General features: G+C 46.4%; 50 protein-coding genes (1 of these 50 running past the window's edge). 27 read left to right on the forward strand and 23 right to left on the reverse strand.

Translation table 11 applies throughout. The features are described 5' to 3' along the window. Positions 1-249: 249 nt before the first annotated feature. From IEW69_RS06650 to IEW69_RS06665, 4 genes are all read right to left on the reverse strand, one after another. Positions 250-789 carry an ORF6N domain-containing protein gene (locus IEW69_RS06650; RefSeq protein WP_188626064.1) on the reverse strand — a complete coding sequence of 180 codons (540 nt, stop codon included), beginning with the start codon at positions 787-789 and terminating at the stop codon, positions 250-252. Between the two features lie 56 nt (positions 790-845). Continuing rightward, the gene (locus IEW69_RS06655; protein ID WP_229663558.1) at positions 846-980 is read right to left on the reverse strand and encodes a hypothetical protein; all 135 of its coding nucleotides are present in this window, start codon (positions 978-980) and stop codon (positions 846-848) included. Between the two features lie 75 nt (positions 981-1,055). After that, positions 1,056-2,864, reverse strand: coding sequence for a serine hydrolase domain-containing protein (locus tag IEW69_RS06660; RefSeq protein ID WP_188626066.1), 1,809 nt, complete (start codon positions 2,862-2,864; stop codon positions 1,056-1,058). Then, complete coding sequence (locus IEW69_RS06665; protein ID WP_188626067.1) at positions 2,851-4,485, reverse strand: amidohydrolase; 1,635 nt, start codon at positions 4,483-4,485, stop codon at positions 2,851-2,853. The genes IEW69_RS06660 and IEW69_RS06665 overlap by 14 nt, the downstream gene beginning before the upstream one ends. Positions 4,486-4,599: 114 nt before the next feature. Between IEW69_RS06665 and mutL the strand changes: the two genes are divergently transcribed. The 7 genes from mutL (at position 4,600) to IEW69_RS06700 (ending at position 12,853) form a co-directional block, all read left to right on the forward strand. Next, on the forward strand, positions 4,600-6,450 hold the full coding sequence (gene mutL / locus IEW69_RS06670) for a DNA mismatch repair endonuclease MutL (protein WP_188626068.1): 1,851 nt from the start codon (positions 4,600-4,602) through the stop codon (positions 6,448-6,450). 2 nt (positions 6,451-6,452) lie between these two features. Further along, the gene (locus IEW69_RS06675; RefSeq protein WP_188626069.1) at positions 6,453-7,196 is read left to right on the forward strand and encodes a rhomboid family intramembrane serine protease; all 744 of its coding nucleotides are present in this window, start codon (positions 6,453-6,455) and stop codon (positions 7,194-7,196) included. After that, entirely contained in the window at positions 7,189-8,052 is an 864-nt protein-coding gene (locus tag IEW69_RS06680; RefSeq protein WP_188626070.1) for a rhomboid family intramembrane serine protease, read from the forward strand. Before IEW69_RS06675 ends, IEW69_RS06680 begins: the two co-directional genes overlap by 8 nt. Then, positions 8,052-9,164, forward strand: a complete 1,113-nt coding sequence (locus IEW69_RS06685; RefSeq protein WP_188626071.1) for an endonuclease/exonuclease/phosphatase family protein — start codon at positions 8,052-8,054, stop codon at positions 9,162-9,164. The genes IEW69_RS06680 and IEW69_RS06685 overlap by 1 nt, the downstream gene beginning before the upstream one ends. Positions 9,165-9,182: 18 nt before the next feature. Beyond that, the gene (cysS, locus tag IEW69_RS06690; RefSeq protein ID WP_188626072.1) at positions 9,183-10,649 is read left to right on the forward strand and encodes a cysteine--tRNA ligase; all 1,467 of its coding nucleotides are present in this window, start codon (positions 9,183-9,185) and stop codon (positions 10,647-10,649) included. A gap of 34 nt (positions 10,650-10,683) precedes the next feature. Further along, complete coding sequence (locus tag IEW69_RS06695; RefSeq protein ID WP_188626073.1) at positions 10,684-11,544, forward strand: nuclear transport factor 2 family protein; 861 nt, start codon at positions 10,684-10,686, stop codon at positions 11,542-11,544. A 418-nt stretch (positions 11,545-11,962) separates the two neighbouring features. Continuing rightward, positions 11,963-12,853, forward strand: coding sequence for a glycerophosphodiester phosphodiesterase family protein (locus IEW69_RS06700; RefSeq protein ID WP_188626074.1), 891 nt, complete (start codon positions 11,963-11,965; stop codon positions 12,851-12,853). Between the two features lie 172 nt (positions 12,854-13,025). On the opposite strand, the gene IEW69_RS06705 is transcribed toward IEW69_RS06700, so the two are convergent. Then, positions 13,026-14,384, reverse strand: coding sequence for a peptidylprolyl isomerase (locus tag IEW69_RS06705; protein ID WP_188626075.1), 1,359 nt, complete (start codon positions 14,382-14,384; stop codon positions 13,026-13,028). A gap of 181 nt (positions 14,385-14,565) precedes the next feature. On the opposite strand from IEW69_RS06705, the gene IEW69_RS06710 reads away from it, so the two are divergent. Both IEW69_RS06710 and rdgB read left to right on the forward strand, forming a co-directional pair. After that, on the forward strand, positions 14,566-15,261 hold the full coding sequence (locus IEW69_RS06710) for a hypothetical protein (protein ID WP_188626076.1): 696 nt from the start codon (positions 14,566-14,568) through the stop codon (positions 15,259-15,261). Continuing rightward, positions 15,261-15,830, forward strand: a complete 570-nt coding sequence (gene rdgB, locus IEW69_RS06715; protein WP_188626077.1) for an RdgB/HAM1 family non-canonical purine NTP pyrophosphatase — start codon at positions 15,261-15,263, stop codon at positions 15,828-15,830. Before IEW69_RS06710 ends, rdgB begins: the two co-directional genes overlap by 1 nt. Here the strand turns inward: rdgB and IEW69_RS16900 are convergent. Continuing rightward, complete coding sequence (locus tag IEW69_RS16900; RefSeq protein WP_229663541.1) at positions 15,807-18,602, reverse strand: OstA-like protein; 2,796 nt, start codon at positions 18,600-18,602, stop codon at positions 15,807-15,809. The genes rdgB and IEW69_RS16900 overlap by 24 nt on opposite strands. A 52-nt stretch (positions 18,603-18,654) precedes the next feature. Between IEW69_RS16900 and tilS the strand changes: the two genes are divergently transcribed. From tilS to bshA, 3 genes are all read left to right on the forward strand, one after another. Then, entirely contained in the window at positions 18,655-19,989 is a 1,335-nt protein-coding gene (gene tilS / locus IEW69_RS06725; RefSeq protein WP_188626078.1) for a tRNA lysidine(34) synthetase TilS, read from the forward strand. Next, the gene (locus IEW69_RS06730; protein ID WP_188626079.1) at positions 19,986-20,471 is read left to right on the forward strand and encodes a hypothetical protein; all 486 of its coding nucleotides are present in this window, start codon (positions 19,986-19,988) and stop codon (positions 20,469-20,471) included. Before tilS ends, IEW69_RS06730 begins: the two co-directional genes overlap by 4 nt. Positions 20,472-20,634: 163 nt before the next feature. Next, entirely contained in the window at positions 20,635-21,768 is a 1,134-nt protein-coding gene (gene bshA, locus IEW69_RS06735) for an N-acetyl-alpha-D-glucosaminyl L-malate synthase BshA (RefSeq protein WP_188626080.1), read from the forward strand. 7 nt (positions 21,769-21,775) lie between these two features. Here bshA and IEW69_RS06740 read toward each other — a convergent pair whose 3' ends face one another. Together IEW69_RS06740 and IEW69_RS06745 are read right to left on the reverse strand one after the other, a co-directional pair. Beyond that, positions 21,776-22,891 carry a lactonase family protein gene (locus tag IEW69_RS06740; RefSeq protein ID WP_229663542.1) on the reverse strand — a complete coding sequence of 372 codons (1,116 nt, stop codon included), beginning with the start codon at positions 22,889-22,891 and terminating at the stop codon, positions 21,776-21,778. 5 nt (positions 22,892-22,896) lie between these two features. Further along, the gene (locus tag IEW69_RS06745) at positions 22,897-24,321 is read right to left on the reverse strand and encodes a pseudouridine synthase (RefSeq protein ID WP_188626081.1); all 1,425 of its coding nucleotides are present in this window, start codon (positions 24,319-24,321) and stop codon (positions 22,897-22,899) included. A 268-nt stretch (positions 24,322-24,589) separates the two neighbouring features. Between IEW69_RS06745 and IEW69_RS06750 the strand changes: the two genes are divergently transcribed. The 3 genes from IEW69_RS06750 (at position 24,590) to IEW69_RS06760 (ending at position 29,257) form a co-directional block, all read left to right on the forward strand. Beyond that, positions 24,590-25,327 carry a lytic transglycosylase domain-containing protein gene (locus IEW69_RS06750; RefSeq protein WP_229663543.1) on the forward strand — a complete coding sequence of 246 codons (738 nt, stop codon included), beginning with the start codon at positions 24,590-24,592 and terminating at the stop codon, positions 25,325-25,327. A gap of 170 nt (positions 25,328-25,497) precedes the next feature. After that, positions 25,498-28,341, forward strand: coding sequence for an excinuclease ABC subunit UvrA (gene uvrA / locus IEW69_RS06755; RefSeq protein ID WP_188626083.1), 2,844 nt, complete (start codon positions 25,498-25,500; stop codon positions 28,339-28,341). A gap of 1 nt (position 28,342) precedes the next feature. Then, positions 28,343-29,257, forward strand: a complete 915-nt coding sequence (locus tag IEW69_RS06760; RefSeq protein WP_188626084.1) for an NAD(P)H-hydrate dehydratase — start codon at positions 28,343-28,345, stop codon at positions 29,255-29,257. On the opposite strand, the gene IEW69_RS06765 is transcribed toward IEW69_RS06760, so the two are convergent. From IEW69_RS06765 to lipA, 3 genes are read right to left on the reverse strand one after another with little or no spacing between them, the layout of a single operon-like run. Next, a complete protein-coding gene (locus IEW69_RS06765; RefSeq protein ID WP_188626085.1) occupies positions 29,250-30,080 on the reverse strand; it encodes an anti-sigma factor in 831 nt (276 codons plus the stop codon). The genes IEW69_RS06760 and IEW69_RS06765 overlap by 8 nt on opposite strands. After that, positions 30,080-30,631, reverse strand: a complete 552-nt coding sequence (locus IEW69_RS06770; protein ID WP_188626086.1) for an RNA polymerase sigma factor — start codon at positions 30,629-30,631, stop codon at positions 30,080-30,082. Before IEW69_RS06770 ends, IEW69_RS06765 begins: the two co-directional genes overlap by 1 nt. A 46-nt stretch (positions 30,632-30,677) precedes the next feature. Next, a complete protein-coding gene (gene lipA, locus IEW69_RS06775) occupies positions 30,678-31,556 on the reverse strand; it encodes a lipoyl synthase (RefSeq protein WP_188626087.1) in 879 nt (292 codons plus the stop codon). A 377-nt stretch (positions 31,557-31,933) separates the two neighbouring features. Between lipA and IEW69_RS06780 the strand changes: the two genes are divergently transcribed. The 5 genes from IEW69_RS06780 to IEW69_RS06795 all read left to right on the forward strand — a co-directional run bounded on the left by IEW69_RS06780 (position 31,934) and on the right by IEW69_RS06795 (position 35,391). After that, on the forward strand, positions 31,934-32,305 hold the full coding sequence (locus IEW69_RS06780; protein ID WP_188626088.1) for a BlaI/MecI/CopY family transcriptional regulator: 372 nt from the start codon (positions 31,934-31,936) through the stop codon (positions 32,303-32,305). Further along, positions 32,302-33,639: a M56 family metallopeptidase gene (locus IEW69_RS06785; protein ID WP_188626089.1), complete on the forward strand. Its 1,338-nt coding sequence runs from the start codon at positions 32,302-32,304 to the stop codon at positions 33,637-33,639. Before IEW69_RS06780 ends, IEW69_RS06785 begins: the two co-directional genes overlap by 4 nt. A 436-nt stretch (positions 33,640-34,075) precedes the next feature. Then, positions 34,076-34,207 carry a hypothetical protein gene (locus tag IEW69_RS16965; RefSeq protein ID WP_262890745.1) on the forward strand — a complete coding sequence of 44 codons (132 nt, stop codon included), beginning with the start codon at positions 34,076-34,078 and terminating at the stop codon, positions 34,205-34,207. 70 nt (positions 34,208-34,277) lie between these two features. Beyond that, a complete protein-coding gene (locus tag IEW69_RS06790; protein WP_188626090.1) occupies positions 34,278-34,619 on the forward strand; it encodes a low molecular weight protein tyrosine phosphatase family protein in 342 nt (113 codons plus the stop codon). 52 nt (positions 34,620-34,671) lie between these two features. Next, on the forward strand, positions 34,672-35,391 hold the full coding sequence (locus tag IEW69_RS06795) for a DUF4488 domain-containing protein (RefSeq protein ID WP_188626091.1): 720 nt from the start codon (positions 34,672-34,674) through the stop codon (positions 35,389-35,391). A gap of 106 nt (positions 35,392-35,497) precedes the next feature. Here IEW69_RS06795 and IEW69_RS06800 read toward each other — a convergent pair whose 3' ends face one another. After that, positions 35,498-36,007: a YfiT family bacillithiol transferase gene (locus tag IEW69_RS06800; RefSeq protein WP_229663544.1), complete on the reverse strand. Its 510-nt coding sequence runs from the start codon at positions 36,005-36,007 to the stop codon at positions 35,498-35,500. 410 nt (positions 36,008-36,417) lie between these two features. Here IEW69_RS06800 and IEW69_RS06805 point away from each other — a divergent pair, with 410 nt between their 5' ends. The 5 genes from IEW69_RS06805 (at position 36,418) to IEW69_RS06825 (ending at position 40,247) form a co-directional block, all read left to right on the forward strand. After that, positions 36,418-36,888: a hypothetical protein gene (locus IEW69_RS06805; protein ID WP_188626093.1), complete on the forward strand. Its 471-nt coding sequence runs from the start codon at positions 36,418-36,420 to the stop codon at positions 36,886-36,888. A gap of 110 nt (positions 36,889-36,998) precedes the next feature. Then, on the forward strand, positions 36,999-37,583 hold the full coding sequence (locus IEW69_RS06810) for a hypothetical protein (protein WP_188626094.1): 585 nt from the start codon (positions 36,999-37,001) through the stop codon (positions 37,581-37,583). Positions 37,584-37,619: 36 nt separating this feature from the next. Further along, entirely contained in the window at positions 37,620-38,900 is a 1,281-nt protein-coding gene (locus tag IEW69_RS06815) for an erythromycin esterase family protein (RefSeq protein ID WP_188626095.1), read from the forward strand. A 223-nt stretch (positions 38,901-39,123) separates the two neighbouring features. Further along, on the forward strand, positions 39,124-39,810 hold the full coding sequence (locus tag IEW69_RS06820; RefSeq protein WP_188626096.1) for a DUF6624 domain-containing protein: 687 nt from the start codon (positions 39,124-39,126) through the stop codon (positions 39,808-39,810). 53 nt (positions 39,811-39,863) lie between these two features. Further along, complete coding sequence (locus tag IEW69_RS06825; protein ID WP_188626097.1) at positions 39,864-40,247, forward strand: hypothetical protein; 384 nt, start codon at positions 39,864-39,866, stop codon at positions 40,245-40,247. A 57-nt stretch (positions 40,248-40,304) separates the two neighbouring features. On the opposite strand, the gene IEW69_RS06830 is transcribed toward IEW69_RS06825, so the two are convergent. The 4 genes from IEW69_RS06830 to IEW69_RS06845 all read right to left on the reverse strand — a co-directional run bounded on the left by IEW69_RS06830 (position 40,305) and on the right by IEW69_RS06845 (position 43,276). Further along, entirely contained in the window at positions 40,305-41,204 is a 900-nt protein-coding gene (locus tag IEW69_RS06830) for a basic secretory protein-like protein (protein ID WP_188626098.1), read from the reverse strand. Between the two features lie 186 nt (positions 41,205-41,390). Further along, the gene (locus IEW69_RS06835; protein ID WP_188626099.1) at positions 41,391-41,996 is read right to left on the reverse strand and encodes a MutS-related protein; all 606 of its coding nucleotides are present in this window, start codon (positions 41,994-41,996) and stop codon (positions 41,391-41,393) included. Continuing rightward, complete coding sequence (locus IEW69_RS06840; RefSeq protein ID WP_188626100.1) at positions 41,996-42,769, reverse strand: hypothetical protein; 774 nt, start codon at positions 42,767-42,769, stop codon at positions 41,996-41,998. The genes IEW69_RS06835 and IEW69_RS06840 overlap by 1 nt, the downstream gene beginning before the upstream one ends. Positions 42,770-42,895: 126 nt before the next feature. Then, positions 42,896-43,276: a nuclear transport factor 2 family protein gene (locus IEW69_RS06845; protein ID WP_188626101.1), complete on the reverse strand. Its 381-nt coding sequence runs from the start codon at positions 43,274-43,276 to the stop codon at positions 42,896-42,898. 227 nt (positions 43,277-43,503) lie between these two features. On the opposite strand from IEW69_RS06845, the gene IEW69_RS06850 reads away from it, so the two are divergent. Beyond that, complete coding sequence (locus IEW69_RS06850; protein ID WP_188626102.1) at positions 43,504-46,023, forward strand: phosphocholine-specific phospholipase C; 2,520 nt, start codon at positions 43,504-43,506, stop codon at positions 46,021-46,023. Positions 46,024-46,226: 203 nt separating this feature from the next. Here the strand turns inward: IEW69_RS06850 and IEW69_RS06855 are convergent, their stop codons facing one another. From IEW69_RS06855 to IEW69_RS06880, 6 genes are all read right to left on the reverse strand, one after another. Continuing rightward, positions 46,227-48,131, reverse strand: coding sequence for a SusD/RagB family nutrient-binding outer membrane lipoprotein (locus IEW69_RS06855; RefSeq protein WP_188626103.1), 1,905 nt, complete (start codon positions 48,129-48,131; stop codon positions 46,227-46,229). Between the two features lie 18 nt (positions 48,132-48,149). Then, complete coding sequence (locus IEW69_RS06860) at positions 48,150-51,275, reverse strand: SusC/RagA family TonB-linked outer membrane protein (RefSeq protein ID WP_188626104.1); 3,126 nt, start codon at positions 51,273-51,275, stop codon at positions 48,150-48,152. Between the two features lie 122 nt (positions 51,276-51,397). After that, positions 51,398-52,588: an ROK family protein gene (locus IEW69_RS06865; protein WP_188626105.1), complete on the reverse strand. Its 1,191-nt coding sequence runs from the start codon at positions 52,586-52,588 to the stop codon at positions 51,398-51,400. 254 nt (positions 52,589-52,842) lie between these two features. Further along, positions 52,843-53,169: a DMT family transporter gene (locus IEW69_RS06870; protein WP_188626106.1), complete on the reverse strand. Its 327-nt coding sequence runs from the start codon at positions 53,167-53,169 to the stop codon at positions 52,843-52,845. 255 nt (positions 53,170-53,424) lie between these two features. Next, positions 53,425-54,000 carry a uracil-DNA glycosylase family protein gene (locus IEW69_RS06875; protein WP_188626107.1) on the reverse strand — a complete coding sequence of 192 codons (576 nt, stop codon included), beginning with the start codon at positions 53,998-54,000 and terminating at the stop codon, positions 53,425-53,427. 53 nt (positions 54,001-54,053) lie between these two features. Continuing rightward, complete coding sequence (locus tag IEW69_RS06880) at positions 54,054-54,455, reverse strand: GreA/GreB family elongation factor (RefSeq protein WP_188626108.1); 402 nt, start codon at positions 54,453-54,455, stop codon at positions 54,054-54,056. Between the two features lie 647 nt (positions 54,456-55,102). On the opposite strand from IEW69_RS06880, the gene IEW69_RS06885 reads away from it, so the two are divergent. Further along, complete coding sequence (locus IEW69_RS06885; RefSeq protein WP_188626109.1) at positions 55,103-56,470, forward strand: Gfo/Idh/MocA family oxidoreductase; 1,368 nt, start codon at positions 55,103-55,105, stop codon at positions 56,468-56,470. A 16-nt stretch (positions 56,471-56,486) separates the two neighbouring features. On the opposite strand, the gene IEW69_RS06890 is transcribed toward IEW69_RS06885, so the two are convergent. Continuing rightward, positions 56,487-57,671, reverse strand: partial view of a substrate-binding domain-containing protein gene (locus IEW69_RS06890; protein WP_188626110.1) — the 3' end only. Its footprint extends 1,611 nt past the window's final position; only the last 1,185 of its 2,796 coding nucleotides appear in the window; its start codon lies off the right edge, out of view; it ends in the stop codon at positions 56,487-56,489.

The following is a 57,671-nucleotide window of genomic DNA, read 5'->3' on the forward strand; positions in this document are numbered from 1 at the left end:
TCTTCAGGAGAATAGAGGCTTCTGAGAGGCGTTAATTTAAATGACACAGTTCCCGTTACACTCCCTTGGCTGCGTTCCTGAAAGATGAATAAAGTAATACTTACGGAAGTGTTTAGACGTAAGGCAAGCCACTTTTAAAGAAATACCGATTACTTCGCGAAAGCCTGCTTATTTTAGACGCGAAAAGTAAGGTTTTGCCTAACTTCCGCTTGCTCCATTGACTTCAATGGACAGCACTTGTTATTTAGTTTACCGGGGATTGATTTTATAACCGATGCTTTTGCGTTCCGGCTTAGGCTGGTCTTTTTTCTCCAGCAGTTCATCCAAGTATTGGAATACCACTTCCATGTTCTTGTCCTGGTTATCCAGTTTCTTTTTGATTTTTTCTACTTCCAGGCGAATTTCGGTATGCTCGCTTAACATCTGCCTGATGCGGGTAAAGGTTCTGATGATCTGTATATTTACCTCTATAGCTGTTTCGCTGTTGAGCACGCTTGACAGCATCGCCACGCCCTGTTCAGTAAAGACATTTGGTGGCTTCCTTAAGCCCATCTTCTCTTTATTGGATATCACATTCTGTGATTTCCAATTCGATAGTTCCTCACTGGTCATCTGGAACATAAAGTCAGCAGGAAAGCGTTTTTCATTCCGTTTTATCGCTTGGTTCAACACACGGGTTTCCACGCCGTACATTGCTGCAAGGTCTCTGTCAAGCATTACTTTATGACCCCTAATCAGGTATATTTTATTGATGATGGTTTCTTCGGATACGACTATGGTCTTGCTCATGCATAAATATATTTATTATTACCTATTCAATTGGTGATGCTTGTTCAGGGTTTCTTTCAGATCCTCAAGGTTACTGGTCTGGTAACTACCGTCTGGCCACATTCCTCCGGGATCCGTAGTCTCATTGGGTTATTAAATGCATATGTATACGGTGAACATCTTCTGCCTTTCTCCGCCAGCGGATCAATCACACTCCACCTCCCAATTACCGGATCATAGAACCTTGCCCGCAAATCTTGCTGTTTTTTTTAATTTATGTTTTAGTGTTATTTATCGATTGCTTTATTGATGACATCCTGGATCCTGCCGCGAACGGAGAGTTTTGAGAGCTGGTCGGAAACTAGTGGATGTACCCGGTTAGAAAGGAATACATAAACTAAGCCTCTGGCCGGGTCAACCCAAACACAGGTTCCGGTGTAGCCGGTATGGCCGTAAGTCATGTTAGAAGCCGTTTCTGAAGGGTACTTTTTGGTCAAGTCCGGATCCCATCTGTCAAAGCCCAGACCCCGGCGACTAACCGATGATTGCTTTGCTGTAAACATGTTTACCGTTTCGGGTTTGAAATACGTCGTTCCACCATAAGTGCCTTTGTTCAATAACATCTGGTACAGAATGGCTACATCATTGGCGCTTGCAAACAATCCGGCATGGCCGGAAACACCACCAACCATTGCTGCACCCTGGTCATGTACGTATCCATTAAGCAAGGTTTTGCGGAAGTAGGTGTCGTTCTCTGTAGGTACAATCTGATCTCTGGAGAAGCGGTTTCTTGGTAGGAAACCAGCAGTTTGCATGCCTAGCGGCTCATAAAACTCCTTAGCAACGTATTCGTTCAGTGGTTTGCCACTCAGGCGTTCCACCATGTCTTTCATTACGTACATGCTGATGTCGCTGTACACATACTTGCCACGTGTTTTGATAGGTGAATTTAACATCTGTGGCCACATGATGTCCTCAAAGTAGTTTTTGCGCATGTAATAACCATCCGCTACTTTGGTGGGGAAGGCTTCAGATGAATCTGCACTGTGGTCAGACGCCTTTACCGCATTGTAAAATGGGATGAAGGGAATGAAACCGGCTTGGTGCAGCATTACTTCACGCACGTTGATGTTGTTCATCGGACTGATCCGTGCACGCGGGATGTATGCGCCTACAGTGGTATCCAGGTTCATTTTCTGCTGTTCAACCAGGCGCATCACGGCAGGGGTAGTCGCCGAAGTTTTGGTTATGGAAGCCAGGTCGAAGATGTCGGTTACCTTTTCCGCAGGCCCATCCGTATAGGTGTGCTTGCCGTATGCTTTGTTAAAGATCACTTTGCCATCTTTTGCCACCAGTACCACCATACCTGGCGCTGCTTTTCCGCGGATTGCTTCTGCTGCGATCTTGTCGATTTCCTTGAGGTCATCAGCATTCACACCGGCATCTTCTGGTAACGTATATTTAAGTCGGGTTGCGGTGGTGTTAAAACCTGAACCAAGGGTGTACTTAGCGGAGTATGCTACTTTTAACTTCCCTGTTGCCGGAATGCCTCCGAAGATAATCTGCGGTACCAAAGCTGCTGCTTCTGGATCCAGTGCTGGTGTCCATACGATTGGCGCGTCCAGCATATCGAAGGAAGCTAAAGCATTGCCATTGCCGAAGAGTGCAACGATGACCTGCTTGCTTTTTGCCAGCGTATTGATGAAGTTGATGTATCTGGCGTTGTTGCTCTCCGTTGCAGCAAGCGATACCACGACGGTATTGTAGTATTTCAGGTCATCTTCCAGAAAGTTTAAGTCGCGCTGGTCCTTGTAAGCAGCAGCATCGAATGCTGTCACTTTGCTGTATTTGTTCAGCATGCTGTCGATAACCTGCTGCTGCGGCAGTCCCAGATTTACAGAGGCAATCTGCTTTTTGTCCAGCGACTTCAGCGGTATGACCTGATCGTGGTTGTTCAGCAGTACAGTACTGTTGATGATGTTATTGATGGCTGTTAAACGTTGCTGATTGGTTTTGTGATCCTGTGCGCAGGCGTTAAATGTGGTTAGTGCTAGAATGGATAATAAGAAGATGTTCAGGATCTTATTTTTTCTCATATACTTTTTCTCCGTTGATATAGGTTTTTAATACTTGTGTGTTCAGGATTTTAGCGTCATCATTGCTCATGATGTCGTGATCCAGGATGATGAAGTCGGCGAACTTGCCTTCTTCCAGACTGCCTTTTTCTTTTTCTTCAAAGTTTGCTTTCGCTGCCCAGATGGTCATGCCGCGAAGCGCTTCCTCTTTGGTCAATGCATTCTCCATCTGGAAGCCGCCAGCAGGGTAGTTGGCTGCATCTTTTCTGGCCGTTGCCGCATAGAAGGTGAATAGCGGATTGATCTGCTCTACCGGGAAGTCGGTGCCCAGTGGCAACCAGCCGTTCTGTTTAAGCAGCTGCTTGTAAGCGTATGCGCCTTTTACACGTTCATTGCCCAGGCGTTCTGCAGCCCAGTACATGTCTGACGTGGCATGTGTCGGTTGTACGGAGGGTACGATCTTCGCTTTGCCGAACAATGCGAAATCCTCTGGCGCAACCACTTGTGCGTGTTCGATGCGCCATCTGGCATCGTTGGTGCCACCAAGCACCTTATTGTAGATTTTCAGGATGGCACGGTTGGCCGAATCGCCGATGGCATGTGTACACATCTGGAACTTGTTGCGCGCAATCTTTTTAGCCACCTCTTCGAAGTGTTCAGGCTTGCTTAGCAGGAAACCCTGTTTGCCAGGCATATCGCTGTATGGATGCAGCAGGCAGGCACCTCTGGAGCCTAAAGCACCATCAGCATATACTTTGAAAGAACGTACATTCAGCCTGTCGGTCTTTACGGCACCGCGTTTAAACAGGTAGTCGTAGTTCTCCTTTTTATCAGACAGCATGAGGTATAAACGCATTTTCAGCTTGTTTGATGCCTGCAGGCCTTCAATAAATTCGACCAAGGGTGCATCTACACCGCAGTCGTCTATGGTCGTTAAGCCTGCGGCAAAGCAGTTCTTTTGTGCATCAAGCAGGATCTTTTCCTGTTGTTCCGCCGTTGCTGGGGGTATTTTTGAGCTGACCAGATCTACGGCATTATCGATCAGTAAGCCAGTAAGTTTTCCGTTTTTAGCCACAATATCGCCACCGGTAAGTTCGTAGCTGGCTTTGATGCCTGCAGCGTCCAGTGCTTTTTGGTTGGCAATGGCGGCGTGGCCATCGATGCGGGTAAGCAGTACCGGCTGGTTAGGGAAAAGCCTGTCGAGCGCAGCTTTGTCGGGGAACGTCTTATCGGACCAGTCGTTCTGGTCCCAGCCGCGGCCGATGAGCCAGCCTTCGGGATGATCTTTTGCGAAGGCTTCGAGCTTGGCGCAGACTTCTGCCCAGCTTTTGGTGCCGGTAAGATTTGCGCTTTGCAGGCTTTCGCCGTAGCCGTAGAAGTGTGCGTGGGCATCAATAAAGCCCGGGTAAACGGCCTTGCCACCGGCATCTATGCGCTCTGGGGCATCGTAGACCTTTTCAATGTCGGCATTGCTGCCCAGTTCGATGATTTTGCCATCCTTAACGGCGAAGGCTTCCACGGTATCGAACTTATCGTTGACGGTATAAACCTTTGCATTGTAGACAATCAGGTCGGCTTTTTTGCCCATGCAGCTGAAAAGAAGCATGCTACAAAGCAGCAGTGTAGCGTTAAGTTTGTTCATGTTGTTAAAGGTATAAAAAGCTTGTACGGCCTGGGTCATATAACACCTATTATAGAAAAGAAGTTACAGTTAAGGCTAATAATCGCTAAATTAGCGACTTTACCGGAGATTTAAATGTCAGATATAATACAACTCCTACCCGATAGTGTAGCCAACCAGATCGCTGCCGGGGAAGTGGTTCAAAGACCCGCATCGGCAGTGAAGGAATTGCTGGAGAATGCCATAGATGCAGGGGCGAATAAAGTACAATTAATCCTTAAAGACGCAGGAAAAGCATTAATCCAGGTGATTGATAATGGCTGCGGCATGAGTGTTACCGATGCACGTATGTGTTTTGAGCGCCATGCAACTTCTAAGGTGCGCAAAGCGGCGGATCTTTTCGCGATCCGGACCATGGGTTTCCGCGGTGAAGCCATGGCTTCTATTGCCGCCATTTCTCAGGTGGAAATGAAAACCCGCCGTCATGAGGATGAAATTGGCACCATGATCGAGATTGAAGGCGCAACCTTCATTAAGCAGGAGCCCTGTGCAACACCCGCAGGAACCAGCATTTGCATCAAGAATCTTTTCTACAATACCCCGGCACGAAGAAACTTCCTCAGGAGCAATCCTGCAGAGATGCGTCACATCATCGACGAGTTTCAAAGGATCTCTATGGCCAATCCACATATCGCTTTCAGCTTACACAATGACGGACTGGAAGTGTACCGCCTGCCTGCTTCCGGCTTAAAGCAGCGCATTGTGCATTTGCTGGGTAATAATTATAACGAGCGACTGATTCCCGTGGAGGAAGAAACCTCCATCATCAACCTGAAAGGTTTTATTGGTAAGCCGCAGTTTGCGAAGAAGACCAGGGGTGAGCAGTTCTTTTTTGTAAATAACCGCTTTATCAAAGACGGTTATCTGAACCACGCGGTGACCAAGGCTTACGAAGAATTGCTAACCGAAGAGAATTTTCCTTTGTATGTGTTGTTCATTGACATTGATCCGGCAAAGATTGACGTGAACGTGCATCCTACAAAAACGGAGATCAAATACCTGGAAGAAAAGTCGATTTACGCGATTATGCACTCGGCGGTAAAACGTTCTTTGGGGCGCTTCAACATCAGTCCGAGTATAGACTTTGATCAGGAAACCGGTTTCAGCAGCATGATCAGCTTGAAAAAGCCGGAAGACATTGTACCGCCAACCATCAACTTCAATCCGGACTTCAATCCTTTTGGGGAGAGCAAGAGTACCTCACGCGAGTATGCGTACCAGAATGCTAATGATTACAAAGCTGCACCAGTTAGCAAAAACTGGGGCTCATTATATGAGATTGTAAAACACCAGCCAGAGGAACAATCGACCTTGGAGCTGGCGCCCGAAGGGGAGGATGAGCAACTTGCACCCGTGCAGAAACAACTGATGCAGGTGCATAATAAATACATCATGTCCCAGATTAAGTCGGGCATTATGGTGATTGACCAGCAGGCTGCCCATGAGCGGATTCTGTATGAGCGTTTCCTGCTGCACCTGGAAGACCGTAAAGGCGCATCACAGCAAAGTCTGTTTCCGCAGACCGTGACTTTAAGTCCGAACGACTTTGAGCTTGCAAAAAGCTTGTTGGATGACATTAAGAGCCTTGGCTTTGAAGTTCGCGAGTTTGGGAAGAACACGCTGGTGATTGAAGGCATTCCGGTAGACCTCGGCAGCAACACTTTTAACGAGACCCAGCTGTTTGAACATCTAATTGAAGGTTTTAAAAACTCACAGCAGGAATTGAAGTTAGATAAAAGGGATGCACTGGCGAGAAGTATGGCCAGGAACAGCTCGATAAAAAGTGGTGTTTCGCTTGCGCAGGAAGAGATGAATACTTTAATTGAACAACTTTTTGCCTGCAAGACCCCTAACTACAGCATCAGCGGTAAGCCAGTTATTCAGACCATTGGACTGACCGAGATAGATAAAAAATTTGACCGATAAACATGAATAATATCCAGATCCCACCAGTAGTTAAGAACCTGCTGATCATAAACATTCTTTTCTTTGTTGCGACCTGGGTTATGCAATCCAAAGGTATTGACCTGGCATTTTATCTGGGTGCTTTCTACTTTGATTCGCCACTGTTTAAGATCTGGCAGCCGATAAGCTATATGTTTATGCATGGTGGCTTTACGCACATCCTGTTCAACATGTTTGCTTTATACATGTTTGGAAGTGTGCTGGAGAACCGCTGGGGGCCGAAGAAGTTCCTGAACTTTTACCTGATTACGGGTTTGGGTGCACTGGCATTACAGCTTCTGGTGCAGTCGATAGAGGTTTATAACATTACCGGATCCATTGTGAATCATGGCGCGGTGACCATCGACCTTGCGGAAGGGATGGCGGGCACCAACCTGACCGGGCTTACACGTGAGCAGAGTCAGACCCTACTGGGCATTTATATTGGCCCAATGGTGGGCGCTTCCGGTGCGATCTTCGGCTTGCTCGTTGCTTTTGGGATGTTGTATCCGAATGTTGAAATGTACATCATGTTTATTCCGGTAGCCATTAAGGCAAAGTACATTATGCCGGTTTATATCGTTATTGAGTTATTCCTGGGTGTTGCAAAGTTTCAGGGGGATTCCGTGGCGCACTATGCGCATTTGGGCGGCGCCCTGCTTGGCTTCATTCTGGTGAAATTATGGAAGGACAAGGATAGACATACTTATTACGATTATTATGAATAACGGCCTATTAGAAGATTTGAAGTACAAAGTGTTTCGTTCAGGCAATCCGATATTCTTATACATCGGGCTGAATGCAATCATCTTTATCGTGACAGCACTGTTGGGTGTGATGGTGTTTCTTTCCGGTAATGGCACGGGTGGTGTTTCGGCCATTGTTAGTGAATACTTCGCCTTTCCGGCAGATGTGACCGCACTGCCGCTGCGTTTTTATACGCTGTTGACCTACATGTTCTTCCACGATGGGTTTTTCCACGTACTTTTCAACATGTTGTGGGTTTACTGGCTGGGCACCATTTTCATGAATTTTTTGAGCAGCAGACAGTTTCATTTTGTGTACCTCGCAGGAGGTATTGCAGGTGCACTGTTTTTTACCGCTGCTTTTTATGCCTTCCCGGTGTTCCGCCCGGCAATTCCAACCGCACACTTGATTGGGTCCTCGGCAGCAGTAATGGCCATTGTGGCTGCGACTGCAACGCTGGTGCCTGATTACGAGATACGCATGCTGTTCCTGGGGAACGTGAAGCTGAAATACCTTGCATTGGCATATATCCTGTTGTCGTTAATTGGCGTCGGATCTGCAAACGCGGGTGGCAATATCGCACATATTGGCGGTGCACTGCTTGGCTTTGCTTACATCCGGGTACTTCGCGGGGGCACAGACTGGAGCAACCTGTTTAAGAAGAAGCCGAAGCTGAAGGTCGTGAAAAATCAGACCTATAAACCTGCTTCATCTAAATCCGGCTCGGGTATTGCACAAAGTGAGATTGATGCGATTTTAGATAAGATCTCTAAAACCGGTTACGATAAATTGAGTAAGGAAGAGAAGGAAACTTTGTTTAAAGCGAGTAATCATTAATGAAGCGGAGGAAACTAACCTTTTTAGATATTTTAGTTAGACTGCTGGCATTGGGGCTCATCATTGCGCTGATCCTCGGTAGTCTGGCGGGTTATGTGGATCCACGTAAAAGCAAGTACATCCCGTTCTTCGGACTTTCTTATCCGTATTTTCTGTTGTTGAACATCTTTATGGCCAGCTGGTGGATCATCCGTCGCCGCTGGGTATTGGCGTTTTCTACGGTGCTGATCATTGGCCTGGGCTGGAATGCACTGACCTCTACTTTCCGGTTTACCGGTGAAGCAGGGATAGGTCCGAAAGCAGATACGTCATTGGTTCGGATGATGACTTACAATGTCCACGGTTTCCGCCCATTTGAGGCCGGGAATTCAGACTCTGTGAAAAGTCAGATTCTCAGTATCATTAAAGCAGAGAACCCTGATGTGATTGCCATGCAGGAATATTATACACGTCGCAAGGGCAGTTATGATATGACGGACAGCCTTCAGGATATCCTCAAAACCCCATATTTCTACTTTTACCCATCTATGGAGAATGATTATGAAGCCAACGGTTTAGCGATCTTTTCCAAGTATCCGATCAAGAAGAAAGGATTTATTGAGTTTGAGGGCACCCATAATGGGAATGCCAGCATTTACGTGGATCTGAAAGTGAAGAATACGACCCTGCGGGTGTATAATGTGCACCTGCAAAGCATCTCCTTTGGTCCGGGTGATTACGAGTACATCAATAAAGTAAGGGAGAAGATGGACCCGGAACTGGGTTCCTCCAAGCGGATCCTGTACATGCTGAACATGGCTTTTAAGAAGCGCAGCAAGCAGGTCGACATCATGAAGAATCATATGGACTCCTGTACGACGCCTTTTTTGATCGCCGGGGATTTCAATGATACGCCAGCTTCTTACGCGGTGACGCAGCTCACCAGCAAGCTGAACAAGAGTTTCGATGAGCAGGGAAAAGGCCTTGGGCGCACCTATAACGGTAAATTCCCGAACTTCCAGATTGACTATATCGCAACAACGAAAGACATAGAGATCATCAACCACCTGGTGAAAAATGCCAGATTGTCTGACCATTTTCCGGTCCGTGCTGATCTGAGACTAAATCCATAATATCTAATTTTCATTCAAATGATAGACGGCTTACAGCTTTATAATACCTTATCCAGAAAGAAAGAACTTTTTGTGCCTTTAAACAGTCCGAATGTCGGGATGTACGTTTGTGGTCCCACCGTATACAGCGATGTGCATTTGGGGAACTGCCGTACGTTCATCTCTTTTGACCTGATTTTCCGGTACTTAAAGTACTGCGGTTATAAGGTACGTTACGTGCGGAACATTACCGATGCGGGGCACCTTGAAGGCGACCGTGATGAGGGTGATGATAAGTTTGCAAAACGCGCCAAGCTGGAGCAGCTGGAGCCGATGGAGATTGTGCAGAAGTATACGCTGGGCTTCCATGAGGTGCTTGGGATGTTTAACACTTTGCCGCCGAGCATTGAGCCGACGGCTACAGGCCACATCATTGAGCAGATTGAAATGGTGAAGGAGATTATTGATAAAGGCTTTGCGTACGAAATTGGTGGCAATGTTTATTTCGATGTGGAGAAGTACAGTGAAAAATATAACTACACGATATTAACGAACCGGAACCTGGAAGACATGCTGCACAATACCCGCGCGTTGGGTGGGCAGGATGAGAAGAAAGGTCGGTTGGACTTTGCACTGTGGATTAAGGCGAAGCCGGAGACCTTGATGCAGTGGCCTTCGCCATGGGGCATGGGTTTCCCGGGCTGGCACATTGAGTGTTCGGCGATGAGCTCGAAGTACCTGGGTCATGAGTTTGATATCCACGGCGGTGGGATGGACCTTGCTGCTACGCACCATACGAACGAAATTGCACAGTCTGAAGCATGTAACCACGTGCAACCTGCGAAGTACTGGATGCATACGAACATGCTGACAGTGAACGGCACAAGGATGTCTAAAAGCGCTGGAAACGGGTTTTTACCACATCAGCTGTTTACAGGCGATCATCCTTTGCTTAAGAAGGGCTTTAGCCCGATGACGGTTAAGTTCTTTATGCTGCAGGCCCATTACCGCAGTACGCTGGATTTCTCCAATGATGCGCTGGATGCTTCGGAAAAGGGTTTCAGGAGGTTGATGAATGCCGTGCACGTGATGGATAAGCTTGTGGCTGATGAAGCCGGTGTAAGTGATTTCGACATCGCCAGCATCAAGGAGAATTGCATTGCTGCGATGAACGACGATTTTAACAGTCCGGTGGTGATTGCAGAGCTGTTTGAGGCTGCAAGGATCATCAATACGGTTTACGACGGCAAAGGTAAGATCAACGCTGCGGATCTGGAACTGCTGAAAAGCGTGATGCAGGAGTTCCTGTTTGACGTTTTCGGGTTGAAAGATGAGGATGCTTCCAATGAGGAGCTGAACTCGGTGCTTGACCTCGTGATTGACATTCGCCAGGCGGCGAAAGAGAACAAGGATTATGCAACATCGGACAAGATTAGAATTGGTTTGCAGTCGATGGGCATCCTGTTAAAAGACAGTAAAGAAGGAACCACCTGGAATAAAATGTAATACAAACCTTATATTAGCACAAATAACGAAGATCATGATGTTTAAAAATATACTTACCACGGTAGTTGCGACGACCATTGCGCTGTCTGGTTTTGCACAGAAGAATGACGGTACGACCAAGTCGCTAGTGAATACAGAGAAAGATTTTGCGGCTAGTGTTGCAAAGAATGGTACCAAGGAAGCTTATGCACAATACGCTGCTTCGGATGCGATTACGTTTGCACCAAATCCGGTGAATGCCGGAGATTATCATGCTAAAGGCGCAGACAGCAAGGGCTTGAGCTGGACACCTGCATATGCGAAGGTTTCTAAGAGCGGTGACTGGGGTTTCACTTCGGGTGCATACATCCATGAGGGTGCGGAGAAGACCTATGGTGATTACCTGAGCATCTGGAAGATGGTTAACGGCAAGTGGCAGCTGGCGCTTGATCTTGGTACGACACACAACAAGCCTTTGAACAAGGTAACGCCGAAGTTCATTGAGCCTGCTTCGTTTGTGAAGCCGAAATACACCAATGATAAGGATATTGCAACGGGGAAAGGGATTATCCTGACGACTGAAAAGACGCTTGAGACTTCTTTGAAATCATACGGCATTGCGGCGTTTTCAGGGTTCCTGAGCAACGATGCGAGGTTGTTGTTTCCTGGTCGTGAGCCGATCATTGGGAAAGACAATATGCTTGCTTTTTACAACAGCATGGTGAGCAAGATCTCTTTCAAAACTACCAAAGCAGATAAAGCACTAGGTGGTGATCTGGCTTATACTTATGGTGTTGCTACGATCGATTACAAAGCGGATCTTAGAGAGAGCTTCCATTACGTGAACATATACGAGCGTCAGGCAGACCATAACTGGAATCTGATCCTGCAGATCTACACCCCTGCGGAACGCTAGTAGATACGATATTTCGGAGAGGGTTTCTTATTCATTTAAGGAACCCTTTTCTTTTTACAATAGCAATCAACTTCTTTTTTACAACAGCAATTAACGGATAATGACGTTTTGGGCGTTAATCTAAATAGAACTGGGCGCAATGTTAATTTGAGAGATTAGGGGATTTTTAAGAAATGCTCAAAGCTTAATGGCCCTATGATTATTGGAGTGTTTAGGAGACGCGAGATAGGGTTGTTGAGGGTCTTAAATCTGAATGTTGATAATTTTAGCAGGTTAACCGGCCTGAAAAGGCTTGGCGCTATGATCGTTAATGATGGTCGGGTACATTGGTTCTGGACAATTTAATATTAGAAGAATCCAGTGTCGAAACGCACTGGATGAAAGCATATAAGCGTAACGCTACATATACACTTGATACATGAAAAAAGCATACTTAATTATTTCCCTGGCCGCACTGAGTTTGAGTGCATCGGCGCAGAAGTTTGATTTACAGGGGCACATGGGTGCTCGTGGTATAATGCCTGAAAATACGGTAGGCGGCATGATCCGCGCCTTGGATCTGGGTGTTACAACCCTGAATATGGATGTGGTCATCACGAAAGACCGGCAGCCGGTATTGTCGCATGAACCCTATTTCAACCATGAGTTCAGCCTAACCCCGCAAGGCAAAGAGATTACCTTGAAGGATCAGAAGAACTATAACATCTTCAAGATGGATTATGAGCAGGTGAAGAAATTTGATGTCGGCAGTAAGGTGCACGCCCGTTTTCCGGGGCAGCAGAAGTACAAAGCTTACAAGCCTCTGCTGGCTGAAGTGATCGACTCGGCCGAAGCACATGCGAAAGCAACAAAGCGCGCAAAGCCATTCTACAACATTGAGACAAGCTTAATCCGTAAAGGTGATGTGGAATTTCAGCCTGAAGCTTCTGAGTTCGTGGAGCTGATTATGGCAGTGGTTAATGAAAAGAAGATTGCGAAGCGGGTGATGATCCAGTCCATCGACATCCGTACACTGCAGTACCTGCATGCGCACTATCCAAAGATTAAGACATCGCTGGTTGTAGACGAAAAGGTCGACCTGGAGCAGAACATAGAGGCACTTGGATTTAAGCCTACCGTTTATAGTCCGTACCATGTGCTGGTGGGGAAGGGCTTGGTGGAGCGCTGCCACAATCTGGGCATAAAGATTATTCCATGGACGGTAAATTCGGTGAAAGACCTGAACTACCTGATGGGGCTGGGTGTAGATGGGGTTGTGTCAGACTTCCCGAACATCTTCCAGATGGTGAAGCCAGCGAAGAAAAGGTAATTACAAAAAGAAGCGCCTGATCAGATGATGATCAGGCGCTTCTTTTTGTATACTATTCCGGGTTATGTAGATTAGTCCAGTTCTGGGGATTTTTCCGCTTTGGTGATTATTCCGGTTTGGTCATTATTCCGGGTTTGTGAATTGTTCCGGGTTTTGTGGCTGTTGATGGCTATTACTTAGCAGCACCTTTTGTCCATATTTTAAGGTCGCTACAGTCGGTGAACTCATCGTCTATCTTGATGTAGGTGTTTTCGCGACGTTTCTCGAACCATTCGCTTAGTACCTTGTCCATTTTCTCTTCCTGTGCACGTTCTTTGAACTTTGCGTAATCCTGCTCCAGGTTACCCTTGTGCGGTGGAATCTTAGATTTCAACAAGATAATCTTGTAACCTTCTTTGCCGTCCTGGCCGGTAAAAGGAACAGGTCTGGAAACACTACCAACTTTCATCGTGTCAATTACAAGGAAGTCGCCTGGTTCAATTTTGTCTGCAGGGATGTATGTTGTTCTTGCGGTAACGTTATCCGAGAATAACTTCATACCGCCGTTGTACTTACTTTCCTTGTCGCTCGAGTAAAGTGAAGCGGCAGTTGAGAATGGCAGCTTTTTATCTGTGATGTTTTTGTAGATGGAATCAGCGTGTAACTTCAGACGTTCCATGCTTTGAGGCGTGGTTTGCGGACGCACAAGGATGTGGCGTGCATGAACCTGTTCACCACGGCGTTCAATAACTTGTAGAATGTGGTATCCAAACTCGGTTTCGAATACCGGGGAAACCTCACCAGCTTTAAGTTTAAACGCCCAGGCAGTAAATTCTTTCGCCATTACGGTTCTATCGAAGAAACCAAGGTCACCACCATCTGCTGCGGAACCAGGATCCTCAGAGTAGGTTTTAGCAAGGAAGCCGAAGTCTTCACCGCTCTTAACACGAAGTCTGATCGCATCCAGCTTGTCGTAATATCTTTGTTTTTCTGCTTTGGTTAATTCCGGGTGCATCACGATCTCACCAATCTCATACTCTGTATTGATGTCTGGAAGACTATCTTTCGAGTAAGATTCGAAGTATTTCTTTACTTCGATAGGGGTTACGTATACGTTCTCGGTGATTTTACCCTGCATCTTGTTGGCAATAAGTTGATCACGTACATCCGGTCTGATTTCGTCTTTGTACTGCAGTACGGAACGGTTAAGGAAAGTTTCTAAACGATCCTGACCACCAGCACGCTGGATCTGGTAACGCATCCTTCTGTCTACCTCATTATCCACCTGATCGTCTTCCACATACACGGAGTCGATTTCAGCTTGTTGTTTCAGAAGTTTTTGTACCAGCATTTGCTGTAAGATGTAGCATTTTACCTTTTCATCAGGTGGGTTACCCTGGTTAAGGTACATCACATACTGCTGATTGAGCTCAGAAGCGAGGATGATGTTGTTACCCAGAACCGAAACCACTTTATCGATGTTCTTTTTCTGGGCTTGAACGTTTAAAAACAAGCAGATTAATCCGCCTGCAATAAATAAAAATTTCTTCATTCTGTTTTGTCCTGTTTTGTATAAACGGTTTCCCTGTAGGTACTACTTCTGCTTTGTTTAGAAAAGGCTCAGATCATCGGGCAAACAATTCATATTAAGGTATAAAAGTAACAATTTAAGGGGCTATAATAAGATATTTAACTAATTTTAACAGAAAAATGATTCCTGTTCTAAGCATAGCATGTCTGATCAATTAACGAACAATCCCGAAGCTTTACGCCTTTTTTTTACAGAAGAAATTTACCTGGTTGATGCGCCTCAGCATCGTGCTGGAAGTGTTTCTGAGCGTGTTCACGACAAGGTTGTTGGAGATATTTCTGAGCATGGCCATGTTTCTGGAGAAGTTTCTGAGGATGTTCAAGACTATGTTCCTGGAGATGTTCATCGAGCGGTTCCAGTAATAAATGGAGTTGATGGAGCGGTACCGGATTTGAGTAATGTAGAACAGGATTCATTGCCTGCGATACCCGATGCATCTGCGCCTGCTACTCAGCCTTTCAGTTACGTAGGTGCCAATGAGCGGAACATCCTGATTCTTGTGAACGATGACCGTTATCCGGTGAGTACGCTGGAGGGTCGTGAACTGTTGGGCAACATCCTTAAAGCAATTGGTTTGAACAGGAATGATTGTGCGTTGGTAAACTATACAACCTGCAGTGGTGCAAGCTTTCAGCAGTTGAATGACTTCTTCAAACCGCAGTATGTCTTTGCATTTGGTGTTACGCCAGAACAGTTGGACATACCAGGTGCGGGGTACAACAGCATCGTGCAACAGGGCCAAAGCAAACTGATTTTTTCCAGCAATCTGGATGCGCTTAGTGGTGACGCCACTACGAAAAAGCTGCTTTGGGGCAGTCTTAAACAAATCAAACTTTAATGAAACAACTCGTTTTCGCAACACATAACAAGAATAAACTCGCAGAGGTGCAGTCGATCCTGCACGGTAGGTACGAGGTGCTCGGCTTAACCGAGCTCGGACTAACGGATGAAATCCCGGAAGATGGAAGCAGCTTCGCGGAAAATGCATCTTTAAAAACGCACTATGTCTATGAAAGGCTTCAGCTGGATTGCTTTGGTGATGACAGCGGATTGGAAGTAGAAGCCTTGAATCAAGAACCGGGGATCTATTCTGCCCGTTACAGCGGTGGTGGCGATGCCGCCAATACTCAACTCGTGTTGCAGCGAATGACGGGGATCAGCAACCGTAAAGCGCGGTTTAAAACGGTAATTTCGTTGCTTGTAGATGGAGAGGAGCACTTTTTCGAAGGACAGCTTAATGGCATAATCGTCCATGAACCGCGAGGTTCACATGGCTTTGGCTACGATCCGATATTCCAGCCTGATGGGTACGATATTACGCTTGCGGAAATGACGATGGCGGAAAAGAACGCCATTAGCCATCGGGCACTTGCCATGAAAGCTTTACTGGACTGGCTTCTTCTTTAAGGTATCCAAAACATTAGATTTCGAGTTACTAGTTGACGTGTTTGCAGGTTTGGCTGTAGTGGTCGGTTTCTCTGCAGTTGTTGTTGGCTTAGGTGTGGTTGCTGCGGATTTAGCAGCAGATCCCGCTTTCCCTTTTGTGTCAGTCCTTTTCACATCACCATCTCCCGAGGTTGTTTCTTCTGCTTCTGAAGCTGCGGCATTAGTGTTTTTTCCCGCAGTTGTAGTTCCTTTAGCGCTTGTTCCTTTAGGATTTTTTGGATCAGATTTCCGCTCATCAGACTGTTGCGCATCCGGATCTTTGTTGTCCTTTTCAGCGCCATCTGCATTAGCACCTGCCTTTGTTTTTGGCCCAACAGGCTTCTTCGAAGGCGTCGCTTTCCTCGCTTTCGGATTGGTGATGTCGCGCTTGGACAATGGCCTCAGCTCTGGTTTCCACATGAAGCCAGTCAGAAACACATCTTCATCCAGCTTGGACAGCGGTGTAATGGCACTTTCCGCTTCCTTGATGGTCACCAGGTCGGCAATCTCATCGTCCTTGAACGTGATTTTTAGCCTGCTGCTCACCGTCTGGTTCATTTCCTTATAAACATTATTATCGTCTTTTGTGAAGTAGATGCTTTCCGCATTACCATCCACATAAAGGCTCTGGATCTTGCCTTCCTTGAAGAAGCCGGTCATCACCTTACCTTTCACCTGGTTGAAGTGTGCAGAATCTTTCTCTACATTCACCGAAAAAGCGGATTGCAGTACCTGTACTGAGCTCAGCTTGGAGTTCTTCATCTGCAGGTAGATTGTATCACCAGTTTGTTGTGAGCCTTCACCCCACATAATTGGGTTCTTAAACCATCTGAGGGTCGAATCCGCACTATTGTAGAAGAGGGAATCTGACTTCGCCTGCAGGTTGGATTTGTACACCCGGACATTATGGTAGGCCTTAATGGCACGCACTTTCACGGTATCCGTAGGGTCTAATATAACAGGGGGCTTAGCTGCGGCTTTGTTTTTTGTGGTATCCTTCGCAGCGGCGGATTTTCCTCCGTTCGCAGCTGAAGCTTTGCCTGTACTTGCTGCGGCATTTATTGTCTTCGAAGCAGCGTTTTTTGTGCTTTTCGCGGTTCCTGCAGCGGCCTTTATTGCACCAGATGTTGCTTTCGAGATGCTATTTGCCGCATTGGTCGCCGCAGCCTTTGCATTAGCATTCGCTGTTATACCCGAAGCAACTTTTTTTAAGCTATCTGCAGCAGCTTTGGAAAGACCATTTCCAGTTGCAGCGACCTTCTTTAAACTATCTGCAGCAGCATTTAGAATGACCCCAGTAGAATCTGCTCCGGCGATTTTCTTCAGGCTATCTAAACCAATTTCGCCTGCAAGCACAGCATTTTTGAGATCAGGGTTAGCCGCATCCAATTTCTTTGCAGCCGCTGCTGCCTTTGCCGCCGCTCTTGCAGCTTTACCTTTTAGCTTCGGCGCTTTCCCTTGGGGCACTTTGCTCAATGCATCTTTGGAAAGTGAATCTGCAGGGCTGGTTGCCTGGCTGACAGCACCAGCCTTCCCAGCGCCGGTACCAGCAGCTCCGGAAACACCCGAATTACCAGCCTCCTCAGCCTTTCCGCCTGAGCCCTGCCCAGCGGCTTCCGCACTACTTTCCTCTTCCTTCCGCCCGGCAGCTTTCCCGGAAGCCGCTTCCTGCGCTTCCGCATTCCGCTTCTTACGCGCTGCCTTCGGATCTTCGCCATTTTCCGGCGCATCCGATCCAATCTCGTTATCCTTCTTAACCACCGGACGCGGGATTAACTTCAGCGTCTGCCGCAACACCATCTGCGTTTCCAGCGTATCCGCGCCAACCCAGAGTGTATCCGGGCGGAGCACATCATTCACCTTAACCGAGTCCTTTCCCATACCCACATACGGGTTCTTGGTCACCAGTGCACGTTCATCCGCCTTATAGTAATAGCCCAGTTGGCCATAAAGCACAGTACGGTCTACGGTGTCACTGAACACAATGTTACGCACCGCCTTTCCGTACCCTGCAATCCCGTCGTAGTACAAACTGTCGCCCTTCAGCGACTTGCTCCCGGAAGTATATAGATTCTTGCGCCCGAAATAGGCGTATTCCGACTTGGTGTTGTACGCACCATTTTCAGTATATAGATTATCGTCTTTGCCTTTGATGTTGGTTGGGCCGTAGAAATAGGTCCAGCTGTTCAGCGTATTGTAGCGCATGGTGTCTGAAAGGATCCTCACCTCCGGACTCACCACAACCACGTCGTACCTGAAGTACGCATCCCTTGAATTCGCAAAATAGTATCCGTTTTTACTGGTTACCGTCACGTCGTTTTCCGCCTTAGCGCCCTTGCTCACAATCTTGCCACCCTGTACATAGGTACCCACTTTCGTGTTCATGTTATAATCCAGGATGTTCGTCGTCAGCACAGAGGTGCGATCGAGCAGGCGCACATTGCTTGATAAGTGGGCCATCTTCGTGTTCCCATCATAGGTTAGCCGGTCGGAATAGATGTTCACCGTATCCGCCTGATTAATGTGTACATTGTTGTACGCTTCAAAAACGTTGCGTGCTTCAAAAAACACGGCACTATCGCAGCGTAGAATCGCATTATCCTGCTGGAAAACAGGCTTCCGCAGGTATGATATATTCGATTTTAAATCGACGGTACTATGCTGTGAATTCACCAGTGTAATTTTGGTGCGTTTCTGCGCCAGCAAAGTAAAGGGTATCAGTAGAAAAAATAGTAAAAAGTGTAATTTCTGCACAATACAAAGTTAGTTTTTTTGCTTCCCATTTTTAATTAAATAATTTTACCAGATGTTACCTCTGCAAAGCTTCCGCGCTTTCATTTCCCGCCATCAACTCTTTAAGCCTGGACAAAAAATCTTGCTCGCCGTCAGCGGGGGTAAAGATTCTGTACTCATGGTGCATCTATTTAAACAGGCAGGATTTGATTTTGGTATAGCGCACTGCAACTTTCAGCTTCGCGCGGACGAATCACAGCGTGATGAGGCCTTCGTAAAACTGCTTGCCGCAACCCTGGAAGTGCCTTTCCATGTTACCCATTTTGATACCAAAGCTTACGCCAAAGCACATCGAAGTTCCACACAGATGGCCGCCAGAGACCTGCGGTACCAGTGGTTCGAGCAAATCCGTGAGCAAGAAGGCTATGCAGCCATCGCTTTGGCCCATCACCAGAACGATGCCATTGAGACCATGCTCATCAACCTGACTCGCGGCACCGGGATCTCAGGCCTGCATGGCATCGCACCGAAACGTGGTCAGCTCATCCGCCCGCTACTTTTCCTCAACCGGGAAGACATCGAAGCCTTAATCCAGCGCGAGCAAATCAACTACGTGGAAGACAGCTCCAATGGTACCGATCATTACGCACGAAATAAAATCAGGCTCCATGTGATCCCGCAACTAAAAGCCATCAATCCAAGCCTGGAGCGAACATTCGCCCAAAACATCCAGCGCTTCCAGGAAGCAGAAGCCATCATCCAGCAAACCGTAGCCGACCTGCGCAACCGCATCTTAAAGGAAAGCCCAGCCGGCCAAACGTTGCAGATTGAAGCAATCCGCGCATTGAACCCGCAAAGCCTGCTATGCTATGAGCTTCTGAAGCCCTTCAACTTCACGGAATCGCTCGTGGGGGAAATACTGAATGCGCAGGAGAGGCAAAGCGGAACCTCCTTCTACAGCACTACACACCGGGTTACCATAGACCGCCAACAGCTCATCATTACCCCAATAGCAGCAGCAGCCGCCAACAATAACTGCCTTATCCATCCGGCAGATGCACAGCTGGAGCTCCCGCACCATATCCTAAGCATCCGTTACGAGCAGGGCAATACCTTTTTTAAAGACGGCAAAGCCTATGTAGATTACGACCTGCTGATTTTCCCACTTGTGGTCAGAACCCGCGAGGCAGGCGATGTGTTTGTCCCCCTGGGCATGAAAACCCACAAAAAGCTGAGCAACTTTCTAGTCGATGAAAAGGTGCCACTCCCGGAGAAAGACAAAATTCCATTAATCCTGAATGGCAATGGCGACATCATCTGGGTAGGGGGTATGCGGCAGGACAATAGATACAAAGTGCAGGCTACAACAAAAAAAGTCGCTATATTCGAACTGAAATTAAAGCAATGAGTAACCAGAAGTACGCTTATTTAGAGAAACAATACATCGGTAGAGATTACATCCGGATCTGTATCCGACTACTGCTTGCGGCTTTCTGTTTCGGTGCGTACGTTTACGAGCGCGACCGCGATAATACACAGGATCTCTTCCTGGTAGTCGGTTTCGGCATCATTGGCATCTCTATTCTACTGCTATTCCTGATCCATTACAAGACCATCATCGTCAACAAAAGCATCATTCTGGATGGTCTATGGACCGCCAAGATGGTGAAGATCGACCTGAACAGTATCGTCAGCGTTCGTAAGGATCAGTACAACAACTTCTTCTTTAACAACCCCGTCTACAACCTCCACCGCAAGGGTAGTATCCGCTTCTATTCTTCCGGCGAGGATGCCGTAGTCCTTACCGACCGCGATGGCCTGGAATACTATATCGGCACCCAGCGTCCAAACGAGATGTACCTCGTGATCAAGGACGAAATGAGCAAGTAAGCCGCCAACAAAAAGAAATTGCATTTGTTTAACACTATACTCACTTTAAGTAGTGTTCTTTGCCACGAATAAAAATTTAAATGTTGCGCGCATGTGTATGCTGTTCAGCTAGCTTTTCAACTGCTCATAGTCGCCCCATTGCCTTTTAACGCAAATAGCAAAAATGAAAATAGGTATTGTTTGTTACCCGACTTTCGGTGGAAGCGGTGTTGTTGCCACAGAACTTGGTAAAGCACTCGCTGATGAAGGTCACCAGGTACACTTTATTACATACAGTCAGCCCGCTCGGCTCGACTTCTTCTCTGCCAATCTTTTCTACCATGAAGTTTCCGTAAGGGACTACCCACTGTTCGACTATGCACCTTACGAGTCTGCACTGGCCAGCAAGCTGGTTGATGTGGTGCGCTTCGAAAAGCTGGACCTCCTGCATGTACACTACGCCATCCCGCATGCTTCTGCGGCCTTTATGGCTAAGCAGATCCTGGCAAGTTACGGAATCGATATCCCGGTAGTCACCACACTACACGGTACCGATATCACCCTGGTGGGAAAAGATCCAACCTATAAACCTGTCGTAACGTTCTCCATCAACCAATCTGATGGCATCACCACCGTTTCGCAGGACTTAAAAGAAGATACCCTGAAGCATTTCGACATCAAGAAAGAGATTAAGGTAATCCCGAACTTCATCGATTTTAACCGCTTCAGCTTAAAACCGAAAGATCACTTCAAAAAAGCGATAGCCCCTAATAACGAACGCATCCTCATTCATACATCCAACTTCCGTAAAGTGAAACGGACTTTCGATGTGATCAAGATGTTCCATAAGATTCAGCAAACCATTCCATCAAAGTTACTCATGGTGGGCGATGGACCGGAACGTGCGTATAACGAGCAGCTGTGCCGTGATCTGGACATTACCGACAACGTACGTTTCCTAGGTAAACAAGATGCAGTGGAGGAAATCCTTGCCGTATCTGACCTGTTCCTGATGCCTTCAGAGTCCGAAAGCTTCGGCCTTGCGGCACTTGAAGCGATGGCTTGTGGTGTACCAATCATCACCACCAATGCAGGTGGTTTACCGGAACTGAACGTGAACGGTTTCTGTGGTTATATGAGTAATGTGGGTGATGTGGAAGATATGGCGGCAAATGCCATAAAGATCCTCGAAGATGATGCGGTACTGCAAGGTTTCAAAGAAAACGCTTACAAGCGGGCACACGACTTCGATCTAAAGAAAATCCTGCCAATATACATCAACTACTACACGGATGTAATTCAGAAAACAAAAGGGTAAAATTCAATTATTTAACAGGCGCGAATACCAGGCAAACTGGCGCGCCTAATTCAATCCGCTTACCGGTATCGGTCAATGCACCAGTTTCTTTGTTGATCTTAAAGATCACCACATCATTGGTGTATTGGTGCGCAACCAGCAGGTAATTACCTGTAGGATCGATGGCAAAGTTCCGCGGACCTTTACCTTGAGTCGGAATTTCCGATTTCTTCAGCAGCTTCCCGTTCGCTTGTACGGCAAACCTGGTGATGCTATTTGCATTCGCACGGTTGGTGGTGTACAAGAATTTTCCATCAGGGGTAAGGTGGATATCGGCAGCGCCGTTTTCTCCTTTAAGATCCTTCCCGAAAATAGGTGCGTCCTGTAAAAGGCTTAACTTCCCATCCTTATAGCTATAAACATTCACAATACCGCCCATCTCTGTTAACAGATAAGCGAATTTGCCATCCTTGCTAAAGGTGATGTGTCTTGGACCCGTTCCAGCTTTCACCGAAACACTATCATGCGCAACAAGCACATTGCTGGTCTCATTAGGGTTGTATTTGTAAACATAGATCTTGTCTTTTCCAAGATCATTGGAGATCACATACTCCTTATCGGGGCTGAAACGCACCTGATGTACATGCGGACCTTCCTGTCTGCTCTTGTCGATGCTGCCACCGCTGTGTTGAACAACTTGCTTTGGCCCTGTTACGGCACCAGAACTATCGCGTCCAAAAACAGAGATGCTACCGCCAGAATAGTTTGCCGTAAGCACATTCACATCGTCAGCAATTACAAAGCAAGGATCTGCGCCCTTCGTCGCAAGTTTATTCAAAGGCTCCATGCTGCCTTTAACCGCGTCAAAACTAAAAGCACTTACACTGCTGTTTGCGCCATCCTCACTCACTGCATAAACAAAGGCGTTGTCGTTGCTTACAGTAAGGTAACTTGGATTGACAACATTCTTGGTGATGCTTTTAGCTCTGAATGCCGCGGTTTTAGTATCAAAATCATAAACATAAATCCCTTCGCTCTTACCAGTATTGGTGTATGTGCCAATAATCAGATTGTATTCGTTGCTTTGTGCCATGGTTTGCATACTGCAGAATAAAAAAGGTAAGAGGAAAAGACGCTTCTTCATGTTTATTACTTAATTAAGTGTTTGATCTGGATCAGCTCATGCTCTTCCAGGTATCTCCATCTGCCACGTGGCAAATCTTTCTTGGTCAGGTTGCCATAAACCACACGGTCTAATTTAACAACTTCGTAGCCAAGATGTTCAAATATTCTTCTTACAATTCGGTTTTTTCCGCTGTGAATCTGAATACCCACCTCACGCTTAGATCCGCCGGTTACATAAGATACGTTGTCTGGTTTAATCACGCCATCTTCAAGCTCCAGACCGAACTGAATCTTGTTCATGTCGCCCTGACTTAAACTCTTATCTAACTCCACGTGGTAAATCTTCGTGATGCCATTTCGTGGATGCGAAAGTTTATCGGCAAGATCACCATCATTGGTCATTAAGATAAGGCCAGTCGTGTTACGATCCAAACGCCCAACAGGGTAGATGCGCTCGCGACTTGCCTTTTCAACAAGCTGCATAACGGTTTTACGTTCCTGAGGATCGTCGGTTGTCGTGATATAGTCTTTTGGTTTGTTCAATAAAACGTAAGTTTTCTTTTCACGTTTCAACAATTCACCATTGTATCTGATTTCGTCTTTCGCCGGATCTACTTTATGACCAAGTTCTGAAATGGCCACACCGTTTACAGAAACCACACCTGCAGCAATCAGCTCATCCGCTTTACGACGGGAGCAAATACCGGAGTTGGCGATGTACCGGTTTAAACGGATCAGTCCGTCATCTACCTTTTTAGGAGCATCTTTTCTAACGCGCATAACTGGTGCACGCTCGGAAGAGAAGCTTGGTCTGTATTCTCCAGCATCTGAATCGCGCTTGCGGAAGGGTCTGCTGTCGGTAGATCTTGAAGCACCACCTTTGCGGTCTTCAAATTTTCTTGCCGGCTGATCGCCTTTAGCACCAAACTGGTCTTTTTTGATGTAGCTGCGGGTTTTGCCTTCGCCACCATCTCTGCCTTCCTTGTTCTCGAAAGGTCTTTTTCCTTTATATCCAGTGCCGGTTTCCGGGCGACTAGCACCTGGTCTTCCAGCACCGCTGAATTTATTATCTCTAGTTCCGCTATCTCTTGATGCGTTATCTCTCGAATCTCTGTCTCTAGGATCTCTGTCTCTTGAATCTCTGTCTTCGAATGTGCGTTTGCCTTTGTAGGTACTTCCGGATTCCGGGCGACTGGCACCGCGGTAAGATCCAGTATTTTCCGTACGGCCCGTAGAAGTACGGCCTGCACCGCCAAACTTGTTGGCACCGGCGTCTTTATCTCCGAAGGGTTTCTTACCTTGATATCCGCCTTCTTTTCCTTCTTTGTCGGCAAAAGTCCGTTTGCCTTTGTAGGTACTTTCGGTTCCGGCAGGGCGCCTGTTAAAACCATTCCGGTTACCTGGGGTGGACTTGTCATCCCGACTGTTCCTTTTGTTATTGTTGATCATAAAACTGTGTTAACTGCATAATTAATGCGAGCGCAAATTTAACAAAAAACGCTGATTCTACCGTGCTTATTTTCAGCAGGATTGAGATTATTAAAATCGTGGCTGAGGGGTATTTAAAGGCGGATTTTAACGCTCATTTCTGTAATAGCTTGATAATTAGATAAATATAACGTACATTTGTCGCCGTTCTAAATTGTTAACCAAAAAAAGGAGGAAAATGATAAGGAAACACATAATAACATGTACGGTAATTTTAACATTACTGGTTATGGCAAAAGTGTTAGCTCTCAAACTGCCCCAGACGAAAAAAACAAGTGCTGAAGAAGCGCAAACGATAGTGAAAAATACGGTGGTAACACCTGCAGTTGCCCCGATTGTTGAGGTAAAAGCGCCCGTGAAAGCGAAGGCCAAACTCAACTTTGCAAAGGAAACACTTCCCATGGCGGATGCCCGGGTGAAGCTGAAAATGAAACGTTACCTTGCATCTTATAGTTACCGGAAAACACAAACCAACCGCCTGCATAGAAAAGCAGCAGAATGGTTTCCAGTAATCGAACCCATCTTGAAAGCCCATGGGATTCCCAATGATTTCAAATACATGCCCCTGGTAGAGTCCGGACTGAAAGATGGCACCTCACCAAAAGGCGCATCTGGCTTCTGGCAATTTATGCCGGGTACCGCAAGAAGCTACGGCCTGAAAGTAAATGGCAAAGTGGATGAACGTAAGAATTTACGGAAGTCGACCATCGCTGCTTGCAATTACCTAAACGATCTTTATGACGTGTTTGGCAACTGGACATTGGTTGCTGCAGCTTATAATGTTGGTGACAACCACATGAAAAAGCAGATCAGCCGTCAAAAACAGGATAACTACTACAAAATGAAACTGAACCGCGAAACCGGCAGTTACGTGTATAAACTTATCTCTATGAAGGAGATTGTTAAAAATCCTTCAAAACATGGCTACAGGGAATCCAAAACCTTACTTGCTTTCAACGACAAGTAGTACTAGCATGATCTAAATTGATTAAGCTGCTTCTTATATTCTAGAACGTAAAAAGAAACAGCAGCAATCAATACTTATAAACACCTTACATTTGCCGGATTTATCCGGCTTTTTTGTGGCTGCAAATTTGCTAAACCTAGTTAAAGGCGCTTCAAGCGCTCAATTTGAATATGAGTAAAAACAATGTTGATCTCGGCGAACAAAAAGATGTTGAAGTTTACGGCGCCCGGGTACATAATCTAAAAGATATAGATGTTTCTTTTCCGCGCAATAAGCTGGTGGTAATCACTGGTTTAAGTGGAAGCGGAAAGTCCTCCTTAGCCTTCGATACCATCTATGCCGAAGGTCAGCGACGCTACATGGAAACTTTCACGGCCTACTCCCGCCAGTTTATGGGTGGGATGGAGCGCCCGGATGTGGACAAAGTGTCAGGGCTGAGCCCGGTGATCGCCATCGAGCAGAAAACAACCAGTAAGAATCCACGCTCCACCGTCGGTACCATCACGGAGATTTACGATTTCATGCGCTTGCTGTTCGCCCGTGCTTCAGAAGCTTTCTCCTACAATACCGGAGAACGGATGGAACGCATGACCGACGATCAGATCCTAAATACCATCTTCAATAAATATGCAGACCTTCCTGTAAACATCCTTGCGCCCGTTGTAAAAGGTCGTAAAGGTCACTACCGGGAGCTTTTTGAGCAAATCCGGAAGCAGGGCTATGTAAAGGTGCGTGTAGATGGCGAGATCAAAGACATCAGCCTGAAAATGCAGGTAGACCGCTACAAGATCCATGATATTGAAGTGGTGATCGACCGGCTGATTGTAGATCGCAAGGACCAGAAACGTTTGCAGGATTCTATCGCCACCGCCATGAAAATGGGTAAAGGCGTCATCAAGATCAGTGATAAGGACAATAACGTGTCCCACTTCAGTAAATTCCTGATGTGCCCAACAACGGGTATTTCTTATGATGAGCCACAACCAAACAGCTTCTCGTTCAACTCCCCTTATGGTGCATGCGAGCGTTGCGACGGCTTAGGCTATATCTTCATTGTAGATAAGGAATCGGTTATGCCGAATCCCAAACTCAGCATCATTAACGGCGGATTGGCACCGCTTGGCGAGTACCGCGACATCTGGATGTTCCAGGTGCTTAAAGCACTTGCAAAGAAATACAGCTTTTCGCTATCAACGCCAATAGAGAAGCTGTCTGAAGAATCCATTAACCTAATCCTCAACGGTACACCGGAATTACTTTCCGTGGCTGTGGAATATAACAAGTGGAACGTCCAGAACTATCAGGTGACTTTCGACGGCATCATCAAACTACTCGAAGAGCAGCAAGAAAAGAAGTCGGCCGGCACTACAGATGACCTGGAGGCTTTCCGTAAACTGCATACCTGCCCGGTTTGTAACGGTGCACGCTTAAAGAAAGAAAGTCTGCATTTCAAAGTAGACGGTAAAAACATCTTCGAACTCGCAGAGATGGACATCATCAGCCTGCGTAACTGGTACGAAGATCTGGAAAGCCGGTTAACGGATCGCCAGAATACCATCGCACGGGAGATCTTAAAAGAAATCCGCGCCAGACTGGGTTTCCTGAGTGATGTTGGTCTTAACTACCTTTCTTTAGATCGTACTGCAAGAACCCTTTCCGGAGGGGAGGCGCAGCGAATCCGTTTGGCAACACAGATTGGTTCGCAGTTGATGAACGTGATGTACATCCTGGATGAGCCAAGTATAGGCTTGCACCAGCGAGATAACGAACGACTGATCAATGCACTGAAAAACCTGCGCGATCTGGGCAATACCGTGCTTGTGGTGGAACATGATAAAGACATGATCCTGGAAGCCGATCACGTGATCGACGTGGGCCCTGCTGCGGGTATGCATGGCGGAAGGATCGTTGCCGAAGGCACACCTGCTGATATATTGAAATCTGACACCCTTACTGCAGCTTATCTGAATGGCCGCAAGGGCATTGAGATACCAAAAAAACGCCGCAAAGGCAATGGACACAAGCTGTCCATCATCAAGGCCAGCGGACACAACCTTAAGGATGTATCGGTAGATTTCCCACTGGGTAAACTGATTGCCGTTACCGGTGTGTCCGGAAGTGGTAAATCCAGCTTGATCACGGAAACGCTGTATCCAATCCTGAACCATCACTTTTTCAGGGCAAAGAAACATCCGCTGCCGTACGAGAAGATCAACGGCTTAAAAGATATCGACAAGGTCATTGAGATTGATCAGGCGCCCATTGGACGTACACCTCGTTCCAATCCATCTACTTATACCGGTGTGTTTTCAGACATCCGTAACTTATATGTACAATTACCGGAAGCGAAGATCCGCGGTTATAAACCAGGACGTTTCTCTTTCAATGTTAAAGGCGGCCGCTGTGAGACCTGTCAGGGTGCTGGTATGAAGGTCATTGAGATGAACTTCCTGCCCGATGTTTCCGTTCCTTGTGAAGAATGTGGTGGCAGAAGGTACAACCGGGAAACCCTGGAAGTGCGTTACCGCGGTAAGTCCATCAGCGATGTACTCGACATGAGCATCGAAGATGCCTGTGATTTCTTCGAGAACATGCCTGCAATCTATCGTAAGATCAAAACGCTGAAAGATGTTGGCCTAGGCTACATCACCCTTGGCCAATCTTCAACCACCTTATCCGGTGGAGAGGCACAACGTGTGAAACTTGCAACGGAACTTTCCAAAAAAGATACCGGCAGTACTTTCTATATTCTGGATGAGCCGACCACTGGATTACACTTCGAAGATATCAACGTATTGTTAGGTGTTTTACAGGAGTTGGTGGATAAAGGCAATACGGTATTGGTGATTGAGCATAACCTGGATGTAGTTAAAGTGGCCGACTGGGTCATTGATCTAGGTGAAGAAGGTGGTGCAGGGGGTGGTCGCATCCTTTTCGAAGGCACACCAGAAGGACTGATCCAGAATCCGATAAGCTTAACCGGTAAATTCCTAAAGAAAGAAATGGAGGCATAACATGAGCCATAAGATCCTGAGCAACTATCTACCAGACAATTCCGCACCAGCTGCGATTATCGTAGGCGAAGGGCTGACAAGTACAGCCGTTTACAAGTTGATTACTGCTCAGGATGTAAAGCGCCTGCTGCGGCCACGAAAGTCTTTCAGTCATAAAGGTACTTACGGCCATGCGCTCATCATTGCAGGGCAGGAGCAAACCATGGGCGCGGCACTGCTTTGTGCTACTGGCTGCCTCTACGGGGGCGCAGGGTTGACAACCGCATCTATCCCGGCATTGGGACTTACCGCTTTAAACACGGCTTTGCCGGAAGTGATGTACCTAAGCAGGGAAGCGTTAGAAGACAGAACAAACCTCGAGAAATTCAATAGCATTGCCATAGGGCCGGGATTGGGAAGAGATGAACCCGTTGCGGGATTACTACAAGCCGCATTTTCCAGAAACAAACCAGTGGTTATCGATGCGGATGCCATCAATCTGCTGGCTAAAGAACCGGAGTACCTGGGCAGCATCCCCGAAGGTTCAGTGCTAACGCCGCACATGAAAGAATTTGACGGACTTTTTGGGGAGCACCACACCTGGTTTCACCGCATCCAAACGGCCAGGGAGATGGCCAAAAAATACCAGATTGTCATCGTACTTAAAAATCAGTACACCTTTATAATAGATCAGCGCTCCAGCGTGTACATCAATCAGACCGGCAACTCGGCGATGGCGCAGGGTGGCATGGGCGATGTGCTCACTGGTTTGGTGGCAGCATTGATTGCGCAGGGTTATACGCCTTCAGATGCGGCAGTTCTTGCTTGTAACGTCCATGGAAGCTCAGGGGATGCCCTGGCAGCCAACAGATATGTCGTTACGGCCTCGCAAGTTGCGAAACACATCCCAGAAATTTTAAAAGCTTTACTTAAATAGATACCCCGGCAAAGACCACCATCTGATCCATGGTTGGGTTTACGCTACCACCACGTTTTTCAAGCGTTACGGCAAAGGCTTCTGCTTTCGGAATTTCTTTCATCCGGAGTAGGATCTGTGCAGAATCTGTTTTTACATCGAATACACCAAGATCCACAGGCTTACCGCCAACCAATGCCCAAAGTTGGTATTGATGCGCTTGATCATTTTCCGGCAGTTTCATCCTGGATTTATCCAGCACCACATCCTGACTCTTACGGTTCCAGTACACCATCATTTTTGACGCAGGAGAAGTTTTTGTTCCGGCAAGCTGAACAATTGCCCAGTTTGGATCATCAATCATGTCTGCCACAGTCTGTAGCTCGATATTGGTTTGCTTCAGCACATTCATGCCTTTGGCATAACGGTCTGTCTCCGTACGCAGGGCGATGATTTGTTGCTGTGCCTTGCCGAGTTCAACATGCGCATTAATCAGCGCGATGCCACTTACAACAAGCAGTCCAACGCAGGCAGCGAGCGCATACATCAGTGATTTATTGGAACGCTGTTCAACCTTAACAGGTGGTGGTGGTTGAATGCTGAATGAAGTTTGCTGAACAGGATTTAGTTTAGCTTCAAGTGTATTGAAGAGGTCCTCACGAGGCTCAACAGCATTTTCGATCGCATACGCTTCCAGGGCAATCTCAATTGCCTCCAGCTCACGTTTAATCTCGGGAGCAGACGCAGCCATGCGCTCCACCTCTAACATTTCAGGCGCAGACAGTTGCCCTAGAACGTAAAGTTCGAGAATTCCGGATTCGATATATGCTTTATGCTCTTCCACTAATTAAACTGCTTTCTTAATTCTACTATTGCCGTTCTAATCCTGGTTTTCACCGTACCTAAGGGGAGGTTTAAAGCCTCCGCAGCTTCGGCATGGGTAAAACCATTGTAATATACCATTTCCAACACCTTGGAAAGTTCAGGTTTAAGGCCTGTTACCAAATCGCGCAGTCCCAAAAGTTCAATGTTAATAATTTGTTTTTTTTGATTGTCAATAACAGCTACGTTATTTTCAATGTCCTGGTTTTTTCCGGAATTCTTGAAGTCCTTCGAACGAAGTTTGTCGATGGCAAGATTTCTTGCAATATTCATCATCCAGGTAAACAGGCGCCCTTTTGTAGCATCATACTTTTCAGCAGCATGCCAGATCTTCAGAAAAGTTTCTTGTAACAGGTCTTCCGCCAACTCCGTGTGCTGGGTAATTCTTAAAATCACACCGAGCAATGCAGCGCCATACATGTCGTACAAGGCACGCATAACGGTGATGTCCTGGTTCTTCAAGGCTTGAACCAGTTCTTCTTCTGAAAGCTTTAATTTCTTTGGAGTTGTCAAAATTGCTTGGAATACTGATCAACAACAAGAACAGCATGCTTTTGTTTTAGAAGTCAAACAAGTGTTTTTCTGCATGGTATGAAGAACGCACCAATGGCCCGCTTTCCACGTATTTTAAGCCTTTTGCCAAACCAACTTCCTTGTACTTCGCAAACTGATCCGGATGGATCCAGTCTACAACAGGGTGGTGGTTTTTTGTTGGCTGCAGGTATTGCCCTAAAGTCAGGATGTGAACGCCATTGGCCACAAGATCATCCATTGCTTCATAGATATCATCTTCCGTTTCACCAAGACCCAGCATGATACCAGTTTTTGTCCTTAAGCCGAACTCCGAAATTCTTCTCAGGCATTCCAGACTTCTATCGTATTTAGCCTGGATACGTACTTGTTTGGTAAGTCTTCTAACGGTTTCCACGTTGTGCGACATCACTTCAGGACGTTCTTCCAGCACACGGTACAGGTTATCCCAGATACCTCTGAAATCAGGAATCAGCGTTTCTAGCGTGGTTTGCGGACTTTCCCTGCGAATCGCCTGTAAAGTTTCTGCCCAGATGATGGAACCACCATCTTTCAGGTCATCACGGTCTACCGAAGTAATTACGCAATGTTTAACCTGCATCAGTTTTACAGATTGTGCTACACGATCCGGTTCGCCAAGATCAACAGCTAACGGACGACCGGTCGCAACGGCACAGAAGGAACAGGACCGGGTACAGATGTTACCCAGGATCATGAAGGTTGCAGTTCCGGCACCCCAGCACTCACCCATGTTCGGGCAATTTCCACTCTCACAAATGGTATGTAGCTTATGGGTGTCAACCAGACTGCGCACTTGCGCATATTCTTTACCCACTGGAAGTTTAACCCTTAGCCAGTCAGGTTTACGTTGTACGGGATTCGCTGAAACAACCGGAAGTTCAATCATAATACAAAGTTAAGCAATAGGTTTGAATAGTTACATAAGTGGTTATTTTGAATGTAATGTCAGCGTAATAAGAATAGCACGGGTAAGGCGATTAATCGCGTGTTGATTGCCTCTCCGCCGGGTATTGTTCGCCTGGAGGCGAAGCATAGGCGAACAAAAGGCGAACAAAAGGCGAACAAAAGGCGAACAATAGGCGGCTGATGTACGGGTTGTTTGTGGTTCTGCCCGCGCTTGGTTTATACCTTTTGCTCCCGTTGGCATGTTCCCGCATATCCACGGCTATTGGTTGATTTTAAAAATAAATCCCGCCTAACTACAAAAATAGTTTGCAAACTATAAAAATAGTAGTAACTTCAATTATCAATAAAATACTGGGTATGAGAGAGCTTACAAAAGCGGAAGAACAGGTGATGCTGATCTTATGGGACATGAAGGAAGCACTTGTTAAGGAGGTCATCGAGAAGATGGACCCGCCCAAGCCGGCGTACAATACAGTGTCCACGGTGATCCGGGTATTGGAAGGAAAGGGGTTTGTGGATCATAAAGCGATAGGGAATACGCACATCTATTTTCCGGTGATCACGGAAGAGCAGTACAAGCATTTCGCATTCGATAAGGTCATGAACAATTACTTCGAAAACTCGTATCAAAGTCTTGTTTCTTTTTTAGTCAAGGAGAAGAATATGGACATGGACGAACTGGATGCGCTTATTCAAATGGCTGAAAAGCTTAAAAACAAGAAATCATGACCTGGCTGTATTACCTGCTCGAAGCCAATCTGTATCTGGGGATATGTTATGGCTTCTACCTGGTTATTCTGCAGCGGGAGACCTTTTACGGACTAAACAGATGTTATCTGATTTTTACATCAGTGCTGTCCTTTGTGATTCCGCTGCTGCGGATTGGCAGTTTAAATCAGCTGTTTGGTAATGTTAGGGATCTGGATCTGGTTTTTGTGGACCCGAAGTTCAGTGATAGCGGAAGTCGTTTGTACGGCTTGTCGCTGAGCGAAGCGCCACTGTACATATACCTGTTGGTGGCTGCTTGTTTTGCTGTTCAATTACTGGTTAGCGTTTACCGAATTCTGGCTATAGCAGCCAGGGCAAGAAGGCGCAAGTTGGGCGACATTGTTTATCTGGAGCTGCACAATACGCAGGCGGCATTTTCATTCTTTAATCTGCTGTTCGTAAACCTCGCAAGCGCGGGGCAGGATACTATCTTAAAACATGAAATGGTACATATTCAGCAGCGCCATAGCCTGGATATCCTGTTTTTTGAAGTGCTGAAGATTCTCAGCTGGTTCAATCCAGTTGTATGGCTGATGCAGCAGGAAGTGAAGCTGCTCCACGAGTATATTGCTGATGAGCTGACAACGCGGGAGGCTATGCATAAACATGAATATGCGATGTTTCTGATTCAAAATTCGTTTGGAGTGAAGCCCAGCTACCTGACCAATCAAATATTCAATCCCTCAATATTAAAAAGGAGAATAAGTATGTTAAACAAAGAAAGATCGGCAGGAAGAGCCAGGCTCAAACTGCTGTTAACGGTACCCCTTGTGGGCGGAATGCTTTTCGCATCCACCGTGACGTTTAGTAAGGACTATGCTTTGGTGGACCTTTATCCGGAGCAGCGCATGGTAGAAGATTCGCCGCTAGGGTCCAATACGCTGGAGCAGGGGAGTGTATCTGTTGTGCAGGAACCCGTCGTGCAGCAGGTCAAATTTTACCGCTTGAACCATAAGCTAGATGCAAAGGGCAAGCGTGTTGTGGAATATGATAATCGGCTCGTGGTGATCAATGGCAATAGTACGCAATCTGGCGTGATTATGCAGGTGCAAGGTTTTGATAAGATGGTGGAGCTGAATGCAAGCGAAGCGAAGGCCAAGTATGGTGACCGTGGTGCTTCAGGTGCATTGGAGTTTACCGGGAAAGATACCAAGACTTTAGGGTTGCGGGATGATGTGCGTTTCCCGCCGCCGATTGTTAAAAAGAATGTGCCACCTCAGCCACCGCCAGCGCCGCCGGTTTCTTCTCGGAATGGGGTAAAAGGAAAGACCAACGCGCCAAGAAGGGCGAGGTAAGGTTTCCACCGCCAATTATAAAAAAGGATGTTCCACCACCGCCACCGCCGGTTGAACCTGCTACGCAAGGGGCTGAAATAGCGGCGGCAGCGCAAAAGTAGAATGAATGCAGAATATCCCATAGTGGGTGGAGTATGGTCTGCCATGGGATTACTAAACACTAAACATGAAGGTTGTTAGATACTTTTATTATCAATTATATAGATACTATTCACAAGAACCAGCGCCGTTTTTTAAGGTATTCTCAGCAGCTTTTGTGGGGTTGTTTTTAAATTTTCTAACCCTATCATCATTAGTTTCTATTCTTCTAAAAACACAAATCATCTTTTTTGTAACGGAGAAAGGAATTGGCCGACTTTGGCCTTTGCTGTTTATAATCCCTCTTTTTCTAATCGTGAGATTCTATATGAAGCGTCGAGACTGCCATACAAGGATTATGAAGGAGTTTAAAGATCAATCTACGCGGCAGAACCGGAACGGCCGAATAGCTGTAATTACATACTTTGTAGGTTCTTTCGCACTGTTTTTCCTAAGTTTATGGCTACGCGAATCCATGATGAACTTCTAACAAAATCGCGTTGGTGTTTTACATCAATAGAGAAAATATTTAAGCCGTGTAGCTGGATAAACGTTCCCAAATGAATTTACTTTTTATATGCAGCAGAAATAAATGGCGCAGCAGAACCGCAGAGGACCTGTTTAAGCGTTTAAACGGCTATGAAGTTCGCTCGGCAGGAACTGCTGAATCCGCGAGGGTTCGCGTGAATGAAAAATTACTGGTCTGGGCAGATATCATCTTTGTTATGGAAAGGGACCATAAGAAGAGATTACAGCAGAAGTTTTCTTCAGATGTGCTCAATAAGGAAATGATTGTACTGGATATCCCGGATGAATATCAGTATATGGATGAGGCACTTGTAGAGATCTTAAACGAAACTATCCTACCTTATTTAGATAATTTGAGTGCAAATAACCGCTAAAGGCCAAGTTCAAAAAAGGAATTGCTAACTTGAATGTCAAATCTATCCAGCTATGAAAAGTAAAATCTTACTGGTCGTATGTTTGCTTGCCGTAATGGCCATCAGCAGCACATTCGCACAATCAAGTCGTTCGGGGATCTCCGGGGCATGGCAGATTAAAGAAGCCGACAAAGAACAAATACTGATATTTCAGGACGGTTTCTTCTCACATACGGTGTACAATAAGGCTGACAAGCAGTTTGCTTATAGTCGTGGTGGAACCTATACGAGCACTGGGGATGCCTTGAACTTGAAAGTTTCTTTTAATTCAACAGATCGGGAGGAAGTGGGTAAGCAGTTGACCGCAAAATATTCCATTTCCGGGAAGACGGTTAAGCTATCCACCAACGGGGAAACGCAAAACTGGCAGCGGGTTGATGATAGTTCTGCGCCCCTGGCTGGTGTATGGCGGATCACTTCTCGCATGCAGGATGGTAAACTTACGCCCATTCATCAAACGGGCTCAAGACAGACTTACAAAATTCTTACCGGCACTCGTTTTCAGTGGGCGGCCATAGATCCGGAGAAAAAGGAATTTTCTGGCACCGGTGGGGGAACTTACACCTTCAGCGACGGTAAATACACCGAAACCATTGAATTTTTCTCGAGGGACAACTCACGTGTTGGCGCTTCGCTTTCTTTTGAAGGGAAGTTGGAAAACGGGGACTGGCATCATAGCGGGAAGAGCTCCAAGGGTGATCCCATTTATGAAGTCTGGAGCCGGGTGAAATGACCGAACTCGAAACTTATATCCACCAGCACTTCAGCATCAATAACATTCTAGGCACACCAGCTTGGGCTGGATGGGGAAGAAAACTGGCCAACCTGCTGTTAGAGCGCTATCTTAATTTAGCATTCCTGACATGCGCGAGGTGGTGTTCGCAATGCCATGCATAGATGCCAATATTGGTTTTCAAAGAAATCAATGCATCGTTGTCAGGATGTATGAACTGCCTTTCCAGGTCGCTTTCAGAAAGTCCTTTAAGCAAGTGCACCCACCTTTCGTGTAAGCCTTCCAGCATCTTCAAGGCACTTTCAACAGGGATGTCCTTTGAATCTGAGAGTCCCGCCCATCGGTCTTCATGGTAGGGTTTGATGGTCGGCGTATCTTCCGTGAGTGCAAGTTTAAAGCGGATCATGCTGTTCATGTGACTGTCTGCGCAATGGTTCAGCACTTGCCTGATGGTCCAACCCCCTGGGCGGTATTGTTTTTCAAGATCCTGTTCCCTGAGGTTGCGCACTTCTTCGCTTAACTGCTTCGGAAATGCTTCAATGATGCTGATCCAGTGGTCGATCTGTTGTTTGTCGATGTGTAATGGCTGTTGAAATTTCCCGATCGGATATTTCATTTGATCTAAGTTTTGTTCCATAGAATATTCTTGTATTACATGTATTATCAGCAATGCGGTTTGATTGTTATCAATGCGTTGGCCATAAGTTGCTTGCAGGTTAAGGTATGCATATTTAATCTTTGAAGAAATACTTTTGTACGCGCGAGCTTTTCATTTTATTGTAGCATATACTGGATTATTCTTTGAAAAAATGCCTTTGTATGTACTGACCTTTTAGTTCATTGAAGAGTATGCTGATTACTTCTTTGAAGAAATGCTTTTGAATGTACTAGCCTTTCAGTTTTTTAAAGAATATGCTGGTTAATCCTTTGAAAAATTGCTTTTGTACGTACTGGCCTTTCAATTTATTGAAGAATATGCTGGTTATTTTAACTTTGGATAGTAAATTAGCCCTAACCGCAACGCTCATGTTTAAATTACGAATGCTGCTCGCAGCAATTTGCCTCTTGTTTGTCCTTTCTTGCTCCAAAGAAATAATTAGCTGTTTTACACCGCCTGAACCAACGTTTATACGATTGCTTGATCGCAATGGGGTGGATCTGTTAGATCCTTCTAATCCAAATGGATATAAGTTGAGCGCCACCAGTATGTACTACATGGAAAATGGCGGGAAGGTGCTTAGCCCGGTAAAGCTGGATTCCTTGCCAAATGGGAACATGTATTACCTAAACACTGAAATTTCCTGGAACGCAGACGGAGGACGTGAGTTCTTCCTTACTTTATCTCCAACGATTACAGATAAGATTTACTTAAGGTATGATGCGGTATCGGAAAGAAAGTGTTCGTTTTTCAAGCTGCTGGAGTTCAAATACAATGATGTTGTTTATACTAAAAAGAAGATAACGGGCAACCTGGAGGCTTATGAGATTGTAAGGTAGTGTTTCGAAGTGCTCGGTTTATAGAAACTTCATTGCTTCTGCTTTTGCTTCAGCTTAAATTATTTACAAGGTTTTTATATATTGATGAACATTCCCTTAATTAGAAATTTATGAAGATGTTGCTCACCGCTGTTTTACTTTCTTCTGCTTCTGCAGGATTTTCTCAGGCACCCAATGCAGGTGCACTTCAAGCGCAAATCAAGACTTTAAACGGCACAATACTTTCCCTGAAAGGAGAGAACAAGGTGTTAAAGGATAGTGTTAAATGTCTTTCAGATCAGAACCATTACTTCCGCGTAACATTGAAGATTCAGGAGTCGAAGTTGCAAACCGCCACTGCTGGTAATTTCGAATTCAACCTGATGAGCTGTAAAGCACAACCAGGGAATAACGCTGTTATCCCTGAATTTTTAATTGTCAATCATGGGGCCGACGGTACGGTTCAGTTCATCCCCGGTAGATATGCTGATATAATCGACTTGCAGGGCAATGCCTATAAACCATCCGACATTAAGATCGGCGCGGAAAAGTACGCAAGCACGGTTTTCAAGGAGGTTCCCCTTAAACTGACGATCACTGTTAACGGCATTGATCCTGCTGTTAAGCTGTTAAAACTGGTGAACCTGGAATTCTCTAACCCGCCGACCAACTATAAGAAACAAGCAGTTGTGTTTAACGACATCACCATTAAGTAAGGTAATCTGGTATGCAGGCAGCAGAAACAAACGGGAATGATGATTAGAGCTATTTTACGGGTGCTTGTTATTTTGCTCCTCACCACTGCCGCTGCCAAAGCACAGCATCGGGTTGTAGACGCGCTGAAGGGTCAACTGGCTCCAATAGATTCCAATCAACAGGAAGGTTATACCATGAACATGGACCTGTTTAGTAAGGCGATTTCGGGTAATCAAATCCTGGCTCTGGGAGAGGCAACGCATGGAACAAAGAATTTCGTGGACTTCAGACTAGCTATAATTAAGAAGTTGGTCGGGGAACATGGCTATCGTGCAATTGTGACTGAAAGCGACTTCTCCAGTACGCTTGCAATGAACGATTACATCGTTTACGGAAAAGGCAACATTCAGAAATGCTTGCAGGATATGGGCTACTGGATGTGGAACAACCCTGATTTTCTGGAAACCATAACCTGGTTAAAGGACTACAACGCAACAAAGGACATAAACAGCAGGGTTCATATTTACGGTTGTGACATGACCGTTCCGATGATCATAGGCGAGGTTTTAGGCGGTAAACAGGTGTTGAAAAAGCCTTTAAGTCCTGAATCTGTTGCTGGAATGAAGGTGCTGAGCGCATGGCACACCAAGTCGCTGTCTAAAGCAGAAGAAGTTGCTTTAAAGCATCTGGCTGAGGAAGTAAAGGTTGAGCTTGCGGCACATCCGGACACTAGCACCTTTAGAAATTCCCTGAATACGATCTTGCAGGTCATCGCGTTCCGGATGGCCGGGCAGGGGAAAGTGTCGTCAGCAATCCGCGATAAATCCATGCTGGATAATATAAACTGGATTCTGAAACGTGAGAATGGCGGTAAGCTTATATTTTTGGCGCATAATCTACATATCGCGAGAAGACCAATGATCGGCGGCTGGGAGAATGTCGGTACACTACTTGGGAAGACCTTCGGCACCAGGTATTATGCTTTAGGACTTAGTTTCTACAAAGGTGAATTTAGGGCTCAGGATCGGGATAGTGGAAAAAGTGCGGTATTCCAGGTGGCTCAGACAAGCAAAAACGCGCTGGAGTACACGTTTAATGAAACTGGTGTTTCGAATTTCTACCTTGATTTTGCATCTGTTAAAGGGAAGGCTGCCTTAGCTGATCTGCTTTTTAAGAAAAAATCCTTAAGATCGATAGGTGCAATTTTCTCATCTGCCAAAAGGGATGAGGCAGCGACAGCAATAGATGCGGTCGCGGTTGAGGTTTTTGATGGGCTGGTTTTCTTTAGGAACACGCATGCAATTGCACCGTCTTTTGGTTGGAAGAAATACGATTAACATCTGCCTGCTAAGGGGCTGTAGTTTACTGGGGAAATAGCTGCCATTGAGCTGTAGTTGTAATATGAATTTACCTGAAATTGAATTGTAGTGATTATGGAACCAGTGCAATGAGCTGTTTTAACCTTGGAGCCAGCTGCAATTGTATTTAGATATCTGCAAGTAATCTGTAGTTTAATTTTGAAATCAGCTACAATATAGATTAGAAAACATTCGCTCAAACATGAATTACATTAAGCTTACGTACATTTTTATCCTACTTGTTTGTGTCGGTTTTAAAGGAAACGCCCAAGTTATATCCTTTGAGATTGACAGTGCAAAGTTCAATAAACCGGCTAAGACGCTCCTGGATAGTCTCTATAAAATAGATCAACTTACCAGGTACAACTATCTGGAGGCGACAAAGAAGAAAACGGGCGCGGCCAGGGCAGACAGTCTGCTGGCCATAATGCGGAAACAAGATCTGGAAAACCTTACAGCAGCAAAAGCCATCATCGCTAAACACGGGTGGTTAGGCCCGCAGGATGTGGGCATGAATGCCAGTCAGGGGTTGTTTCTGATCATCCAGCATGCGGACTTGAAAACGCAGGAGGCATACCTGCCAATCATCCATGAAGCAGAGAAGCAGGGTAAATTACTATCCAGTAATCTGGCGCTTTTAGAAGACCGCGTACGTATGCGAAAGGGATTAAAGCAGCTATATGGGAGCCAGGGATTTTCGGATAAAGAAACCGGCAAGAAGTATTTCTATCCTATTGAAGCGCCAGATGGGGTAGACGATCGCCGGAAATCCATGGGCCTCATTCCCATGCAGGAATACGCAAAGGCCATGAACATAGCCTGGGATCTGGAAGCGTACAAGAGAATGTTGCCGGAAATAGAAAGGGTTGCGGCACGGCAACAACGCTGAGAATTGATAGCTTTACGGCGGACAGCAATTGCTATTATTTACGACTTCACCAGATGTTTAAAGCATTATACCTCTTTTTGTGTCTTACAATTTTAACCTCTGCTGCGCGATGTCAGTCTGCACACCAGGATAGCCTAGTGAAACTAGCTCGTGCAGATGCAAGGAAATTCAGGCTGCAGGATGATGTATGGAAAACCCATAAGCGCCGTTTACCGGTAACTTCAGATTATTTTAAACCCACACAAAGCAGTACGGGGAATATGGCATTATTAACAGACTCCATCTACGTGAAGGCTTACCGGGAGGCTGCTTTCAAGAAGAACAAACACCGGCGTACCCCTTGGCACACCGTATTGGTGGGTGGTGGTATAGCTGCCGGCCTGTTTGTGACTATGGCGGCAGCTATAATTATATTCGTCGGTCCAACGATGAACTAGTCACAAATTCAACGAAGAACCATTGCTGTTAAGTGTGTTTATGGGCCTGGGGACCCTTTAACTTCTTTCTTTTCCACTGTACTTCAAATCCAGTTCTGGATTCTTGGCATACATATCCCAGAGTTCGTCAATGGTTTTACCGGATAACTTCACCCAGGTATCCTGATTATAGGTGTGGTTTCTAAGCTCTTTATCTATCTGGATGATCACCCCAGGTTTAACCTTTTGATCTATCCACTCAAAAAAACGGGCGGTTATCCGATAGCTATTCTCATATTTTCTCTCGTTGTGCTTCGCGGTAAACTCCGGCAAATACCATTTGGATCCTATATTATCCACTCCATATTTATAGCGAATGAAATCGGCGATGCCCTCTGTCAACCACACCGGTCCGGATCCATAACCATATCCTTGCACCAGGTGCATCCCTTCATGTGTCACAATGTCGATATCTGTCGGGTGCGCATTCATATACGTGGTGCTAAACAGGATGCGGTTTCCGCTGGCTTCCGCAACACCTTTATAAGCAGTGTCCGTTACGAACAACACATCGTGCGTGGTCTTATCATTGAACGTACTTACAAGCACAGGGAACACCTTGAAGTATGTTTCTATAAGCTCTTTTTGGATCACTGGGTTGAAAGCTGAATTCTTGTTGATGAACACAAGTTGATAATCACCCCGCTTAATGGTATCTACAGAATTCCAGTTCTTGTGAAGGGCGGTTTGAAGATGCGCCTGAAAGGCTTTGGAGTTCTCTTGCTTTTTTATCCATCGGCTGTTAACCACGATTTCTCCTGGTTTAGCGGTCAATGTGAACTTTTTCGCTGTATCAATGACGCGCATGGTAACCTCCCGCTTGGTGCGATAACTATCCGCTGCGGCGAAACCTGGGTATGTCGCCATAAATGACGCGTTTATCTGCGCGGTATCCAGCTTGACTTTAGTCTTGTTCATAATGCTAATGGAATACGGGCGGGGTTTTCTCTGGGCTTGGGCCGAAAAGGCAAGGACTGCTACGATTGTAAAAAGGGATATCTTCTTGAACATGAGTGAATTATTTTGGCTAAAAATAACTGATGTTACGATATCCTCCTGTAAAAATAAGGCTACCAATTTACCTCCATAGCTATTATGCGGCCTTTAGTAGTCCGGCTGCTCCGTGAGGCTGGGCTTAACCAGCTGTCGCTTGTTAGTCAGTTTCGCTGCCCTTTGAAGAATCTCTACGATGCCTTCATTCCTGACAATGTACATGCCCAGCGCTTCCTTTGATATCCCTTCCATCAATTTGTACGTAAAAACAGGCGCTTGATGCTCAAAGTAGGTGTCAATGTATTGAAAAGAGATGTTGCTAAACTGTTGCAATTCTGCAGCAAGCTCTATGATGTGCGTAGAAATGATGAAAGCAGCAGTTTTTATGGTCGAGAGTTCCGAGATGATCAGAGACGAGCCATCAAATGCGTCTTTCACGTTTGTGCCCCTGAACAGCTCATCGAAGATGACGAACATGCGGTCATGCTCCAGCAGATGCTCTGCAACTTCCTTCACCCGTTTGACCTCCGTGTAGTAGTGACTTAGCCCCTGGTTGATGTTGTCGGGCAGGTTTATGGTTGTAACCAGCCCATTAAATACCGTTAGTTCAACAGCTGCGGCCGGAACGGGAAAGCCCCGATGGGCGAGGTAGACGATCAAGCCTAGCGACTTCAGTAGAGAAGATTTGCCAGCCATATTGGAACCGGTGAAGAACATTAAATTCTGCTGCTCACCCAACCCATGTTGTTTCTCACCGCGTTTTTGATTGCCGGATGAAATAAGCCCTCTATGTTTAGCCTGATGCCAGCGGATGTAGTAAATTCCGGAAAAGAAAAGTCCTTTGCCGCGGCCACTAATGCGATGTTTTCGAAGATGTCCAGTTCATAAACGAGCTCCAGCAGCAAGTTGATGTTTTCTTTTTCTGCACCTCGTAATGCCCGGTCTAACCGGGTGATGTCTGAAAAACTTAAACGCTTTTCATCCAGCAACGTGGCCTTGGAGAGTACGCCATTTACGATAATGCCCGTGATCTGATCAAAGATCGAGTGTAAATAGGGCGGTGCACTTTCACGATTATATTGCGCTATAAATTCAAGTAGGTACCGCGACAACTGGATCAAATAGCGCTGCCCAGTCTTGATCACGTAGTAATCATTGCTCGAGTTGCGCTTCGCATAGTCGGCGAGGGCATCAAGTGGATTGTTCTTAAATGCAGGAAACTTACTTTTCAGGTAGAAGTCTACGAGATCAATCTCCTCGTTCTTAATCTGCAGGCAGATCTGATGATCATAGAAGTACTTAATGGCATCTCTTCTTAGTATTATATCGCCCAGATTGTTGGATGGACTTTCCATGATCGTTATCAACCGTTTCCTTGCAGCCAAGGTTCTGGTATGTTTAAATAGATCATAAATGGAGCTGGAACCCACCTTCGCGGTAAATATTTCCAGATCACTGAAGGTTTGGGTGTCAATTATAAAGTGCTCCACTGCGTAAGTTTAATCTTGCTGTTGCATTCCTGAGGTATGTTCAATGTAGTCATTGTAGGCCATCGCGAAGTCTTTCGCAAAATGCTTCATCTTCACCTTCCCATCTTTTGCGTTTAATGATGTTATTTAACTGATATCTTTCAAACCAATGATCCGCCCGTTTAAGAAGTCAAACTCAGATCGCCCTGTTAAGTTAAGTGTTTCCCCCGACTTAGGCCCATTTGGAATATCAACCTGCAAGACCCCACGATAAGTAATGTCAACCTTAACCTGATGTCCGGAGAAAGTCCAGGAAGTAATGGTTTGTTCCCGCTCCTTGAAATATCCCTTTGCTGTTTCGGCCTGATTGACAAATGCAGCAAGCCCTACTGTACGGTGCGTCACCTCACCATTGGATATATTTTCAAAGACGACGTTTTCATCCAGATGTTTCGCCATCCCGGCGATGTCAAAGTTGTTGTACGCAGTGATGTAATCTACTATTATTTGCTTCTGTTCTTCCTCCATACTGATGCGTCTTGAGTTCTATATCTAAGATATTCACTACAATATCTTTAATTCTTAACATTTCTAAAATACCTAATATCCTATCAACCGCTTTCTGCAAGTCTTAACACTTTCTTAAATTACCTGTAAGAATATATTTCTTACCTTAAAAACGTAATCTGAATCGTATACCAGGTATTGATACCGCATTGAAGCATGGAAAATATACGAAAAAAGAGAAGAAACTAATGAACGAAGATAGAAGAGCATTCATCAAAAAAGCAGGATTACTAAGTGGTGCTGCGGGCCTTTTCAGCGTGTTTCCTGCGGCCATCCAAAAAGCACTGGCCATAGATGCAAAAACTGGCAGCACCTACCTTGATGCGGAGCATGTCGTATTCCTCATGCAGGAGAACCGCTCCTTTGATCATTGTTTCGGTACGCTAAAGGGGGTACGGGGATTCAATGATCCCAGGGCTTTGAAGCTATCCAGCGGTCATCCCGTATGGCAGCAAAGCAATGCTGCGGGTAAAACCTACGCGCCTTTCCGCTTGAACCTGAAAGGTACCAGGTCCACCTGGATGAGCTCCTTACCGCATTCCTGGGAAAACCAGGTGGATGCCTTCAACGGCGGCAAAAACGATAACTGGTTGGATGCGAAAAAGTCCGGCAAGCCGGAGTTCCAGGAGATGCCGCTCACCATGGGCTACTACAATCGGGAGGACCTCCCTTTCTATTACGCCCTCGCAGATGCATTCACCGTGTGCGACCAGCACTTCTGTTCTTCGCTCACCGGCACTAGTCCCAACCGCCTCTTCTTCTGGAGCGGCACCATCCGGGCGGAGCAGCAGGAAGATTCAAAGGCCCATGTCTGGAATGACGAGATCGACCATAAGGACATTCAATGGACTACCTTCCCGGAAAGACTTGAAGACCTCGGTATTTCCTGGAAAACCTACCAGAATGAACTCAGTATTCCAGTGGGGTTCGAAGGGGAGGAGGCCGACTGGCTCTCCAACTTCACCGACAATGATCTGGAGTTCTTCAGGCAATTCAACGTCCGCTTACATCCGGAACACTTGAAATACCTCGAGCAGCAGGCGAAGACGCTTCCTGAGGAGATCAAAAAACTCAAAGCAACCATCGCACAGCAGCCGAATGATAAGAAACTACAAGAAGCACTGAAGAAAAAGGAAGCACGCTTAACAAAGGTCCTTGCAGATCAGCAGCAATGGACCCAGGCGCGGTATGACGCATTAACGGAACGTGAAAAAAACATCCATAAGAAAGCCTTTGTCACCAACCGCGATGACCCAGATTACCACAGGCTGGTAGACATGCAATATGAAGAAGCTGGCGCTACGCGCAACATGAAAATCCCAAAAGGAGATGTGCTCCATCAGTTTCGCAAGGACGTGGAAAGCGGGGAACTGCCAACGGTCTCCTGGCTGGTGCCACCCTGCAATTTCTCCGATCATCCCGGTGCCCCTTGGTACGGCGCCTGGTACATCTCTGAAGTCATGGACATCCTCACCAAAAATGAAGAAGTGTTCAAGAAGACCATCTTTATCATCACCTACGATGAAAACGACGGCTACTTTGACCATGTGCCACCATTCCTGCCGCCGCATACCGCTAAGCCGAGCAGCGGAAAAGCATCCAAAGGCATAGACACCCGCGTGGAGTTTGTTTCCGCAGCGCAGGAAGAGGCGCGAGGCTTCAAAGAGCAGCGCGAAAGCGCGATCGGGCTGGGCTTCCGGGTGCCCATGCTGGTTGTATCGCCATGGACAAAAGGCGGCTGGGTAAACTCGCAGGTCTTCGATCACACCTCCAATCTCCAGTTCCTGGAGCACTTCCTGTCTGCCAAAACCGGAAAGCAGGTGCAGCAACCGCAGATCAGCGACTGGCGGCGGACGGTTTGTGGGGATCTAAGTTCAATATTCAGAACCGCGGATGACCAGCAATCCAAAGCGCCGCAACCACTAAACAAGGAAGCTTTTCTGCAAAGCATCCACAACGCTAAATTCAAGGCTTTACCTTCGGAATTTACAACCCAACACATCACCAGCCAGGAAAAAGGCGTAAGGCCTTCAAACGCGCTGCCCTATCAGCTGGAAGTAAATGCAAAGTATACTGAAGGCAAGCTTAAGCTTGTTTTTGCCGCTAAAGCGGAAGCTTTCGGTAAAAAAAGTGCTGGCGCACCATTCATTGTCTACATGCCAGGAAACACAGCGAAAGCAATAGCAAACACAAACGCAACAGCAAATACAAGTGCACACGCAAATGCCAAGCAAAGCTGGGCGAAGATGAACAGCAGGCATTATGCGGTAAAAGCTGGCGATCAGGTCAGTGATGAGTTTCCAATAGGGATTTTCGAAAAGGGGATGTACCACATCGAAGTTTATGGGCCCAATGGCTTCTACCGCGAGTTCAAAGCTGGGGAACACAACCCGAAATTAGAAGTAAGCTGCAGCGCGCAGCCAAACCGGCTCGATCCAAAAAAGCTGTCTGGCAACATAGAGCTGCAGTTCAGGGGAACTGCAAAAGGAAAAATCACGATCACGGACAATGCATATAAGACAAAAGCTAAAACCATCAGCCTAAAAGCAGGAACCGCATCAGCAGTGCTGGAACTTAGCAAAAGCTTCGGGTGGTATGATTTCAGCATTACCGTAGAAGGCCATCCAGCGTACCTTCAAAGGTTCGCGGGTAAAGCCGAAACTGGAAAACCCAGCTTCAGCGACCCGCTAATGGGCGGCTTAACATAAAGCTCAAAATTTCGAGGGAGAACTGAAACCCCCAACTTCTGCGAGCCCCTCATGGGCGGCTTAACATAAACCTCCAAAATTAAGGGGATAAAGTTAAAAACCCAGCTTCAGCGACCCCTTCACGGGCGGCTTCACCCACCCCCTCAACAGCACAAAAAAAAGGGGATGCCAAACGGCATCCCCTTTCTATCGCAATCTCGTGATTACTTCTTCGCCCACCACAACGGGGTCAGCACTTCGTCTTTGCCACCTAAATCAGACAATGCCTGACCATAGCCTGCAGCATTGGTATTCTTCAAGCTTGATGGATATCTTAACCGCTGCGGAAAGAACTGCACATTGCTCGTCATGTATGTCGCATCCGTTAATGCCGGAAGCGTCTGCAATGGAATCTCAATCACCGGGTTTTCAAAGAAAGGTAAACCTGTTCTTCTGTGATCGTTCCAGGTCTCCAATGGCAACCAAGGGGTTTGCGCAATAAACTTCTGCGTGATGATCTTGGTCAAATGGTCGTTCTTAACGGTACCATTCTTATATAGATCATTCTTAGGATACCCTACCGTAATAGTACGTTTTGTACCCGTTAATCCTTCTTCATATTCCATCACGCGACTTGTTGGTTCAGTCGTATGGTTCCAGCTTACAGAAGTACCTACACGGTTGTAGCTTTCAGAAGTCAGGTAACCGCCAAGTTGCGTTCCATTATACTGGAAGCTTTTCTGGATTGCCATCTCATATGCCGCCTGTGCGGTCATCGGCGTGTTCCAGCCACGAACCGCAGCTTCAGCAATCAGGAAGTAAGATTCCCAGGGACCGAAGAATACGCGTTTATTGGTGCTGGTGCGGAACTGCATGTTCAAACGCGGCATCGCGCCAGTGAAGTTATACACCTGGTTTAAGGCTGTTTTAGGTCCCCATGCACCATTGATCCTCGCATTCCAGCTGTATTTCGCATCAATTGCCTTGATGTTGTTTCCAGCAGCATCTCTCAGGTTTCTAACCGTTAACAAATCATCTGAATTCTGATCCGGGAAGTTTGCACTTTCCACGTCCCCAGGGATGCTGAAAAGCACGTACGCACGTGGGTCCATAACTTCCGGCAAGCCGTTAAGCCAGAATCCCGCACCTGGTGCATTGGTCTTGGTTGCAAATTGCTCCGGATAGTACTGTCCAAGCCAGTTTGCCGGTTTGATGTACGACTGGAACTTAGGTGCCAAAACGTCTGCAGACTTAATGCCACCCAATCCGATCATCAGGTTGTTGATGGTTGCAGAAATGGGTTGTGCATTCCATGGGCGACTCATAACGCCACTCAAATCACTCCAGCCATCTCTTTCCTGTACCTGGAAGCTTTCATCCATGCTGGTGATGAAGTCATTCGACGCGCCACCAGCAGTCATTACCGCTTCAAACTCTGATTGTGCCTTAGCCGGATCAACTTCGGATAAGCGCATTGCTAAACGCATACGTAGCGAGTTCGCATACTTGCGCCATTTTGCATAGTTGTACCCAAAAGCCGGATCTTGTTTATCCAGTCCTGATGGGTTCTGAACAGTTAGGTTAAGCTTCTGACTTGCATCTGCAAGCTCCGCAAGTACGTGGTAGTACACGGTTTTTACGTCGTTAAATTCTGGATTGGTTCCATTAAAACCATTCACCGGAATTGGTCCGAAGTTGTCAGACATTTCGCTCATCAGGTATGCTCTCCAGATCCGCGCCACCTGAATCAGGTTTGGCGTATGTGGTTTTGCAAGACCTGCTTCCGTTTGCTTCTCGCCCAATTGAATGGCCGTGTTGGTCGCATTCAGCCATCTGGCAACCTGGTCGTAATACACGCTTGTCCACTGGTCGTTGTAGTTACCTACAGAAAAGGTTCCACCTTCCGACATCTGACGGCCTGCAGCTTTCCAGTACAAAACGAAAGAACGTTCTGCAACATCCGGATTCATCTGCGCGCCCATGATAGAGCCGTTGATGAAGTATTCCACCTGTGCCTGCTCATCGTTGGCAGCAACAGGATTTACGTTAATTTCTTCAAATTTCTTGCATGATGCCAGCACTAAGGTTGCGGCTACAAGCATGCATGATTTCTTTATAATGTGTTTCATGATCTTTAGCGGGGTAGATTAAAAACCTAAGGTTAAGTTAAAAGAGAATGAACGGGTTGTTGGTGCTGCACCATTCTCAAAACCTGTCGCATTCGTGTTGGTCGCAAACACTGACTCTGGATCCAGGCCGTTCATGTGGCTGGAAATAAGCCATACGTTATTGCAGGATACGCCAAGTTTTGCACGTTGTATAAACGTTTTTTCCAGCATCTTCGGTGAGAAGTTATAAGCCAGGTTGATGTTCCGGATACGGATGTTAGACGCGTCATATAAGTTCGCCTCCGTAATACCCAGGTTTCTACCTGCACCTGCTACCGACTCCCAGTATTGTTGCGGTGTAACCGATTTTGTATTCTGCTCATACGTGTTGGTTGCGGTGTTCAGAATCACACCCGGAACAACCATATTTTCACGCTGACCGTTCACAACTGTTCTGTCTGAAGTACCATTCAACTGCATCTGTGCAAGTGTTGCAGAGAAAATCTTTCCACCGAAACGGCCGTCGATTAAGAACGACAGGTTAAAACCTTTGTAAGCAAATGTGTTGGTAATACCAAGCAAAGCATTTGCCTGTTGGTTACCCAAACGCTGGTTCTGTGCGCCAATGCTTGGTAGCCCAGTGTTATCAAGGATCATTTGACCATTGAAAGGACTAGAAGGATCGTTTACCCTTGCAAAGGTACTACCATAGATCTCACCGTATTTCTGACCTTTCACCGCGTTCACAGCTACATCGTCAAAGCCACCCAATGGATATACATCCAGGTCGTCCTTAATCGAAATTACTTTGTTGTTGTTGCGGGAGAAGTTCACACCCATGTTCCAGTTCAATCCGGTTTCACTTCTTAGAATCTGTCCATCAAGCGTAAGCTCAATACCTGAGTTCTGAATATCACCGCTGTTTATCTTCATAAACTTGTAACCACTAAGCGGGTCCATCGGCAGGTTAAGCAGCTGATTGGTCGCATTCGATTTATAGATCGAGAAGTCTAAACCAATGCGGCTTGCAAATAATCTTAGTTCCGCTCCAGCTTCGTAAGATTTGATCAACTCATTCTTAACATTTGGATCATAAAGAATATCATTTCTGGAACCTGTGGTTGCGCCATTCGGGTCTTTACCAATGTTGTAAGTGTTGTATAGTTGGTATGCCGGTAAGTCGTTACCCACGGAAGCTGCAGAAGCTCTAACCTTCGCATAGCTGATCCAGGCTGGCACTGTTGAGCCGAGCTTGGTCAACATATCTGTAACCACAAGGGATAAGTTTACAGAAGGGTAGAAGAAAGAGCGGTTCGCCGGGCTCAAAGTAGAGGTCCAGTCGTTACGGAAAGTTCCGTCTAAGAACACATAGCCGTCCCAGTTTACACCCAATGTTCCGTAAACGGAGTTGATGCGGCGCTCATTGTATATTTGCTCAACTGTCGGGTTGTTTATACCGTTGTTCAAGGAGAACAAGTTCGGTACGTTTAACTGTCCAGAGTTGGCGTTCAAGCCACTGTTTTGCTGAGACATTAAGTTTCCACCAACGGTGAAGTTACCACCCAATCTGTCGATCACGTTGTCTTTCTGACCAGAAAGCAAGAAGCTGAAGTTGGTCTCGGTAAAGGTTTGTTTACCTAAGCTGTACATACCGCCAGCGTTTGATGGAGAACCACCGTACAATTTACCTTCTGTAGTGGTCGTAAACTTGTCGGCACCGGCCCTAACTTCTGCATTCAACCAGTCGTTGATCTGGTATTTCAAGGATCCGTTCAATAAATAACGGTCACGCACATCCTGGTTCAGGTTATAGTCTTTTGCCCAGTAAGGGTTTAGCTGTGCACTGCTGGTGTTGTACCAGATCATTCTGTTGGTCACCGGGTCTACACTTGGGTTAAGCTGACGGATGTCCAATGATCTTGGAAACTGGTATAAGGTTGCAAATACGTTGTTCAGGTTTGCACCACTCGCAGGTCTGTTTTGTGCATTGGAGTTAGTATACTGCACTTTGGTGTCCATTGTCCAGCGGTCGTCCTCACCAAACTTGCTGATTGCTCTTGCAAGTAAGTTGGTACGCTGCAATTTAGCACCTGGAATCAAACTTCTGTCATCCAGCCTGTTGAAGGAAGTATAAACCGAAGTCGATTTGTACTGCTGCTGTAAAGACACACTCTGGTTAGAGCTGAAACCTTGTTCTGCATAGTTTGCAAGGTTGTCGTGTACACTTAAAGCTTCTTCTTCGCCTCTCCAGTTGGTTACTGTCTGACCGGTAATTTTTGGTCCCCAGCTGGTACCTACACGTGCATCAAAGCCGTTTTCATCACCCTGTGCATAATCATTCTGCATTTTAGGGCGGGTAAAGATGTTTTCAATCCCGAAGGTTGAAGACACGGTAATACCCAATCCTTTTTGGATGCGGCCGCTTTTGGTGGTGATTAAGATCACCCCGTTACCTGCTCTGGATCCGTAAAGGGCAGATGCAGATGGGCCTTTAAGTACGGATACACTCTCGATATCTTCAGAGTTGATGTCGGAAAGTCCGTTACCATAATCAATGGAAGGGTTGAAGTAATCGTTGTTTGTCGCACCAGTGAAGTTGTTCACAGGCACCCCATCAATTACGATCAAAGGCTGGTTGTCACCAGTCAGGGAGTTGTTACCCCTTAAGGTGATCTTTGATGATCCTGCAGGACCGTTGCTGGAACGGGTTACCTGTAAGCCGGAAACCTTTCCCGACAAGGTATTCACCACATTTGGCTCACGGGCTTCTACAAGGGATTCACCTTTAACTTCCTGTACGGCATAACCCAAAGATTTCTTCTCTCTCTGAATACCCAATGCCGTTACAACAACTTCATTCAGGTTATTGCTTTCATCTGCCAGCACCACGTTGATGCTGTTTGATGCACCTACGGTGATTTCCTGTGTTTGGAAACCAATGTAGCGGAAGATCAGGACACTGCCTTTTTCAGCGGCAATTCTGAATTTTCCTTCTGCATCCGAGCTTACGCCCTGCGTGGTTCCTTTAACTAAGATGCTCACAGCGGGAATTGCTTCCCCTTTGGCGTCCTTTACCGTACCCGTCACGGTGTTTTGCGCAAAAGCTGTTATGCTGAGTAAAGTCAGCATCAACATACTTAAGCATCGGGCATAGATCTGTTTCATGGTCTAAGTATTAGTGGTTTAAAATTTTGGTGAACTGTTTAATTGATTGTGGCTTGATTGTTTTCTGTTTAATGTTAATTGTGGTTTAGGTTGATTGTTATGATGATATATGCTGTGTGCTTCTATTTAAATTCCGCCTGTTCCATGACCAGGCTTGCTGCGGCAAGCAGCTCTGCATTTTCTGCGAGTTCTGACTGCACGATGGTGGTCTGACTGGCAATCCTTGGAATACAAAATTCATTCAGTGCCTGCTGTATTGGTGGCAGTAGTACCTTACCAGCTACGGCAGCACGGCCGCTTAACACGATGCATTCCGGGTTCATGATGTGGATGAGTGTTGACAGTCCCTTTCCGATCATAAATGCCGCTTCCGACAAGATGGATACGGCTAATGGATCATGTGCTTTAGCGGCTTCCAAGAAGACCTGTTCAATATTTCTGCTTTTATCAGCTGCCAGTTGGCGCATGCTGGTAGCTGCGCCGGAGGCGATGGCTGCTTTGGCACGCTCGGTCATTACCGAAAGGGAGGTTTCCACTTCCAGGCAGCCGCGTTTGCCACAGGAACAAAGGTCGTCCGACTTCGACAGGGGGATGTGGCTGAATTCACCTGCATAACCACTGCTGCCGCGGTAAAGCTGACCATTAACGATCATGCCCAATCCGGTTCCCCAGCCAATGTTGGCTACCATCACATTACGCTTTCCAACAGCTGCACCGTAGCGAAATTCCGCCAATGCGATTAAACTGGAGTCGTTGTCAATGAAAACCGGAAGCTGAAGTTCGGCGGAAAGGTATGCGGCCAATGGACTGCCATCATTTGTCGGTAGGTAGGAGTGACTGATGCCGAGTTCAGCATTTACAAAGCCCGGTATACCGATGCCCACGCCAAGAAGTTGTGTTTTAGGAATGCCTGATGCGGCTAAATTGCTTTGAATGAACGTTGCAAGTTGTGTCGTTGCCTCCGGATTGTTCATCAGCGGCAGCTCCATGCTTGCAATTTCAGATCGGCTTGTGTTGCGCAGATCGCAGATCATCATCCGGGTGATGAATTGATCCATCGCGACAGAGACAATAAACTTCTGCTTGTCTGCATTCAGTAGGAACCTGGATGCGCGTCTGCCACCTGTTGAGGGGCCAAGACCTTGCTCTATCACATAGCCTTCTGCAACTAGCTGCTGTACAATTTTCGTAATCAGCGGCAAGCTTTTATTACTCAATTTGCTAAGCTCTGTTAAGGACAAAGGGTGCTTGTAATAAAGCTGCTTAATGATATCGTTTTTAAGCCACTGACTTTTTTCTTCTATCGCGTTCATTACCAGATTCAAGAAGCCAAACTTAGTAAGTATTTATGCTAAATGTTAAATACTTTTTAAATTATTTTTAAAGTTAGATTAACTTCTGAATTCTTTAAGGTAATTTGCTGAGTACGAGTGCGCTGTTAGCGAGCTGTTAGCTACATAAAACAGCATACATAATATGGCCAGCGGTTAGTAGTGCAAAATTATGGAAGGTAATACCAGGTGAAAACGCGTAAAATAGCTGGAATGCTGAACTTTGTTTTTGCGACTTAGTGCGAAACAAATTTTAGACCTACCACAGAAGCGATGAGGGTAGTGATAAAGAAGATGCGCCAGAAGCTGGCTGGATCTTTAAAAACGAGGATACCAATGATGGCTGTACCAACAGCACCAATGCCGGTCCATACGGCGTAAGCGGTACCAATCGGAAGGGTTTCCGTGGCTTTGATTAAGAGCACCATGCTTATGGTTAGCGATACCAGGAAACCTGCGAACCACCAGTACATTTCTGTTCCATTTGTTTCTTTCACTTTCCCTAAGCAGGAAGCAAAAGCAACCTCGAATAAACCCGCAATAACCAATATAATCCAGTTCATATCTTACTCTTTGGCGCAAAGGTCTGCATTTCATAGGAGAATGCTTGCTGAAAATATAAATCTGCTGTAAAGGCCATGCTAATTTAAAGCGCAGTCCAGGGCGTTCACGATTGCTCAAGCCCAGTTGAAACACAGCTAAACCAAAGACAAAACGCACAGCAAACGCACATGCCGTGTGCGCTTCGTGTGCGTTCGGTGTGCGTGTGCTGTGCGTCTCGTGTGCGTTTGCCCCAAGGCTGTTCCGTAAAAAGTTGGTTATTGCTGTAGACGTTCTGCCACCTGAACTTTCAAGGCTGGTAGCACCGCCTCGCCGAACCATGGATTGACCTTTAGCCAGTTTTGGTTTCTTGGAGAAGGATGCGGTAAAGTGAAGTACCCTGGAAGATATTCCGCATAGCTTTTTACCGTATCGGTAAGGTTCCCCTTGTATCGGGTATTTAGATAATGCCGTTGTGCATACTGACCAATCAGCAAGATTAATTGCTTGCTTTCAAAGGCATCCATCAGTCGGCTGTGCCATAACTTTGCGCATGCGGGCAGAGGCGGCAGATCGCCTGATTTTCCTTTGCCGGGATAGCAGAAGCCCATCGGAATGATGGAAAAATGTTCCGGATTGTAAAAGCTGTCGTTAGAAACGCCAAGCCAGTCGCGCAGTTTATTGCCGCTGGCATCATTCCATGGAATACCTGTTTCATGGACACGCCTCCCGGGTGCCTGCCCGATAATCAGAATTTTAGAGGTTGTTTCGAACTGGATCACTGGGCGCGGTTCGTGGGGAAGGATTCCCGAGCAGAAGCTACAGCTTAGAATTTCATCAAGGAGTGCTGACATCTGCCTCAAAGTTAAGATGCTGCGGGCTTTTTCTCCGCAGCATCTTTGGCTTATTACATTGCCGTTACTTGTTCAATGCGGTACTGGCGGATGCCGTTATCCATTTCCCAGGACAGCTCCGTTCCTTCTGCATAGCCAATCAGGGCTAATCCGATAGGTGAAAGGATGGACACGGTTTTATGTTTCGGCTTCGCCTTATCTGGCGCCACGAAGTTGTAGGTGAACTTTTCACCGGATTCCACATCTGCAAGTTGTACGCTGCGGTTGATGTCGACCACGTTATCTGGTAGATCCTTGCGGAGCACCTGCTTGGCGTTACGGAGTTGTTCAACCAGCATCACCTCATTATGATGCGGCAGTTTTTTACGTCGGATCTGGTCCTTTAGTAAGTCGAACATGCCAGTAGTTAGGATAATTGCGTTTGTTGCTTCGGTATTTATTGCTGTAGTATTCATGATTTTCTTTTAAGATTGATGTTAAATTCGGTTACGTTCCGCCATCATCATTTTACGCGCGACAACAGGGCAGCTGCCTTTGTTGGCGCTGCTTGCAGGAAGGAAACTGGTGCTCATGTGGATTGATCCGGCGTAAAGCACGTTACCTATCATGTGTTATGCAATAAGCATGTTGCGTAGAAGATGGATGTAAATCCCAGACCTGCGGTATTTAGGCCCGGGCGGAAGTGTTGAAATCCTTAAAAGATGAGAAGATGTACCTTTTGCCGCCAAGCAGGCCTGCAGGTGCAGCAACAGATTTCCTGTGCATAGCAGGGCCATTGCAAAGCTTGTTGCAGCTGGTTATCGGGGCGCTATGTGCATTTAAATGTATCAACTGATTCAAACATAGCCAATATAAACCTGGTTGTCAAGCGGCTGCGTCATAACCATGTCCTTAATGGACTTTCCGGCTATAATCCTCCTTATTAATGTGCAATCTCCCGTAACAAAGTTGAAATATTTTGGCCATCACTTCTTATTTCCCTGATTTCTTCCCAACTTGAATGTGCTTCTAACCAAATATAAACTGCTATGAATTGTAAGCCGCCCTGCGCGCCGTGTGGTTCATGCGTTCTGGTGTGGAGCTTTAAAGATCATTTCCAACCATGAGCGAAAATTCAAGAAGACATTTCCTTAAAACACTGGGTATTGGTACGGCTGCAATGGCGGTAGGCAACTCCGTTTTTGGTGGCACAGGTACAGGCTTCAGTGCGAAGAGCTACCGGAACATTATGGGTGCCAATGAGCGAATTAACCTCTCCGTTATAGGTCTGAATGGCCGCGGTGATAGTATCAGCGGCACCATTGCCAGGCTCAAGGATGCAAGGATTGTATCGCTCTGCGATGTAGATAAAAGGACTTTTGCCAAAGTACAAAATACGCTTGCCAAGGCAGGGTATGAAGGGCAACCGAAAACGGAGGGCGACTTGCGCAGGGTACTTGAAGATAAGGATGTAGATGCGATTTATACGGCTACGCCGGATCACTGGCATGCGCCGTTGACGATTATGGGCTGTCAGGCGGGCAAGCACGTTTACGTGGAAAAGCCGCTGAGTCATAATCCGCATGAGGGTGAGCTTGCCATCGCTGCTGCGCGAAAATATAACCGCGTGGTGCAGATGGGCGCACAACGCCGCTCTGCACCAATATTAACGAAAGGCATTCAGCTGCTGCATGAAGGGGTGATCGGAAAGGTTTACCTGGCGAAAACCTGGTACACCAATGCCCGTAAGGCAACGCATCTAAAGCCGGGCAATGTGCCCGACTGGTTGGATTACGATCTGTGGCAGGGACCTGCACCGCGCATGGCGTACAAGGAAGGACTTATTCATTACGACTGGCACTGGTTCTGGCATTGGGGAACAGGAGAAGCGCTGAACAATGGTACCCATGAGGTGGATGTTGCACGGTGGGGCCTTGGCGTGGACTATCCGGTGCGGGTAAGTTCAAGCGGCGGGCGCTTTCACTACCAGGATGACTGGGAAACGCCGGATACGCAGGTTGTAAACCTGGAATACCCTGGAGGGCTGTCCATCACCTGGGAAGGGCGGAGCAGTAATGGGCGCCGGGTAGAAGGGCGCGACCGTGGACTCATGTTCTTCGGCGAAAAAGGTAGTCTGGATACCGGGGATGATGCTTTCCAAATATATGATCTTAATGGTAAGCTGATCCGGGAAGAAAAGCAGCAGGGCGAAGGAGATGCCATGGCCGGCCGGAATACCGCAAGTCCGAGTTTAGGGCTGGATACCCTGCACATGGTTGATTTCCTAGATGCCATCCGGAACAACAGAAGGCCAAACTGCGATGTAGAGATCGGGCATAAGAGCACGGTGGCCATGCAGCTGGCGAACATTTCCTGGCGCGTGGGCCGCGACATTCATGTGGATCCATCTAATGGGCACATCAAGAATGATAAAGCGGCACAGAAGCTCTGGAAGCGGGAGTATCATAAAGGCTGGGAACCGAAGGTTTAAATCAGCTGGTTTAAATTTACTTCGTCCCCTGGTGTTTTTTCTTAAACTCACTGGGGGTACAATCGTACTTCGCTTTGAAGACCGTAGAGAAGTAATTTGGCGTGGAAAACCCTACCATATAGGTAATCTCGGAGATGGAATAGGCTTCATTCATCAACAAGTATTTCGCCTTCTTTAACCGTCTGCTTAGAATATATTCCGTGATGGTGCAATTCAATAAGGCTTTCACTTTTCGGTACAGTTGTACACGGGAAATCCCGATTTCCTTACAAATATCGTCCACGTTGAAGCTGTCATTGGAAAGGTTTTGGGAAACGATAGCGGCCAGGTCATTTACAAACTTTCGATCTATCGCATTATAAGTTTGAGACTGTGTAGCTGTGCTTACGTCGCTGGTATAGTGTTCTTTCAGCAACACCCGGTTTTTCAGTATGTTTTTAACCTTGGCTAAGAGCACATCTGAGTCGAATGGTTTCACCATATATGCATCTGCCATACTCTCCAGTCCTTGTATTTGTTGTTCATTGCTGCCTCGTGCAGTCAGTAGTATGATTGGAATATGGCTGGTTCGTATGTCCGACTTTAGCTTTTGGGTTAATTCTTTGCCAGTCATGCCTGGCATCACCACATCTGAAATAATCAAGTCAGGCACATGTTCATAAGCTGCTGCCAACCCATCGGTGCCGGTTCGGGCGGTGAATATTTGATATTGCTTGCTAAACCTTTCCTGGAGATAGTTCAGCAGGTCCATATTATCTTCTACGATCAAAATGGATTGCTCATGTAGTTTAGGGACCTGATCTGATACAAGTTGCAGTACCGGGAGGTCTATTTCTGAAGTATAAATTTGAGCGGTCTCGCTCAGCTCCGCTTTATCATAAGACAGTTCGGATTGTTCCGCCGCGCTGAAATGGTCAGATCCTGTTAGTAGGGTGAGGGTGAAAGTTGTACCAAGCTGCCTGGTGCTTTCTACCGCTATCGTACCATGATGTATTTGCATGATTTCCCTGGATAATGATAAGCCGAGTCCGGAGCCTTTTGTAGAATTGGTGTCTACCTGGTAGAAGTGTTCGAAGATGTGTTCGCTCTCGGCTTTGCTCATTCCAATTCCATTATCCTGTACCTGAATGGAAACATTGCCCTCCCGATCTTCTATGGATACCAGAATGGTTCCATTTGTTGGTGTAAACTTGAATGCGTT

The sequence above is a fragment of the Pedobacter quisquiliarum genome, from assembly GCF_014642175.1.
Lineage (GTDB): Bacteria > Bacteroidota > Bacteroidia > Sphingobacteriales > Sphingobacteriaceae > Pedobacter > Pedobacter quisquiliarum.

Excerpts from the sequence above, each read along its gene's own strand:
- IEW69_RS06865 (WP_188626105.1), bottom strand. The coding sequence starts at position 52,588 with ATGAACGCGATAGAAGAAAAAAGTCAGTGGCTTAAAAACGATATCATT.
- IEW69_RS06650 (WP_188626064.1), bottom strand. The coding sequence starts at position 789 with ATGAGCAAGACCATAGTCGTATCCGAAGAAACCATCATCAATAAAATA.
- mutL (WP_188626068.1), top strand. The coding sequence starts at position 4,600 with ATGTCAGATATAATACAACTCCTACCCGATAGTGTAGCCAACCAGATC.
- IEW69_RS06800 (WP_229663544.1), bottom strand. The coding sequence starts at position 36,007 with ATGAAATATCCGATCGGGAAATTTCAACAGCCATTACACATCGACAAA.
- IEW69_RS06855 (WP_188626103.1), bottom strand. The coding sequence starts at position 48,131 with ATGAAACACATTATAAAGAAATCATGCATGCTTGTAGCCGCAACCTTA.
- IEW69_RS06750 (WP_229663543.1), top strand. The coding sequence starts at position 24,590 with ATGGCAAAAGTGTTAGCTCTCAAACTGCCCCAGACGAAAAAAACAAGT.
- IEW69_RS06665 (WP_188626067.1), bottom strand. The coding sequence starts at position 4,485 with ATGAACAAACTTAACGCTACACTGCTGCTTTGTAGCATGCTTCTTTTC.
- IEW69_RS06745 (WP_188626081.1), bottom strand. The coding sequence starts at position 24,321 with ATGATCAACAATAACAAAAGGAACAGTCGGGATGACAAGTCCACCCCA.
- IEW69_RS06835 (WP_188626099.1), bottom strand. The coding sequence starts at position 41,996 with ATGTTCTTCACCGGTTCCAATATGGCTGGCAAATCTTCTCTACTGAAG.
- IEW69_RS06660 (WP_188626066.1), bottom strand. The coding sequence starts at position 2,864 with ATGAGAAAAAATAAGATCCTGAACATCTTCTTATTATCCATTCTAGCA.
- IEW69_RS06790 (WP_188626090.1), top strand. The coding sequence starts at position 34,278 with ATGAATTTACTTTTTATATGCAGCAGAAATAAATGGCGCAGCAGAACC.
- IEW69_RS06780 (WP_188626088.1), top strand. The coding sequence starts at position 31,934 with ATGAGAGAGCTTACAAAAGCGGAAGAACAGGTGATGCTGATCTTATGG.
- IEW69_RS06885 (WP_188626109.1), top strand. The coding sequence starts at position 55,103 with ATGAGCGAAAATTCAAGAAGACATTTCCTTAAAACACTGGGTATTGGT.
- IEW69_RS06730 (WP_188626079.1), top strand. The coding sequence starts at position 19,986 with ATGAGTAACCAGAAGTACGCTTATTTAGAGAAACAATACATCGGTAGA.
- uvrA (WP_188626083.1), top strand. The coding sequence starts at position 25,498 with ATGAGTAAAAACAATGTTGATCTCGGCGAACAAAAAGATGTTGAAGTT.
- cysS (WP_188626072.1), top strand. The coding sequence starts at position 9,183 with ATGATAGACGGCTTACAGCTTTATAATACCTTATCCAGAAAGAAAGAA.
- IEW69_RS06815 (WP_188626095.1), top strand. The coding sequence starts at position 37,620 with ATGATGATTAGAGCTATTTTACGGGTGCTTGTTATTTTGCTCCTCACC.
- IEW69_RS06860 (WP_188626104.1), bottom strand. The coding sequence starts at position 51,275 with ATGAAACAGATCTATGCCCGATGCTTAAGTATGTTGATGCTGACTTTA.
- IEW69_RS06785 (WP_188626089.1), top strand. The coding sequence starts at position 32,302 with ATGACCTGGCTGTATTACCTGCTCGAAGCCAATCTGTATCTGGGGATA.
- rdgB (WP_188626077.1), top strand. The coding sequence starts at position 15,261 with ATGAAACAACTCGTTTTCGCAACACATAACAAGAATAAACTCGCAGAG.
- IEW69_RS06710 (WP_188626076.1), top strand. The coding sequence starts at position 14,566 with ATGTCTGATCAATTAACGAACAATCCCGAAGCTTTACGCCTTTTTTTT.
- IEW69_RS06805 (WP_188626093.1), top strand. The coding sequence starts at position 36,418 with ATGTTTAAATTACGAATGCTGCTCGCAGCAATTTGCCTCTTGTTTGTC.
- IEW69_RS06675 (WP_188626069.1), top strand. The coding sequence starts at position 6,453 with ATGAATAATATCCAGATCCCACCAGTAGTTAAGAACCTGCTGATCATA.
- IEW69_RS06740 (WP_229663542.1), bottom strand. The coding sequence starts at position 22,891 with ATGAAGAAGCGTCTTTTCCTCTTACCTTTTTTATTCTGCAGTATGCAA.
- IEW69_RS06875 (WP_188626107.1), bottom strand. The coding sequence starts at position 54,000 with ATGTCAGCACTCCTTGATGAAATTCTAAGCTGTAGCTTCTGCTCGGGA.
- IEW69_RS06820 (WP_188626096.1), top strand. The coding sequence starts at position 39,124 with ATGAATTACATTAAGCTTACGTACATTTTTATCCTACTTGTTTGTGTC.
- lipA (WP_188626087.1), bottom strand. The coding sequence starts at position 31,556 with ATGATTGAACTTCCGGTTGTTTCAGCGAATCCCGTACAACGTAAACCT.
- bshA (WP_188626080.1), top strand. The coding sequence starts at position 20,635 with ATGAAAATAGGTATTGTTTGTTACCCGACTTTCGGTGGAAGCGGTGTT.
- IEW69_RS06695 (WP_188626073.1), top strand. The coding sequence starts at position 10,684 with ATGATGTTTAAAAATATACTTACCACGGTAGTTGCGACGACCATTGCG.
- IEW69_RS06680 (WP_188626070.1), top strand. The coding sequence starts at position 7,189 with ATGAATAACGGCCTATTAGAAGATTTGAAGTACAAAGTGTTTCGTTCA.
- tilS (WP_188626078.1), top strand. The coding sequence starts at position 18,655 with ATGTTACCTCTGCAAAGCTTCCGCGCTTTCATTTCCCGCCATCAACTC.
- IEW69_RS06810 (WP_188626094.1), top strand. The coding sequence starts at position 36,999 with ATGAAGATGTTGCTCACCGCTGTTTTACTTTCTTCTGCTTCTGCAGGA.
- IEW69_RS06845 (WP_188626101.1), bottom strand. The coding sequence starts at position 43,276 with ATGGAGGAAGAACAGAAGCAAATAATAGTAGATTACATCACTGCGTAC.
- IEW69_RS06850 (WP_188626102.1), top strand. The coding sequence starts at position 43,504 with ATGAACGAAGATAGAAGAGCATTCATCAAAAAAGCAGGATTACTAAGT.
- IEW69_RS06700 (WP_188626074.1), top strand. The coding sequence starts at position 11,963 with ATGAAAAAAGCATACTTAATTATTTCCCTGGCCGCACTGAGTTTGAGT.
- IEW69_RS06870 (WP_188626106.1), bottom strand. The coding sequence starts at position 53,169 with ATGAACTGGATTATATTGGTTATTGCGGGTTTATTCGAGGTTGCTTTT.
- IEW69_RS06830 (WP_188626098.1), bottom strand. The coding sequence starts at position 41,204 with ATGAACAAGACTAAAGTCAAGCTGGATACCGCGCAGATAAACGCGTCA.
- IEW69_RS06760 (WP_188626084.1), top strand. The coding sequence starts at position 28,343 with ATGAGCCATAAGATCCTGAGCAACTATCTACCAGACAATTCCGCACCA.
- IEW69_RS06685 (WP_188626071.1), top strand. The coding sequence starts at position 8,052 with ATGAAGCGGAGGAAACTAACCTTTTTAGATATTTTAGTTAGACTGCTG.
- IEW69_RS16965 (WP_262890745.1), top strand. The coding sequence starts at position 34,076 with ATGAAGGAGTTTAAAGATCAATCTACGCGGCAGAACCGGAACGGCCGA.
- IEW69_RS06705 (WP_188626075.1), bottom strand. The coding sequence starts at position 14,384 with ATGAAGAAATTTTTATTTATTGCAGGCGGATTAATCTGCTTGTTTTTA.
- IEW69_RS06795 (WP_188626091.1), top strand. The coding sequence starts at position 34,672 with ATGAAAAGTAAAATCTTACTGGTCGTATGTTTGCTTGCCGTAATGGCC.
- IEW69_RS06880 (WP_188626108.1), bottom strand. The coding sequence starts at position 54,455 with ATGAATACTACAGCAATAAATACCGAAGCAACAAACGCAATTATCCTA.
- IEW69_RS06825 (WP_188626097.1), top strand. The coding sequence starts at position 39,864 with ATGTTTAAAGCATTATACCTCTTTTTGTGTCTTACAATTTTAACCTCT.